Origin of the sequence: Algorimicrobium algoritergicola, assembly GCF_008086165.1 — a bacterium.
Classification (GTDB): Bacteria; Bacteroidota; Bacteroidia; order Flavobacteriales; family Flavobacteriaceae; genus Algorimicrobium; species Algorimicrobium algoritergicola.
Map to the genome: position 1 here is coordinate 115,344 of NZ_VSKL01000004.1, position 57,671 is coordinate 173,014.

The window sequence follows — 57,671 nt, forward strand, 5'->3', positions numbered from 1 at the left end:
GTGCAAAAAACAACATATCAGATCGTGATGTTATTCAAGTTACACCACGTTCTAAAACTGAACTTCTAGTAGCTACATGGTCTGGTGGACTGTATATTTACAATATAGAAACCAATACTTTTTCGGAATTCCGTATTAATAATAAACCGTTGAATAGAGCACGAACATCATTCGTAGATTCAAAAAACAATTTGTGGTTAGGTACAGATGAAGGTGTTTTTAGGTTAGATAAAAACGGACACGCGCAAAAACTTACAGCCGAAGATGAAAATAACAAAAAGTTAAGTAGTAACCGTATTTTCGGTATCGCTGAAGACTCAAAAGGAAACATGTGGTTTGGCACCAGTGTTGGCCTAACAAAATTAGATTTCAAGACCTTAAAAACCACCATATACTATAAACAAAAGGGCCTTCCTAACGATTTTATCTACACCGTTATAGTGGATGATAAGGATGATATTTGGCTTAGCACCAATTATGGTATTTCCGTGCTGAACACAAACAACAACACCTTTACAAATTATACCCAAAGTGACGGGTTGCAGAATAATGAATTTAATGGTAAAGCCGGGTTTAAGGATTCCCATGAATCGTTTTATTTTGGCGGTATAGATGGCATCAATATATTCCAGCCAACCACCATAAAAACAAGTCCGTTTTTACCAAAAGTACATATTGAATCTATTGAGTTGTTTAATACAGACATAAATAGAAATGACCTATATAGTAACAAAATGGAATTTAAGAGTGACGAAAACGTATTAACGTTTAATTATAGGGCTATCAATTTCATCAATTCTGACAAAGTGGATTATGCCTATTACATGGAAGGATTTGATGAATCCTGGAGACCCATTACCAAAAACAAAAACATTACTTATACCAACCTAAATCCAGGAACCTATACCTTTAAAGTTAAAGCAACTAATGCAAATGGAATTTGGAGTCCTCATGAAGACACCATGCAACTCACCATTGTACCGCCATGGTATCAAACCACCCTTTTTAATATAATAATTCTAATTATACTTCTAAGCTCAATTTTCGGTTTCTACTACTACAAAACCTATCGCTTAAATCAAGAGAAGCACTTATTAGAAAAGACCGTTACAGCGCGTACAAAAGAAGTACAAGCTAAAAACGATGCATTAAATGAAGCATATGAAGTTTCAATTTCGCAAAGAGAAAATATTAAATTCCTGATGCGTGAATTACAACATCGCGTAAAAAACAACCTACAAATTGTGTCTAGTTTATTAAACATACAATCACGACATATTCAAGATGACGTGGCGCATGAAGCCTTACAAGTTGCAAAAAACAGAATCTTGGCCATTGCTTTTGTGGAAGATGCTCTTAAACTGGATTCCAAGACTATAGAAATAAAAAAATTCACGATTAATTTGTGTAATAACATATTAGAGGCCTTGGGCGAATCGGAACAATTAAAATTTAGAATGCAATACCAAATTAAGCCCTTTGAATTACATAATTTAAATACAACGGTATACGGTTTAATTTTAAACGAACTAATAACAAACATATCTAAACATGCATTTAACACATTTAGCGAAGATAATTTGGTTACCATAACCTGTACAGAAAACAACACTATTTTGACATTAATAGTCAACGATAACGGCAAAGGTTACACGGAAAACGATACCAAATCCAATTCCATGGGACTGGATCTAGTGCGAGATATGGTAACACAAGTAGATGGAACTTTAAATATAGAAAGTCATTTTGGAACTAAAAATATAATAAACATACCCTTAAAAAATTTATAAGTAAAGCACGTAAAATTATGTTACACATATTACTAATAGAAGATGAATTGATAATAGCCAAGGATCTCCAATTGTCCTTAAACAAAGATCAATTTGCTCAAATAGATGTGGCAAGAAACTATGAAAGTGCCATAGCTCTATTTTTAAAAAATGATTACAACTTGATTATTTCAGACATCAACCTGAAATCGGATAAGGATGGTATAGACATTATAGAAAAAATCAGTGAAACCACAATAATTCCCGTGGTATATCTTACCGCCTATTCAGATGCAGACATCGTGGAGCGCGCAAAAAAAACAATGCCATTTGCCTATATTCTTAAACCGTTTAATCTTAATCAGCTGAAATTAACCATAAATTTGGCACTCTTAAACTATAAGAAATATCAGGAAAATATGGAACCTTCCGATGCGAATGCGGCTTTAGTGAAAACACTAACCAAGCGTGAAAAGGAAATTTTGGTCGTCCTAGCCTCTGGTAAATTAAGTAAAGAAATAGCCGCTACCCTAAATATTTCCGTACTAACCGTTGAAAAACACAAACAAAATATTAGAAAAAAACTGGACCTGGTAACCATTGGCGAGTTAATTAATTTTGCATTAACCTCTAGGTTGTATGTGTTGAGTGATTAATGTCATGTAATAAAAAGAAATTTATTTTAAAGTTTTTTAATCTTAATTTAGGGTTTCATCATGTGAAATCAACGCGTTTTTCTAATTTGTTAAAGTCCTGTTGAAACTAAAAGTTGAGGCACGTATGATTATAATATAATTATATTTAGAACGTGAAATTTGTAACAACTTTATATTATTAAAACATAAAATAAGCCTAAACACCACAACTATGAAATTGACCAAAGCCTATATTATAATAGCCACTGCCCTAGTATTTGTTAGTTGTAAAACATCTCAAATTGCTACTAAATCGACTGTTGAAACGTCAACCTTCGAGAAGTTAGCAACTCTAAAAAATGTGGTACGTATTGAAAAAAGAGAAGCGGTTAGCCATTTTGATGAAAATTATGAAATTTGGTTTCAGCAACCCATTGATCATAATGATTTAACGAAAGGCACTTTTAAGCAACGTGTTTTTTTAGGTTTCGAAAATATAAACAAACCCGTAATTGTAGAACTTCAAGGTTATGGTATTGGTTCTGAAAAAGCGGGAGAATTGGCAAATCATTATCAAGCAAATCAGTTAAGCATTGAGCACCGTTATTTTAATAATTCGCGTCCCGAAAATATTGACTGGAATACCTTAACCGTTGAAAATGCGGCAAAAGACCAAAATTTTATTATTAGTGAAATTAAAAATGCGCTCTATCCCAACGCGAAGTTTGTTACGACAGGAATCTCTAAAGGCTGCCAAACAACCATGGCACACAGAAGTTATTTTCCAAAGAATGTTGATGCCAGCGTCTGTTATGTGGGACCGTTAAATTATCAGCGTGAAGACCCAAGAGTGTATTCGTTTTTAAAAAATGTAGGCACAAAAGAAGATCGTGAGAAAATTAAGGCCTTTCAAAATCTATGCTTTGAAAATAGAAACGCCCTTTTAGAAATAATGAAAAAAGTTGGTCAGGAAAAAGAGTTGTCTTGGGAATTTGGCGTTGAAAAGGCCATAGATTATACTATTTTAGAATATTCATTCGCCTTTTGGCAATGGGGAACGTCGGTTGATAGTATTCCTTCTGGAAGTGTGAAAGTGGAAGAACTATACAAGCACTTAATAGATGTGGTTGGTTATGGTTTTTTTGAAAAGCAATCTGTTACCGGTTTACAACCTTATTTTTGGGCGGCATTAACCGAACAAGGCATTTATGGTTATGAAACGGCACCATTTAAAACGTATTTAAACACCGAAGAAATTTATAAATTCGATTGGGCTTTTCCTGAAGGCATTAGTAAAGCCTATAACTTAAAACCGATGCAGGATATTAAAACCTTTTTAGATACTTCGGCTCAAGATATGTTGTTTATTTATGGCGAATACGATTCTTGGAGTGCAACGGCCGTAGAGCTTACAGAAGACGCTTCACAAAGAGCCGTTTATAAGTTTGTAAATCCTAAAGGGAGTCACACCACAAGAATCAATAGTTTTAAGCCAGAAACGAAACAAGAAATTTATACCATTATAGATGGATGGTTAGCCGATTAGCTTTCCATTACGTAAAAAATGAAAACTATTCCGCCTCCCGAAAAGAAGGCGAAATAGAAGTCTGATTATTTGTATATAAAATGGAAATCTAATGGTTTATTATTAAACAATTAAATTAATAACCAAAAGGGTTGTCTATGCTGTGTATAGGTTGAGTAAACCATTTAGGCCCCGAGTTTGTCATATATACATGGTCTTCATGACGGATTCCAAAAGCATCTGGCACGCAAATCATAGGTTCAATACTAAACGTCATGCCAGGCTCCAAAACCGTGTGGTCGTTTTTAACAATATAGGGCCATTCGTGAATTCCTAAACCAATACCATGACCGGTTCTATGTGGTAATCCCGGTAATTTATAATCAGGACCTAAACCATGTTTTTCTAAAGCAACTCGAGCTGCTTTATCAATATCTGCACAGGTATTTCCTAATTGAGACGCCTTAAAAGCGGCTAACTGGGTTTCTTTTTCAATGTTCCAAATACGGGTTTGCTCCTCATTAGCAGTTCCAAAAACATAGGTTCTGGTAATGTCCGAAAGATAATCATGAAGCATACACCCGGTATCAATTAGAACCATGTCGTTTTCTTCTAAATTTTTAGGCGATTTGACGCCATGTGGAAAAGAGGAATCGACTCCAAACAAGACGATACAAAAATAAGAGCCAGTTGGAATACCATGCTTTTTATGGGCCTCGTGAATAAAATCGGTTACGTCTTTTGCTGAAATCCCCACGCGTAAAATTCTAGCTGTCGCTTTTTGAACCTCCAGCGTAATATCCATAGCATGTTGCATAATAGCAATTTCTGTTTCAGACTTTACCATTCTACAGCCTGCCGTAATTGGTTTTGAGTTGACTAAAGTATAGGAGTTTTGCGCATTTTTAATGCCATCAATTACAAAAAATGGTGTGGATTCATCCATCGCAATGTCGCCAGCTTCTACCCCATTATTTTTCAGAATGTCTACAAATAGTTTGTACGGCGATTCATGCTCTATCCAACATGCAATAGTGCCGTCAATCAACATAAAATCTAATATGGTTCCTTTTTCAAATTCCGGAGCTATATAAATAAGGGTTCCATTTGGAAATAATAAAGCACCTACCATGCGCTCACTAGCACTCCATTTCATGCCTGTAAAATAAAATAAATTGGCGCCAGCATTCAAGTACATCGCTGGTATATTTTGATCTTGCATTAACTGACAAGCTTTGTTTATGCGTTGTTGAAATTCTTCTTTTTCTATGGGCTTAATTAAATGTGCTGTTGGTTTTATAGCGTTTAACTCTGCTTCTATTGTTGATCCTCCTATTCCTATCATCTTATTTTTTATTTGATCATTAATGCTTCAATATCACTAATTTCAATTGGCATTTTTTCTGTTAAATTTATAGTTCCATTTTCCGTAATGAGGTAATCATTTTCTAATCTGCAACCAATACCTTCTTCAGGAATATAAATTCCAGGTTCGCAAGTGAGTACCATTCCCGCTTCTAAAGGACGCGAATACAATCCAACATCATGCACGTCTAATCCAATATGGTGCGCAGTACCATGCATAAAATATTTTTTATACAAGGGTTTTTCTGGGTCCTGATTTGCAACCTCATCAGCGTTTAATAACCCTAAAGCTATCAATTCAGTTTCCACCAATCGCGCCATTTGAGTTTCGTAATCTGAAGGTAAAACACCAGGTTTTAATAATTTACGCCCTTCTTTTAAACACTTTAAAACAGAAGAATAGACTTCTTTTTGTCTTTCTGAAAATGTGCCATTTACCGGAAAACAACGGGTTGTATCACTATTATAATTGGCATAGCAAACGCCAAAATCTAATAATATCATATCGCCAGCTTCACATAAAGCATCATTTGCATTATAATGCAAAGCGCAGGCATTTTTACCCGAAGCCACAATGGGTTTAAAGGCATGTCGGGTTGCGCCAGATTGTATTAAATTATAGGATAATTCGGCTTCCAACTCGTATTCCTTCATCTCTGGTTTACACGCTTTTAAAACACGCATAAAACTAACGACGCTAATAGCTGCGGCCTTCTTAATTTGAAGAATTTCTTCTTCATGTTTTATTGGCCGTAACGCTCTCGTTATTTTCGCAGCGCGATAATAATCATGCAAAGGATATTTTTCTTTACACCATTTAATCATTCTGTCTTGTTGCGTTTCTTGGTCTTTTGTAACCCGTTTTAAATGTTCATTATGTCCAAGATAAAACCCATCGGCTTCAAAAGCCATGTATTGTAAAGTCATTTCAAAATCTTGAACCCACACTACGCGTTCAATCCCTGAAATTTCTATTGCTTGTTCTTTGGTGAGTTTTTCACCATCCCAAACTTTTATCTGCTCATTGGTTTCCTTAATAAATAAAATGGCTTTATTTTCTTTTTTGTAGGCATCAGGATAAAGCACTAAAATAGTGTCTTCTTGATCAATTCCAGAGAGATAAAATAAATCGTTGTTTTGAGTAAATCCCATAACATCGTCGGCATTGTTATGTTTTACATCATTAGATGTTAAAATAGCCATGGTGTTTGGTTGCATTTTAGAAATAAAGTTCTTTCTGTTTTTTTTGAATAAGGTGTTTTGAATGGATTCGTATCTCATATTGAAATTTTGTGTAGATATAAAGTAGCTATAAAATGGATAAAATCGAAAGTAGTCTTTTTATTTGAAAATAGCAATCCGTTGCGCTGGTATTGATACTGAAATTAGGCGCTCATCTCCCACTTTTATAGTCGTGTAATGCGTTGCTGCGAATTAAGCTTTTCAAGAAAATATGCGTACGTTTTTATATAAAAAAGGCTGACTAAAATATAAGTTTTAGTCAGCCTTTTTTCATTATTTAAGAATTAACCGTCGTGATTAGTATGATCTTCTGCTTTCATGTCACCAGATTGGTTCATTTCCATATCATGGTCATATTTACAACAGCCTGGTAAATTTTCATAGGCATCTAAATCACCCGTTGCTTTTTCAGTATCGTAACCCGATGCTGCAATGGCATTATGAATCGCCATGGCATCTGTTTTGGTATCATCAAAAGTCACGTCAATTTTCTTTTTATCAACGTCCCAATTGGCGCTTGCAACACCTTCCACGCCATTCGCGGCTTTTTCAATAGTGGATTTACACATCCCACAATTTCCTCTCACTCCAAAAGATAGGTCTGCCATGGCTAGTTCTTGTGATACTTCCGTTGTTGGTGTTTCTGTTTCTTGTTTCGCTTCGTTTTTACAACTTGTGAAACCTATAGCTGCTAGTAGCGCTACACCTAAAATTACATGTTTGTTTGAAAAATTCATAGTTTAAAATTTAATTATTAATTATTGATTACTTGTTTTACTTATTCTATTACTTGTTTTACGTCACCACAAGTTAACATGGCATCCCCAAAATAAGGGTTAAAAACGGTTTCTTCCTTACTTAACCAATAGGCGCCTTTGTTATTATCGGCCATCGGACAATACTGATGATACACTTTTTCATTGATACCAAACACTTCAATAGCATTGGTTAATTGTGTGGACAAGTTTTTGAAATAGCTTCGTTGTTCCTTGATGTCTGCTGTTTTTGAAATGGCTATTGCTGCAGCCTTAATCTCTGTTTGTAAGGCCATCCAATGGTTATGAGCGTTATTATCTTTTAGAAGTTTCATATCCACTTTAGATACATTATCTATTAGTTTTTTTGATGCTACTTCTACATCTTTTGAAGCATCTTTTACCAAAGCATCTTTTAATTGGATATAATCATTAAAAACTGTTTTCAATTGATTTTGAAATGCTTCTGAAACGCTTACCCTTTCATTCAAATTGAAATGAGATTTTTGATCTTCTGAAGCGGCACCTTCCATTCCAAGATGGCCTTCGTGACCAGTTGACGTTTTAACACCTGTCTTATTCATCATGGATTTTTTTCCTTGTAATTGCGCGGCTGCATCAACAGTAAACGTGCCGTTAGTTACAATGTGGTCGCCATTATTTAAACCTTCTAAAACGTGATAGTTATCGCCTATTTTAGTGCCTAAAGTGATGTTGCGCATTTCAAAAACAGGTTGATTAGGATCGGTTTTTAAATACACGACTGAACGTTCTCCTGTCCATAAAACGGCTGATGATGGAACCGTCAACATTTGGTCTTTAGTTGAAGCAACACCCTTAATGTGCCCTGCAACAAACATACCTGGTTTGAACGTATTATCTGTATTGTTAAGTACAGCTCTTAATTTTACAGTCCGTGTTTGGGTATCTAAAATGGGGTTTATAAAATCGACTTTTGCTTTAATTTCTTCATTAGTATTTGCATTAGTCGTTATAGAAATATCTTGACCTTTTTTAAATAAATCAATTTGATTTTCATACACATCAAAACTCGCCCAAACCGTATTGAGATTGGCTATTTTAAGTAGCGGTTGACCTTGCTTAATATAGTCGCCTTGTTCTACCAGTTTTTCTGAAACCGTACCAGAAACCGTAGCATATACAGGAAAGTTTTCTTGTACTTTTCCCGATTCTTCAATCTGATTGATTTGGTTTTCAGACAATTTCCATAATTTCAGTTTGTTTCGAACTGCTTTGTATAATGCAGGTTGCGACTCTTTTAAAGACGACGTTGTAATAAGTTCCTGTTGTGCGGCATACAATTCTGGGGAATAAATGGTTGCTAATAGTTGTCCTTTCTTAATTTCTTCTCCTGTAAAACTCACATTAAGACGTTCTAGTCTCCCAGAAAAATAACTGACTTGTACGGCATTTGCTTCTTCATTGGCAATAATCTTTCCAGATAATTTAAGGGTATTATCTTCTGTTTTTCCATTACCTACAATCGATGTTTGAATGTTTGCCAAAGCCAGAGCATTTTCAGTGAGCTTGAATTGATCTGCTAATAAACCATCGGCACTACTTTCGGCAGGAATTAAATCCATACCACAAATAGGACAATCGCCAGGTTCAGGTTGCATAATTTGTGGATGCATGGAACAGGTCCACATTTGATTCGTTTCTGCTACGGCATCGTGATTGTGCTCTGTTTCGTTGTTGGATGTGCCACTGAAAAGAAACCAGCCAAATAGGATCCCTATAGCAAGTAAACCAACATAAATGACAGCTTTATTATTTTTCATTTTCTAATCGTTTTATCATGACTTTCATTTGTTCAATTTCTTTTCGTTGGGCTTCAATAATAGCATCTGCTAATTTTTTAACTTCTGGATCCTGAATAGCTGCTCTCTCACTAGTTAAAATGGCAATTGAGTGATGTGGAATCATACCTTTTAGCCAAAGTAGGTCCCCTACAATGGGTGCCTGTGCTCTTACCAAACCTAATGCGCTCATAAAAAGTATAAAACTCCCAACGAGAATACCAATATTCTTCTTTTTATTTTGATACATGTTCCGCATAAAAAACCACATGATGACTGCCATAGTTGAAATCCCTAAACACACCATATAAAAACGAGTCATACTAAAATAAACATGATCGATTGCATACGTGTTTAAATACATGGTGATGTACATAGCTATAAATGACAAACCCAGCATTAAGAAGAATTTAGTATAATTCTTCATACCGCTTTTCTGTTTGTTGTGTTCTTGTGAATTCATAATTTTTTAGTTTTATAATTACTATTTCGTTTTAAATTAATTAACCGTAAATGGAAATTCAATTTTCACCTTTTCCCAACTCATACCTATTGCACCAGAATTATCACTTGTTTTAGTGACTTTATATTCTAGGTGTTCTTGAATGTTTTCAGAAATATCAGGCGTTACTTTAAATCGAATTACATCATCTTTTTCATCATACTCATCCTTACCATGCTGGTCCCAATTTTTATTAATCATGACCGTCCATTGATCTTTAGATGGAATTGTAAAAAAACCATATTTTCCTTTTGGTAGTACGTCTCCGAAAATAACCAAATCTTTATCAGTTTCTATCCAAGTTGCCATATGTGCACCAGCTTGCCAAACATGGTCATAACCCACTAAACCTCCAAAAATAATTCTATCTCTAACGCCTGGTGACGAATAATCTATATGAATATGAGCGTTGTTAATCATTGCCATGGCAGTCGTATGTGGACTTAATACTTTCTTTTTTGGTGCTTCATCTTTTTCTGAAGTTGTAACATGATTTTTATGATTATTTTTCTCCGTTTGTTTTGTTTCGTTTTTACAACTTAAAACGGAAAACACCATTACTAGTACTACAATTAAATTTTTCATATTATACATTATATTTTAATAGTTCGTAATCGTAAGGCATTCCCAATAACGGAAACCGAACTGAAGCTCATGGCTAATGCTGCAATCATTGGCGACAATAATAGTCCGAAAACCGGGAATAACACACCTGCAGCAATTGGAACGCCTAACGTGTTATATACCAATGCGAAAAACAGATTTTGTTTGATGTTTTTCATCACACCATGACTTAAGTTTTTAGCTTTTACAATGCCGTGTAAATCACCTTTAACCAAAGTTATCATGGCGCTTTCAATAGCCACATCTGTTCCTGTTCCCATGGCAATACCAACATCACTTTTTGCTAATGCTGGCGCATCGTTGATACCATCACCAGCCATGGCCACAACTTTACCTTGCGCCTGTAGTTTTTCTACCACTTTGAGTTTGTCTTCGGGTAACATACTGGCTTGAAAATCGGTGAGATTTAACTCGGACGCTACTGCTTGCGCAGTATTGTGATTATCGCCAGTTAACATGATAACATTAATGCCTTTATCCTGAAGCTCCTTAATAGCTTTGGCACTTGTTGCTTTGATTTTATCGCCAATGACGACATATCCAACAACGTTGCCATCTATAGATAAATAAGAAACCGTTTTACCTTGTTTTTGATAGCTTTTTGCTTCGTCTTCCATTTCAGCAGCAATTTCGGCTTTTGCATAATCCATCATTTTTGGATTTCCTAATGCTACCGTTTTACCATTTATTTTACCTTCAACACCTTTACCTGTAACGGCGCTGAATCCTTCAGATTTTAAGACGTCTGTTTTCTGTTCTTTTCCGTATTTAACCGTTGCTTCAGCTAATGGATGTTCAGAATTACTATTTAAGGACACTATATATTGAAGGACTTCATTTTCGGAAAAATTAGTTCCAAAAGCACCAACTTTTTCAACTGTCGGTTTGCCTTCGGTAATGGTTCCTGTTTTGTCCACAATTAAGGTATCTACTTTGTCCATTTTTTCAAGAGCTTCGGCATTTTTAATCAGCACACCGTTTTGAGCACCTTTACCAACACCAACCATGACAGACATTGGTGTTGCCAATCCTAATGCACATGGACAGGCAATAATTAAAACCGCAATAGCATTCACAAAGGCATACACATAAGCAGGTTCTGGTCCCCAAATGGCCCAAACCACAAAGGTTATTAATGAGATTCCGACCACCACGGGCACAAAATAACCAGACACTTTATCGGCTAAATTTTGAATGGGCGCACGACTTCTACTGGCATCGTTCACCATGTGAATAATTTGAGAGAGTAAGGTGTTGCTTCCTACTTTTTCGGCTTTCATCAGGAACACTTGATTCCCGTTTATAGTACCACTACTTACTGTATCGCCTACCGTTTTGTTAACAGGAATTGGCTCTCCCGAAATCATCGATTCGTCAACCGTAGTTTCACCTTCGGTTATGGAACCATCTACAGGGATTTTATCGCCTGGTTTTACTTTTAAAATATCGTTTAATTCTATTTTATCAATACTGACTTCAATATCTTCACCATTAACAACTTTCGTGGCTTTATTTGGTGCTAATTTTAATAATTCTTTTACGGCCGAATTGGTTTTACTATGGGCACGCGCTTCTAACAATTGACCTAATAACACCAATGTTAAAATTACGGTTGCAGCTTCAAAATAGACGTGAACGGCTCCCGATTCGGATAAAAATTGCTCTGGGAAAAAATCCGGAAAAAACATCCCAAATACACTAAATAACCAAGCCACACCAGCTCCAATACCAATAAGCGTGAACATATTCAGGTTCCACGTTTTGATACTTCTGTAAGCCCGTTCAAAAAACATCCAAGTGGCATAAAACACCACTGGAATGGATAGTGCAAACTGAACCCAATTCCATTTCACTTGATCAATAATGTCGTATAATGGATTGTTAGTCAGCATTTCGCTCATAGCGATAATAAAAATAGGCAAGGTGAATATGGAGGCTATCCAAAACTTCTTCAACAGTTTTTTATAGGTTTTTTCTTCTGAAGACAAGTCTGGTTGCATGGGCACTAAATCCATTCCACAGATTGGGCAAGCTCCAGATTCATCTTTAATCACTTCCGGATGCATTGGGCAGGTCCATTGTTCTGAATTAGAAGTTGAAAGGTTTTGTTCTTCCACTAAATCCATTCCACATACAGGACAATCACCAGCTTTATCATAGGTTTTATCGCCTTCACAATGCATGGGGCAATAAAATGTTCCAGTACCTTTGCCTTTCGGTATTTCTACTTTCGCATCTTCAGATGGCTTATCTCCAAGTATATGAATACTGTAACTTCCACCATCATTTTTTAATGCGTCCTGAAATGTTTCAATAGGAATATGCGATGCCATTTCAAGAGTTGCTTCTTCTTTTTCTAAATTGACCGTTGCTTTTGAAACACCTTCCACTTTTGAAAGTATGTCTTCAACGTGACTGCGGCAACCGTTGCAAGTCATTCCGAGAATATGATATATCATTCCTGCAGAAGCAGGAATCTCATCGTTCTGAATGTGAAGCGTATAAGTGTCGCCATCCTTTTTCAAAGCCTCTTGAAAGGTCTCAATAGGAATATGTGATGCCATTTCAATGCTAGCTTCAGCCTTTTCTAAATTGACAGTCGCTTTTGAGACACCTTCCACTTTGGAAAGTATGTCTTCAACGTGACTGCGACAACCGTTGCAAGTCATTCCCTGTATGTTATATGTGTGTTTCATAGTTGTTGTGTTATGGACCTAACAGTCCCGACATTTCGGGACTGTTAGGTCTGGTCTATTTATTAAAGCGTATCAATAACCGATTTCAATTTATTGGTTATTTCCTCGGCAATCCCTTTTAAATCATCGTTATCTACAGCTTGCATGCTAGCCATAGGATTGACTGCAGAAACTTCAATGTCTCCCGAATCTAATTTCTGTACAATAACGTTACATGGCAACATGGTGCCAATCTTATTTTCTGCCAACAACGCTTTATGCGCATATGTTGGATGGCATGCTCCTAAAATTTTGTAGTCGTTAAAATTGACATCCAATTTCTTTTTGAGGGTTGCTTTAATATCAATTTCCGTTAAAACGCCAAAGCCTTCTGTTTTAAGTGCTTCTGTTACTTTTTCTATAGCGTCATTAAAATTTCCTTTTACTGTTTTGTTAAAATAATACGTCATAATGTTCTGTTTTTAATGTTAATAATATAGGCGCAGTTTAAAATCGCCATGACAATCCACCACCTGCACCAAAACGGTTGTCGTAGCTTGCCATTAGTGAAAAGTCTCGCGATAAAAAATATTCCATTCCTGCGCTCCAAACCACTTCGTTGGCAAAATTATCGCCAATTGGAAGGTCATCTACCCAACCAAAATCTGCTTGATATTCAATGTTACCAAAAATGGCGGTTCTTGGAAAAATCATAATTTCTCTACTTAAATTTATTTGAGGCCTCAATTTATTGTCGATTCGCACATCCAAATCAAAAAGATAAGGGGTTAAAAAGCGAATTCCAGCAATGGCTGTTGTAGAAAAGTCGTCCAAATTATCCGCTATTTCATTTTCAATGTTAACGCCTCCAAAAACGCTTAAATAATCGTGTAGATAGCGTTCATAAGTTACTTCGGCTTCCATATTTTTATTCCAACCATATTCCGCTATAACATTAAATTGATTCCGTAGGTTTGAAGATACAAAGTTGAATTCAGTCATGTGTGAAGCCACATCAAGATTAGACCAATTATAAAACATATCAGCTTCATGTATTAAATTAGAAATTGGAAATTCCTGCATTCTAGGATCTCTTGGTGTATCATAACTAACAATTCTGGCCATGCCGCTCATCATATGGTATAATATGTGGCAATGGAAAAACCAATCGCCGTATTCGTTGCCATAAAATTCAATAGTTACCTGTTGCATTGGTGGTACGTTTACGGTGTGTTTTAATGGTGAATAGTCTCCATTTTCATTTAAAACTCTAAAAAAGTGTCCATGCAAATGCATAGGGTGATGCATCATGGTTAGATTATTAAAAGTCATTCTAGTCACTTCGCCACTATTAATTTTAATTTGGTCTGCTTCGCTTAAGGGCACACCATTCATACTCCAGATGTAACGATTCATATTTCCTGTAAGATTTAATAGTATTTCGGTAACAGGAAGGTCTTTATTATATGTTGTTTTAATTGGCGATTTTAGATAATCATAGTTATATTCCGAAAACATATCCATTCCGTCCATTTCCATGTCTTGCATATCATCATCATCTTTCATAGCCATTTCAGAAACTTTTTGTTGCTCCATCTGCATTTTGCTATGATCCATTTTGGAATGATCCATTTCCTTTTGCATCATGGTATCTTTTGGCTTTTCCATTACATTGTGGTCCATTTTGGAATGGTCCATCTGCATACCGTATTCAGCTTTCATCTCATGGCGCTCATCTTTTTTCGGTCGAAATTTTAAAGCATGTGCACCCATTTTCATATCCATTTTTGCCATTTGTTGCATCATGTGGATTTTATCGGGTTTAGGCAAATCCATAGCTTTCAATACATCACCTTGTCCCAAATAAGCAGAAGCGGTTCCAGAACCATCTTGTGCCATAATCTGAAATTCCATTTTACCTTGTTGCGGAATCGTCACTAAAAAATCATAGGTTTCCGCCACACCTATAAAGGTTTTATTTCTAGCCACAGGTACCACATCTTTTCCGTCGGCAGAAACCAATTCTGGTGTTTCACCACCAAAAGTCATCCAAAATTGGGATGATGCAGAACCATTTATGATCCGTAATCGCACTTTTTCGCCTGCTTTAAATTGAGGATAGTCTATGGAGGCTTCGCCATTAATTAAAAAAGTAGGATAATATATGTCGGCAATATCAGCACCTTCCATACGCTGACGCCAAAAATCGAGCTGTGAGCCAAAAGCCCCTCGTGAAATTACACGGTTTAAAGGGGTTGACGTTCCTTTTTTCATTTGATACCACTCATTGCCGCGCTTTAAATTCCGAAGCACATTGTTAGGCTTTTCATTCGTCCAGTCAGATAACATTAAAACCAATTCGGAATCATAATCGAACGTTTCCGTTTTTGGATGTATAACAAATGATCCAAAAACACCACTTTGCTCCTGAAGCATGGTATGTGAATGATACCAATAGGTTCCGGATTGGTTGAGTGCAAATTCGTATTTAAACGTTGTGCCTGGTTTTATTGGTGGTGTAGTTAGGTAAGGAACACCATCATAAAAATTGGGTAATAGCATACCATGCCAATGAATAGATGTTTCCACACGCATTTCGTTTTTTACATATATTACAGCATATTCACCTTCCGTAAACTCTAATGTTGGACCTGGAATTGTCCCATTTATAGTCATTCCTTTAACGTTTTTACCCGCTTTATTTACCATTTCTTCATTAATGGTTATTGTGTATTCGCGAATTGGCAAATCATCAATATTGCCTTCCACCGATTGCGAAAAGCTCAATTGGATGGCCATGAACAGGATTAAGGTTATGTAATTTATAGGTCTCATCTTTTTTCTTCTTAATTAACAGTATTATTTGAATTATTTTAACTCAAACTATTTAATTATTAACGTGTTAAATAATTAATAATCGAAGTCTGTAAATAATAACTTCTAACCGATTCCACTTGATTCATCTGAAACTTTAATTGTAATTCCTGAATATCTAAAACATCATTAAAATCAATGGTTCCTGTTTCATAACTTTTAATTAAAATAGTTTCAGCATCTTGCGCTTGTTTTAAGTTTTTCTCCTGTATATCAAATTTAATTCGTGACTGATTACGTTGTGAAACGGCTTTTGATAATTCCGCTTTTAGCATATTTAAGCGTTCGTCCTTTTGAGATTGTATTTCCTGTTTCCGTAAATCATTTTGCTTGCTTTGCGAGCTGTACTTTTTATTGAAAATGGGAATAGAAACCGACAGCATGGGCATCACCATATCTTTGTAAGAACTGGTAATCATGGGGCTGTTTTCTTGATTAATATATTCCACACCAAAACCTATCATGGGGCCACGTTCTTTTTGGTTTAATAATTCGGATTGTTCTACAGATTGATACAACTTATCATACTTGAGTAATTCTGGGTTTACAGAAAGACTATCGTAACTATAGTAAGTATCATCTTCCAAAATTTCCAAAGAAGAAACCACGGAAACCTCAACATCATAGTCCCGATTCAGTAAACTATTCATAGCAGCTTGTATGCCTGTAAATTGTTGAATTAACACCTCTTTTTCTTGCTGCAATTCGTTTTGTCTAATTTGTAATCGTAAAACATCTACGGCTGATGCTTTGCCGACTTCTACAGACGTCAATGCTAATTGTTCATAGGTTTTTAATAAGCTAATATTGTCATCAAGAACGGCTTGCTTGGCGCTTATTTCATACAGTTGATAATAGAATTGCGACACAGACAATGCTAATTTCCGTTTCGCAATGGTGATGTCCATAAATTGTGCATCAGCCATGGAAGTCGCATAATTCTCTCTAGCTGTTATGGTACCAAACCAAGGCAGCATTTGCATGACAGAAACGCGAAAACGTTCCATAGGCATTTCCATTTCTGGTGCTACAGCCATAACGCCAAAATTAAATTCAGTGTTTGGCAAACTATTGACTTCGTTTACTTTTTCGGACGCAATTTTATGCTGAAAATCAACCTTTTGCATTTCCGGATTGCTCTCCAGAGCTTGGTTTATAAGCGTTTCTAACTCTTGAGCACTCACAGAGTGAAAAGTGAAAAGTAAAAAACTACAAATCAAAACAATTCGCAAAGGACAGGTGACTTGCGGAAAACTAAAAACTCGTATTCGTAATATGTTTATAAACTGTTTCATTTTTGAATGTTTGATTTAGTGGTTTTAATAGAACTTACTAACATGGCAACTAATTCTTTATTAAAACCAACATGTAATTGATGTGCGTCTTCATGTATATAACCAGTATCTTTCAACAAATCCAACCAATACAATGTTTCATTAGCTTCTTTCAGTGAAATACTCATTTTATGTACAAAATCGGCCTTGCTTTGAGCAAATTCCGCTTCACGAATTAATGCGCCAATAGCAGTTCCACTTCTCAAAAACTGATTGCTTAAAACATATTCTTTTCGCTCATTTACCAATAATTGGGACAACTTTACTACCAAAACTGCAAAGGCATAACTTTTATCTTTTAAAATGCTTTTACTCATAACTTTAAACTTTTAGTTTTTCACTTCTCACTTTTAGTTTTTCACTTTTCACTTTTCACTTTTCACTTTTCACCCTTCACTCTTCACTCTTCACTTTTAGTTTTTCACTTCTCACTTTTAGTTTTTCACTTCTCACTTATAGTTTTTCACTTCTCACTTATAGTTTTTAGTTTTTCACTTTCAACTCTGCTCTCCAGCTATACAATACGGGAACCACAAATAAGGTAATTAAGGCTATGAGCATACCTCCAAAACTCGGGATTGCCATCGGAATCATAATATCGCTTCCGCGCCCTGTAGAAGTTAAAATGGGTAACAAAGCCAAAATGGTAGTTGCTGTAGTCATTAAACAGGGTCTAATTCGTTTTTCGCCGGCTTCCACGATAGATGCTCTAATTTCGGTTCTGTTTTCTGGTGTATTTCTATCGAAAGTTTGCGTTAAATAAGTAGCCATAACCACACCATCATCGGTTGCAATACCGAAGAGCGCAATAAAACCGACCCAAACGGCAACACTTAAATTAATAGGATGCATTTGAAACAAATCCCGCATATTTTCGCCACCGACGGTGAAGTTTAGAAACCAATCCTGACCATAGAGCCAAATCATGATGAATCCACCAGCAAATGCGACCGCAATTCCGGTAAACACCATTAAAGACGTAGTTACGGAACGGAATTGAAAGTACAGAATCAAAAAGATAATTGCTAAAGCTAAAGGCACAACAACCGATAGGGTTTTTTCGGCTCGCAACTGATTCTCATAGGTTCCGGTAAATTGGTAATTAATCCCTTTTGGAACAATCAATTCGCCAGATTCTATTTTTTGCAAAATCAAAGCTTGTGCGTTTTCAACAACACTTACTTCTGCAAAACCATCTTGCTTGTCAAATAATACATAACCGACTAAAAAGGTGTCTTCACTTTTAATCACTTGTGGACCTTGTTCATACCGAATGCTTGCCAATTCACTTAAAGGAACGGGACTGCCTTTTGAAACAGGAATATAAATTTGTTCTAAATCAGACGGATTCCCGCGCAATTCTCTTGGATAGCGCACACGAATACCATAACGTTCTCTTCCTTCAACCGTTTGGGTTAAAACCATGCCGCCAACAGCCACTTGTAAAACGTCTTGCACATCCTGAATGGAAATGCCATAACGCGCTATTTTCTCTCTATCAATATCAATTAGCAAATAGGGTTTCCCAACAATACGGTCTGCAAAAACAGCTTCTTTTTTAACACCTTCAGCTTCTTTTAATATAGTTTCTAATTGCACGCCAAAAGCTTCAATTTGTTTTAAATCTTGTCCTTTCACTTTAATTCCCATAGGTGCTCGCATGCCTGTTTGAAGCATGACCAATCGGGTTTCAATAGGTTGTAGTTTTGGTGCTGACGTAACACCGGGTAGTTTGGTAACACGGACTATTTCATTCCAAATATCATTTGGCGATGTAATTTCTGGACGCCAGTTTCTGTAGAATTCACCATCGTTGTCTTCTATTAATTGAGAACTATTTACGGTCCTCAAGTTGATACTTTCGGAATTATTTGGATTTGGAATAAATCGTCCATCGGTCAACTCAAACAAACCTTCAGCATTCACTTTATAACGTTGGCGCTCGCCATGGTCATTCAGCATATATTCCGATTTATACTGAATCATGTTTTCATACATAGACAAAGGTGCTGGATCTAAAGCCGATTCGGTTCGTCCTGCCTTACCAACAACGGTTTCTATTTCAGGAATACTAGCAACGGCCATATCCAATTGCTGTAAAACCCGTTTGTTTTCTTCAACACCAGAATGAGGCATGGAGGTTGGCATGAGTAAAAAAGAACCTTCGTTTAATGAGGGCATAAATTCTTTCCCAGTATTTTTCATGATGAAAAAACCAGCAATCACAATAGCCGTTGGAACAGATAGAAACAGTAGCTTATTATTTAAACACCATCTTAAAATTCGAGTGTAATAATTAATAAATAATGTAAAAACACCTAATAAACCAAAGCAAATAACACTTACAAAAATAAGGTTCCAAAAGATGCTTTTATCAACGCCTAGAGGTCGCCAATATTCGGCTAACAAGAATACAATAGCTGCAGCTGAAATGATTATATTAATTACATTTGCGCGCTTTTCATCAACAATATTTTGAAGTTTTAACAGGCCTGAAATTCCAAAACCTATTAAAACAAGCCCTAACCAATAGCCATAAAACAAGCCAACAATACCTGCTACTATTAAAGCCGCATGGATCAGGTAACTAAAACGTGTTTTGATACTTTTTCTTCGGAATAAAAAGGCTGCAAATGGTGGTATTAAAAACAAAGCCACAATAAGGGAAGCCGTTAACGCAAAGGTTTTTGTAAAGGCTAGTGGTCTAAATAGTTTTCCCTCAGCACCAATCATAGTAAACACAGGAATGAAACTAATGATGGTTGTCATCACGGCCGTTACAATGGCACCAGAAACTTCAGCTGTGGCATTATAAACAATTTCATTAATAGGTAACTTTTCACTATTCACTTGTAATTTATCACTTTCAACGTTTCGCTTTTCACTTGCTTCATCCAAATGCCTGATAATGTTTTCCGAAAGTATCACCCCAACATCCACCATGGTTCCAATAGCAATGGCAATACCAGAAAGTGCTACAATATTGGCATCAACATTAAAGAGTTTCATGGCAATAAAAACCATTAAAACCGCAACGGGTAATAAGCCTGAAATTAAAATGGAAGCGCGCAGATTAAATACCATAATGATGATGACCAAAATGGTGATTAAAATTTCTAATGTTAAAGCTTCATTTAGTGTACCTAAAGTTTCTTGAATCAGTTCACTCCTATCATAAAAAGGCACAATAGTCAGTTGGGATGTGCTGCCATCTGCTAAAACCTTGGAAGGTAATCCGGCACGTAATTCATTAATTTGCACTTTAACATTGTTGATAACTTCCATCGGGTTCGCACCATAACGCGCTACAACAACGCCTCCAACAACCTCTGCGCCTTCTTTATCTAAAATACCACGTCGTGCTGCAGGCCCTAATGATACGTTACCAATGTCTTTAATTTTTAGGGATGTAAAATCTTCAGAAGCCACAACAGCATTTTCTATGTCTTCAATAGATTTTACATAACCCAAACCACGCACTAAATATTCCGCTTGGTTAATTTCTAATGTTTGCGCACCAATATCTTTATTACTTTCCTTAACGGCTTTTACAACTTGGTCTAACCCAATATTGTATTGACGCATGAGTTCCGGATTCACATCTACTTGATATTCTTGAACATAACCACCAATAGAAGCTACTTCAGATACGCCACTTGCCGATGATAAGGCATATTTTACGTAGTAATCTTGAATGCTTCGCAATTCGTGTAAATCCCAGCCACCAGTAACGTTTCCGTTGGCGTCACGACCTTCCAATGTGTACCAAAATATTTGACCTAATCCTGTGGCATCTGGACCTAAAGCCGGATTCACATCATCTGGGAGTAATCCGCTGGGTAGGGAATTGAGTTTTTCTAATATGCGACTTCGGCTCCAATAGAATTCTACGTCTTCATCAAAAATAATGTAGATACTAGAAAACCCGAACATGGAAGAACTTCTTATGGTTTTTACACCAGGAATTCCCAATAAAGAGGTCGTTAAAGGATAGGTAATTTGGTCTTCAATATCTTGGGGTGATCGACCTTCCCATTTCGTGAAAACAATTTGTTGGTTTTCACCAATATCTGGAATAGCATCAACGGCCACAGGATCACTTGGTAAAAAACCGGTGTCCCAATTAAAAGGGGCATTCACAGTTCCCCAACCTATAAAAAGGACGAGTAACAGAACAGCAACGAGCTTATTCTCTATTAAAAATTTAATGCTTTTATTCAGCATGGAATAGAATATTTAGTAGTGAGTACAAAGTATAACGTACAGCAAATTTAGAAGTCAACTATAAAGTGCATCTAAACATAAAAAGGTCCTAACGCAAAAAATTATGCATTACAACCAACTACTAAAAATCAAATTAAATAGGTCTCGTCAAGCTTGAAGATTTGCCTGATAACGAGTGGTGGTTCGTATGTTGAATAGGAAGATACTTGGGTGTCAAGATCTTCAAAAAGGTTTAGGTATGTCTGTACAAATGACGCAATAAATACCTGCTGCTCAAAAGAAATTTTGTCAACATGTAATTGGAGTTCATCTTGACCATCAACTAGAGTTTGTTCGTTTTTACAACAATCTTTTTTGGTAATAGTACAACCTTCCGTAGATGGTTTATTCATATCCATACCGCAGCCTTTGGCTGTATTAAAAATAGCGGTTTCTACCAAAGTACCACCACAATAATGCATATCAACCGTGAATGACAAAGTCGAAAATAACACGACAAATGCCATAGCAATAGATAGTATATTATGGAATACGTTTTTCATACGATTAGCAAATATACAAAATTTTTAATACATCAAATTTTGTTTAACAGAAGTTTAGAACATCGTAAGGAGCAAGAGTAGCGCCAGATGAGGAAGGTCAGTAATGCGGAATACAAATAAATAGCACCAACAAGGAGGTGTATACGCAGTTATACTAATTAAGGTATATACAAGCGTATAATAAATGTCATTTTTTAATAAAAATTCGCAACTTTAATAAGACCTTCAATATTTAGTATTTGAATTTTACGTCCATCTGTTGAAATAAGTTCATCATGTTTAAAATCATGTAGCACACGAGCCAAAGTTTCAACTACGGTTCCTGCCATATTTGCTAAATCGGAGCGAGAAAGTAAAATATAGGTTTTTGCCATATTTTCAACTTTATATTTATCATGCAAAATCAATAAATTAAGTGCTACCCGTTCCCTTACGGTACGTTGAGATAGTACGGCCATCAAATTTGCTAAAACACTAAATTCGTGGCTTAAGCTTTTCAATAACAAACGTGAAAATGATGAAGAATCATTAAGTATCTCATTAAAATCGTTTATAGTTATAAATGAGATAATAGAGTTTTCTATGGCAACTGTTGTATCGCCATATGTGTTTTCACTTAAAACGGATGAATACCCAAAAAACTCACCTTCATTATAAATGTATATTATTTGCTCTCTCCCATCATTATCCATTTTATACTTTTTCACTTTACCACTTTGTAAATAAAAAATACCAGAAGGCAATGTCCCTTCTGTAAATATAGGCTGGTTTTTACGAAACGTTTTATCAACCATAACATGTTCAAGAAATTCCCTATCATTCGAAGGTAATTCGCTTAAAATACATTGGCTGTTAAATGTGAATTTTGTAATCATATATTAAGTTACAAAGTTACACCTTATTTACTTTTTAATCTAAAATTGATTTAAATCAAATTTTACCAAGACAATAGTCAACCCTCTTATTATTATATCAAAGTACCTTTGCAGGTAATTACAAAACTATCATTTTTATGAAAAAAATTGAGCAATTACATACACTTGGAATTCATCCAACCAAAGAATATTTCTGGAATTTACCAGTTTCTAAATTAGTAGCACATACCCTTCAAAAAGGGCAAGGGGTACTAACTAACACAGGAGCTTTAGCTTGTAACACAGGTGAATTTACAGGGAGATCTCCAAAGGATAAATATATTGTAAAAGATAGCATTACGGAAAATTCAGTTTGGTGGGGTGATGTAAACCATCCATTTTCAACAGAAGATTTTGATTCGTTATATAATCGCGTTACGGCATCCCTTTCGGAAAAGGATATTTATATTAAAGATGTTCAAGCTGGCAGTAAAAAAGAGTACCAATTAAACGTTCGGGTCATCACAGAAACACCTTGGCAAAGTTTGTTTGCCAATAACCTTTTTTTAAGACCTACAGAAAAGGAATTGGAGACTTTTAAACACGAATGGCTCATCCTTGCTGCTCCTGAATTTAAAGCAGAACCAGAAAGAGACAAAACAAGACAACAAAATTTTACAATTATCAATTTCACAAAAAAAGTAATCCTCATTGGTGGGAGTGCGTATACAGGCGAAATTAAAAAAGGAATTTTCTCTATTCTCAATTATATTTTACCTCATGATAAAAATGTGCTTTCCATGCATTGTTCTGCCAATATAGGTGAAGATGGAAATACAGCCGTATTTTTCGGTTTATCTGGAACAGGAAAAACAACCTTGTCTGCCGATCCTTCTAGAGCACTCATTGGTGATGATGAACACGGATGGGATTCCGAAAACGTATTTAATTTTGAAGGAGGCTGTTATGCAAAATGTGTTAATCTAAGTGAAGAAAAAGAACCACAAATATTTTCTGCTGTACGGTTTGGAACCCTATTGGAAAATGTGCGTTTCTATAAAAATTCAGATATCGTGGATTATGATAATATAGACGTTACTGAAAATACCAGAGCCGCCTATCCTATTAATTTTATAGATAACGCAATAAACCCGTCTATTGGTGGTGCACCTAAAAATATTTTCTTTTTAACCTGTGACGCCTTTGGCGTATTACCACCAATCTCAAAATTAACAGTCGGACAAGCAATGTACCATTTCATTTCAGGTTATACTGCAAAAGTAGCAGGAACAGAAGCTGGTATTACAGAGCCACAAACCACCTTTTCTGCCTGCTTCGGCGAACCTTTTTTGCCCCTTCACCCTACAAAATATGCCGAATTATTAGGACAAAAACTAAAAGGAAACAATGTCAATGTTTGGCTGGTTAACACGGGCTGGTCTGGCGGTGCATATGGTGTTGGAGAACGTATCAAGTTAAGTTACACGCGCGCAATGATTACGGCCGCCCTGGAAGGGAAGTTAGATCAAATTGAATATGTAGAACATAGCGTTTTTGGTTTACAAATGCCAACGGAGTGTCAAGGCGTGCCTTCCAACATACTCAACCCAAAAAACACGTGGAAAAACAAACAAGAGTATGATGAAACGGCCAATAAACTGGCATCACAATTCAGCGAAAACTTTAAAACATACCAATCTTTTGCAAACGATGAAATCCGCTCTGGAGCTCCAAAAATAGTCTCTAACCTTCAAAAAGCATAATATATGCTGAAAGTTAAAACTGAAGCTGTAATCTGCTGTCCTATCTGTGGGAGTAAATACAAGAAAAAAATGCCCCAGATAGGAAAACATATGAATAGTAAGTGCGTGGTTTGTCATTCTGTTTTTGGAATAAAAACAGTAAATGACTGCTGTGTTTATTGCACATACAGTAATAAATCATGTCCTAAATCCCAAAAAAAATTAAAAAAAATGAATATACCCGCAAACCTTTTATACACTAAAGATCACGAATGGCTTCGAATAGAAGATGATATTGCTTTTATAGGAATTACTAATTTTGCGCAAAGCGAACTAGGAGACATTGTGTATGTAGAAATTGAAACCGTAGATGAAACACTAAAACAAAATGACGTCTTTGGTTCTGTTGAAGCTGTAAAAACCGTATCAGATCTCTTTCTCCCTGTTAATGGTGAAGTACTAGAATCAAATCCAAAATTAGAAGATAACCCAGAGTTGGTGAATGATGATCCGTATGGAGAAGGCTGGATGATTAAATTAAAAATGGACGCAAATACCGATTTAAAAGATTTATTAAAAGCAGATGCGTATGCCCTATTAATTGGCTCTTAAATGCAGGTTCCTAAAAACGTCTATTACACAAAGCAACATGTATGGTTGCAGAAAGTAGGGCGAAATGATTTTTGTGTAGGTATAACCGATTTTGGGCAAAAGGAAATTGGTGAAATCGATTTGATTGAACTAAATAGTAAAGGGAGTTTACTAAAAAAGGGGGCTATTTGGGGTGTTGTATATGGAATCAATAAAACGTTTCAATTAATAGCGCCTTTTGATTGCCAAATTATAGAAAAAAACAGAGACCTACAAAAGCTTACAGCATATGTAAACACCGCTCCTTACAAATACTGGTTTGCCATTTTAACAGCAAAAACAAATACGGCAACCCTATTAAATGCGCAAGATTATACACTGTTAACACAATGATATTCAAAAACCTGCAATTGCATATTGACATTGAAGACCCACTTTTTAATACCGTTTATCCTTTACATATCAAAAAGCTCTCGGAACGCCACTGGACACCTGTGGAAGTCGCCAAATTAGCTGCCGATTATTTAGTAGATCAACAAAAATGTAAAGTTTTGGATATTGGTTCCGGAGCTGGAAAATTTTGTTTAATTGGGGCGGCATCAACAAAAGGGCACTTTTATGGTGTCGAGCAGCGCAAGGAACTTGTCAAGTTGTCTCAAAGAATAGCAAAAAAACATCAAATCCCGAATGTGCAATTTATGCACGCTAATATTACCGAAATATCTTTTTCTAATTATGATGCGTTCTATTTTTATAATCCTTTTTATGAAAACGTTGACAATTCCGTTTTAATAGATACCAAAATAGTTTTAGACGAAAAATTATATATCAAGTATTCAGAATATGTAGAAAATCAATTAAAAAAAACACCTAAAGGCACACGGCTTGTCACGTATTGGAGTAAGTGGTTAGAAATTCCTGAAGAATTTGATTTAGAATTTACAGCCTATAATGGCGAACTGAATTTTTGGGAAAAGAAATTTTAATTTCTACGATTAAACAGGTAAACCACATGCTAAAAAGTAAAGAAATGCTCCTTGAAAAAGGTGTGAAAAAATTAAAAATTATGGGCTTTACCCAAGTTACCAAAAACACCATTTTGACGGATGAAATTTACCAACTCTACTTCTTAAGTTTTCTAAATAACATACCTAATCCCAAAAACAATCATGAAATTAGTGCCATACAGGAACTAAAATTATACATTGTTAAATTACTTGAAATATAAATCATACAGCAAACATCAAAAATTATCAAACATTTTCTTGGGCCTTTTCAATAGCCGTATGAATATCATCAACAACAAATGCACGGTCTATAAATGAAAATATGTCGTTTTTTTCAAAATCAGCCATCAAGGATGTGCTCACACCCGAAATTATGACGTTTATTTTTCGAGCCTGATAGCTTTTTAATATTTCTTTAATGCTCTGATAGCCTGTAGCATCAATTAATGGCACATAACGCATTCTTATAATAATAACTTGGGGTTGGAAATGCGTATTAGTAATGGTCTCCTGAAATTGTCTGGCTGCTCCAAAAAATAAAGGCCCATTAATTTCATATAAAATAACGCCTTTCGGGATTTCCAACAGCTCGTCATCAAAAAGATGTTCCTCATGGCCATTTTCAGATGAAAAACCCTGAATATTAACAGATTCACTCATACGTTTCATAAACATGAAGCTGGATAATACAATCCCAATTTCTATAGCAATAACCAAGTCAAAGATAACCGTCAATAAAAAAGTAGTAAGTAAAATAATAATATCCATCCTATTACCTTTTAAAATAGACCTGAATTGCTTCCATTCACTCATATGGTAGGCAACAACCATTAAAATACCCGCTAAACAGGACATAGGTATTAATTTGGCATAAGGGGCAAACAAAAGCATAATAGCCAATAACACCAGAGCATGAACAATACCAGCAATTGGTGTTCGTCCCCCATTTTTTACATTGGTAGCTGTTCTAGCAATGGCTCCTGTAGCTGGGATACCACCAAAAAGAGACGACATAATATTGGCTGCGCCCTGGGCAACTAACTCCATATTTGTACGGTGTTTTCCGCCAATCATAGAATCCGAAACCACAGCTGAAAGTAGTGATTCAATGCTCCCTAATATAGCAATAGCAAATGCGGGTTGAATAAGCGCTTGTATCGTATCAAAATCAAGCTTCGGTATTCGGGGTAAACCAATCTGGTTTGGAATACTTCCAAAATTACTTTCAATGGTATCCACAGGAATATGAAAAACCGTTACAGCAATCGTGCTTAATACTATAGCAATAATAGAACCTGGAAGCTTTTTTATTATTTTTTGAAAATAAAGTGTCGTAAAAATCGTTGCCACAGCAATACCAATAGCATACCAATTAATTTTGTGGAAATTATTAAAATAAACAACCCATTTATCCATAAAATCAGCAGGAACTTTTGTTATATGAAGCCCAAAAAAGTCATTAATTTGTGATGAAAAAATAATAACTGCAATCCCACTCGTAAAACCAACAATAAGAGAATATGGAATATATTTTAATAAATTTCCTAGCCGAGCCAATCCAAAACCAATAATAATAAAGCCGGCCATAAAGGTAGCAATCGTTAACCCATCGGTCCCGTATTCCTGTACAATACCATAAACAATAACAACAAAAGCGCCCGTTGGTCCGCCAATTTGAACACGACTCCCGCCAAAAGTAGAAATAATGATTCCTGCAATAATGGCGGTTACGATTCCCTTTTCAGGCGAAACACCAGAAGCAATTGCAAAAGCAATTGCCAATGGTAATGCAACAATCCCCACAATTATTCCCGAAATAATATCTTTAATTAAAGTGTCCTTGGATATACCTTGCTTTAAAAGAGAAAATAATTTGGGTATAAATTCCTTCTGCATCTGTTTAATAATTTTATAACTAGTCCTGTTAAGTCTAATGTTATGTTACCACTTGGTTGTATAATCAATAGTCATATTTAATAAAACAGCTCTTGCAACTCGCATTAACGGAATCTGAAGTATAAAACTAAAAACAATCACTAAGGGGTAAAGAAATTTGAAAAAACCATGAATAGTATCTAATGAAAATCCTAATAATATTAATGGGATAAAAACAACAAGCACAATAGGGTAACTAATCCATAAAGCAGCCGTGTAAAATCCTGGTTCTAGTTTAAAATCTTGCTTACAGTGTTCACAGGCATTGGGCATGTCTAGAATTCCTGAAAAAACAAATAATCCAGGATTGTGGAATAAATTTCCAATTTGACAACGTGGGCATTTTAATTTTAAAACGCTGTACAGTTTTGTTCCTTTCTTCATCAATTATCTTCAAATTAGTTATCAGCCAGCTTTTGTGTAAATCGGTTTACATATTTTTTACAATAGCTTTCCCAAATTCAGAACATTTAAGCAGGGTTGCATCGGTCATTAATCTTTCAAAATCATAGGTAACCGTTTTGTTTTTAATAGCCCCTTTCAATCCCTTCACTATAAAATCTGCTGCCTCTTGCCAACCTAAATATTCCAACATCATAACGCCAGAAAGTATTTCGGAGGAAGGGTTCACCTTATCTAGGTCTTTATACTTAGGCGCTGTGCCATGGGTGGCTTCAAATATAGAAACTCCCGTTTTGTAGTTTATGTTTGCCCCTGGCGCAATGCCTATCCCACCTACAATAGCAGCCAAAGCATCAGAAATATAATCGCCATTTAAGTTTAATGTTGCAATAATGTCATATTGTTCGGGTCTTAAAATAATTTGTTGCAAAAAAGCGTCCGCAATAACATCCTTTATTATGAGTTGATGGCCATCCTTATCAATAACCTGCCAAGGACCTCCTTCATAATCGTGTGCTGAAAATTCATCTTTAGCCAATTGATAACCCCACTCTTTAAATTTACCCTCGGTGAATTTCATAATATTACCCTTATGCACAAGAGTAACCGAATCCTTTTTATTTTCAAGGGCATATAATATAGCCGCTCGCACTAAACGCTCTGTCCCCTCTTTGGACACCGGTTTAATTCCAATAGATGTGGTTTCTGGGAAACGAATAGCGGTAACACCCATCTCGTTGGTTAAAAAATCCATCACTTTTTTCACTTCAGGAGTACCATCCAGCCATTCAATTCCCGCGTAAATATCTTCAGTGTTTTCCCTAAAAATAACCATATCCACCCGTTCCGGATGCTTAACAGGCGTGGGTACACCCGCATACCATTTTACGGGTCTAACACAAGCATATAAATCAAGTTGTTGCCGTAATGCCACATTAAGGGATCGCATGCCACCACCTATTGGTGTGGTTAACGGTCCCTTTATAGCCACAAGATATTTTTTAATACTATTAATGGTAGCTTCTGGTAACCACTCCCCTGTTTTCTCAAAAGCCTTTTCACCCGCATAAACTTCCTGCCATTTAATTCTTCTGTAATCGCCATATGCTTTATTAACAGCCGTATCTATAACTAATTTGGTCGCTTTCCAAATATCTGGACCAATACCATCACCTTCAATAAATGGAATAACAGGATTATTTGGTACATGTAATTTACCGTTAATAAGGCTAATTTTGCTTTCGTTCATAGGGCTAATTAAGTTAAATTGAACACAAACATACAATAAATGTTAGTCAAAAACATAACAAATGTTATGTTTTTAATTGTTATTTATTATATATTTGACAGATGAAAAAATTCTATTCGCAATTTGATTTTCAAAGTGGACTGCTTTTTGACGCATTAACAACTCATGAAAAAAAAATGGTCTCTGATGCTATGGAACCTTTAATCATAAAAAAAGGGAGTCTGTTATTTTATGAAGAAGGAGTGCCAACAGGCATCTTTCAGATTAAGAAAGGAAAGGCTAAAAAATTTAAACGCGGTTTTTCTGGATCCGAACAAATTTTTTATATCTACGCAACAGGTGATGTGCTAGGATATCATGCCTTATTTGGAGAGGAACGCTATCAAGATTCGTGCGAAGCCTTAGAGGATCTGGAAGTTAATTTTATTGCTAAAGAGGCATTTTTTCAATTATTGCTTGATATTCCTGCTCTGCAACGCACGTTTATAAAAAATATAGGACATGAGTTTGGGGTACTTGCCAATATCATTACAGTACTTGCCCAAAAAAATTTAAATGCCCGCTTGGCTATTAATTTACTTATTCTGGAAAACCGCTTCCAAAAACATGATAAAAAGGGCGGTATCGATTTAACTCGAGAAGATTTAGCAAACATTATTGGTACCTCTCCTGAAAGTTTAGGAAGAAGTCTCAAACAGTTTAAAGATGAAGGAATAATTACAATAAATAAAAGGGTTATCTATATAAAAAGCACAGAACAAATACAGCAATTATTAAATATGGAAAGTAATCTTATGGAATAAAGCCTACCACACCATTTTTAAATCACAAAAAAACAAACTTCAGCAAAATATGTATCGCCTTTAAACAAAACTACTTTTTAACTAGTCGCTACAATATCCCGTTCCTCTTAGGTCAGCTCATACAACGCATAAACCAGACTATTTCCTTTCGGTTTGGACTACTAATGCAAAATCTTTAATAACGCCCAATTTTCTTTAACAGAAGTTTAGAAATTTTAATGTGGCTTTCTTATTTTAAAACTAGGTCTTACAATAACCACTTTAACCTAACGGTATAATGGTCATATTTTTAGTTATAGATTAAGATCATAATAGTGGACCTCATACTTCACTTAAAATATGCGCAATAGTAGTAAAGTAGCTGCCCAAACATGTTTATATCCATACTTAAAACCGATGATAAGCTACTGCAATCACTAAATTTCAAACGATTATTTAATATTATCTAGTCCAAAAAGTGCTCCCATAAAAAGGTTTAAAAATTATAGCTATAGTTTTTGTTAACCTTTCCCTTCTAATATCATAAATCAAGTAAAGTACCATTTTCAAACACCAAAAAAACCTAAACACGGTCGGGCTTTTGTTTGCCGCAACCCAAAATCTTTATCACTTAATTTAGTATGAACCAATAAAAAAACACCCATGAAAACCTTACAATTACATGTCAAAGCATTAATAATCTTATTAGTAATAGGTACTGCCTTTGCCAGTTGCAGTAGTGACGACGACGTTGCCATTGCAAAAATAAAATATCAGGTATCTATAAATGCGTCCCCAAGTAATGGTGGAACCGTAACCCCACAAAGCGGAGAATTTGAAAAAGACCAACAAATTAATATAACAGCCATACCTGCTGCCGGTTGGCAATTTAAAGAATGGCAAGGCAATATTACGGGAACCGCAAACCCTATGCAACTTACTGTAAATGCCACGAAAACCGTAACGGCAGTCTTTGAAAGAAGCCTATTCTATCTCGCAGAAAACGGCGTAACGGTACTGGCTCCAGACGCTGCCGTGGGCAATTCAGGTGTTGTAAATGGAATTACCTACACCAAACGTACCGCCGACCAAATTACACCTGAAAATGCCGAAACCACCTGTACCACCGGAATTACGGATATGTCTGAATTATTTATGGACGACACCAACTTTAACGGAGACATTAGTCATTGGGATGTAAGCTCTGTAACCAATATGAGCTTAATGTTTTACAAGGCATCCAGCTTTAACCGAGACTTAAACAGTTGGGATGTGAGTAATGTAACGGATATGAGTTCCATGTTTTCAAAAGCGACTATTTTTAACGGAAACATCAGCAACTGGAATGTAAGCAGTGTAACAACTATGTTTGGCATGTTTCGGGACACCAATGCCTTTAACGGTAATATAAGCGACTGGGATGTGAGCAGTGTAACCGCCATGAATCAAATGTTCTATAGTAGCGTCAACTTTAATGGAGATTTAAACAACTGGAATGTGAGCAACGTAACAGATATGAGCTATATGTTTTGGGAAACTAACGCATTTCACGGAAATATAAGCAATTGGAATGTGGGCAGTGTAACGAATATGTATCATATGTTTCGTGGCGCCGGTAACTTTAACAGCGACATTGGCAACTGGAATGTAAGTCAAGTAACAGATATGTCAGGTATGTTTACGGATGCCACCTCCTTTAATCAGAATCTAAATGCATGGAATGTTGGTCTAGTAACAAAAATGAATAACATGTTTAGTGGTGCTAGCGTTTATAATGGGAATATGCACAACTGGCAAGTAAGCCGTGTCACCAATATGGATTATATGTTTTCACGTGCAACCAATTTTAACCAAAATCTAACCAATTGGTGTGTCATACATATTCCGTCAGAACCTACTGGATTTGCCAACAACAGTGCATTAACAAATAGCAATAAACCAAGATGGGGCTTCTGTTTATAAAACAAATAAACGTCGTAAGGCAACAATAGATGCAAACGCCAGGAATTGTAACATGTTCAATAAATAATTAGCATGTATAATGTGTACAAGCTGAACAAAAACTACAACCCTACTTGATTTTAATACATTAACAAAATATTCAGTCCTGCTTCGGTAGGACTTTTTTTTTGCACCTAAAAGCCTAATTTTTAATGTACTCAACAAATAAAAAAACTCCACAACCCTGTCTGTCGCTAGGCAGAAAACAACTTAACAGCAATGCAACTTTCCAGCGCTCCACCTTTACGAGAAAACCCAAAAATCTAAAAATCCAACAAAAAAAACCCAACCAAATAAATTGGCTGGGCATTAATATAAACTCACATGCAGCTATTACAACTTAATAAAACGGATAGCTTGGTTGTTATCTGCCTGTAAAAAATAAACACCAGCTTGCAGGGGTTCTAATAAAATACTTGAGCCATTTCCAAAACGACCCGTTTTTACAGCCTGCCCTAAAGCATTGTAAATAGTGTACTGTTCAGCATCTGGCAATCCAGATACCTGAAGCTCTTGATGTACCGGATTCGGACTAACAAACACCTTACTTGGGGCTAGCGCATAGCTATCAAGGCCTAACGTGTTTAAATTACCTGTAAACGCATCCATATTAACATTATAAAAATCAGTCGATGTCAACCGGACTTCATCCACTTGAATATCACCAAACGTTAAGGTAGCTTCAGTTCCTGTTGCAACCGTTTGTGTACTTCCAACTAAAACATCAGCCACATAGCCACCTATAGATACCGTAGCGGCATTCGTATTATTAATAAAAATACTGCTAAAAGTAAACTCGGCACCATCCGTTCTTTTAATGGTCACTTTTTCAGTAGTGCCAAAATTCGCAGCACCTGATAACACATTAATAGACGCTGAATTACCAAGGCCATAAGCATTTTCCCAAGCAAAATCACCGCCATCACCATCACTTGTAAAACTAAAGGTAAACGAAACACCCTGAAGGGTTTTAGTCATACTGGTAGTAATACCTGTATTAGTATCAAAGTTTTCTGTAAAAGATTGCGCATAGCTTAATGTTACGCATAGCAAAGCTGCTAAAAAAGTAATTTTTTTCATAAGTAGGTTTTATTAGGGTTAAAAAAATTGATGCAAATTTAATATTAAATAAAATTTCCAACAATTTTAATTCACAATAAATCAGCAGTTTTTTTAAAATTATAATAGCTATAAAATAAATACAAAAATAACACAACCTAAAAACCGAAACCTTATAATAAACAATCAACTTCAATTTCAATTTCAAAAGTCCCCTTTGGGCATTTATGGGTTTACTTCCAACACTCCAATCCCAACACCATTCCGGGCATGTAGCAAATACATAAGCCCATCAACCTCTTGGTAATACCGCACGCCTAAAACCGCTACCTGCAAACCCAAACCACTCGGCAGACTGGTAGGTGTCAAACTCAAGGAAGTACCAGAAAAATCTTTAGCCAAAACCACAGGTGCCGCCAAATGCAAATGAGAAGCCAACGTCTCAAAATTAAAATCCAAAACCCCAAACTGCAAGGCAATATGGGTAGCACCCGGAATAAAAGACACCTGCGTCATATTAAATTTAGGAAAAACTACTGTATGAGTTCCCCAATCCATAGAAAACGAAAAAGGCAATACCTGTTGCAGCACACAATCGGGTGTATAGTTAAAATCTTGAAGCAATTGCTGGCCCAAATCCGTCGTTAAACCGTTTGCAACGCGCCGTTCACCACGCGCATTAATAGTGTCCAAAGCTTTTAATTGGGTAAACATGGTCATCAACCGGCTATGAAAAAACGTAAACTTATGCTGGGTATAAAACGGCCGTAACGCCATACGATAGGCTTTATTTACGCGTGAACAATGTCCAAACTCGCTTCCATTTTCACGTACCCGCCGCATACTAGCTTTGGTTTTTATTGCCGTGCCATTAAACCCACCACCCGCTTCACGCGCCACAGGTTTCCCATTCAAATAATAAAAATTAATCCCACCAATCGTCCCAACCAATGGAATAATACCTTTTTGCTTTGCCATAATATGTCAATTTTAAATGAATAACATCCGAATAACGTTTCTAATCAGCAATCACATTTCACGCTTCACTTTTCACTTTTCACTTTCCACTCTTCACTCTTCACTTTCCACTCTTCACTTTCCACTTTCCACTTTCCACTTTCCACTTTCCACTTTCCACTTTCCACTTTTCACTCTTCACTTTTCACTTTCCACTCTTCACTCTTCACTCTTCACTATAATAAAGATAACAAATTAAAAATAAAGGTTATAGCGTGGTTATAGCAGCCTTAAACCAAGCATAAAACAAGGTTATAGCAAGCCATATACCCATCAGATAAGACGTAGAACCTTAAACCATAAACCTTGACCCTTGAACTATTCAACATCATATAAGTAAATCACCACTTGCACGTGTTCAATTTTCTCATTTACGGTCATCAACAGTGCGTCAAACGTGTTTTAAAGATTATCAATTGCTGTCCCTTTTTTACGGAAAAGACGCATCTTTGCACCATTAGAATAGTATCTTTGAAATACGCTTCAAGATGAGCTAAACCATAACATTAATTATGGGGTTTAAGAATCTAAAGCAAACCTTTTTTAAAATTAAAGATTATGAAATTTATCGGCAGTCAGTTAGCCTTTTATATGAACGACAGAGACTTTAAAAATAACTACAAGGTCCTCCTTAAATATTTAGCGCTTTTAGGAATTGTCATCGTAGTGTATTCTATTCTTTTCCATTTTATAATGGCATTTGAAGGCCAAAATCATTCCTGGATAACCGGTTTTTATTGGACACTTACGGTTATGAGCACGCTGGGATTTGGAGATATTACCTTTGCCTCCGACCTCGGTCGTCTTTTTAGTATTGTCGTTTTGCTTTCTGGTATTTTCATGTTAATGATTGTGCTACCGTTTGCATTTATTAGACACTTCTATATACCGCTTTTAGAGTCCAAAAAGAATAATAAAGTTTTGCGTCAAGTACCTGCTGAAACAAAGGATCACATCCTAATATGTTCGTATGATATTATAGCTAGAGACCTTATCGAGCGTCTTAAGCAGGATAACATTCCGTATTTTGTAGTTGAAAGCAATCTAGAAAAAGCAATAAAAAATCATGATGATCAGGTTTCAATACTATTTGGCGAGTTGGATGACGAGAAAACCTTTTTGGCTGCCAACATTAAGAATGCGAAAATGGTTTTGGTCAATAGAAATGATATTTTAAACACCAAAATAATACTGACTATAAGAGACATGGCGCCTAACATACCCATTGTGGCCATAGCCACGGATATAGATTCTGTGGATGTACAACAATTAAGTGGCGCTGACCATGTGTTACCAGTAAAAAAATGGCTAGGCGAACAATTAGCCAATAGGGTCAACACGCAGCATGCAGAATCTCATGCCATCGGGCAATATGAGGATCTATTAATTGCTGAATTGCCCATCCACAATACACCTTTAGTTTCTAAAATTATTGGCGATATAGGCTTAAGACAAAAATTCGGAGTGAGCATTGTAGGCATCTGGGAACGCGGGAGATTGCAACCTATAAAAGGAGATGAAATATTAACACACGATAGCGTTCTTGTTATTATAGGAAATAAAGAACAACTTAATAAAATTGACGAGCTGTTTTTAGATTATAATGTGAACCCAAATCCTGTACTGCTCATTGGAGCAGGCAAGGTTGGATTGGCGGCCGCACAATCTTTGCATAAAAATGGTGTTTTAGTGAATGTTATTGATAAGGATCCAGAAATATGCAAAAAAGTAAGTCCGTTTTGCAATGAGGTATTCATTGGTGATGCCGCAGATTATCAATTATTAAAAAAAGCAGGGATTTTAGAAGCACCTTCGGTATTACTGACAACCCATGACGATACAATGAATATTTATCTAGCCTCCTATTGTCGCCAACTCAATAAGGACGTCCGAATCGTGAGCCGTATATCGGAAGCTCGGAATATTGATATTATGCAAAAAGCAGGAGCCGATTTTGTATTGAGTTACTCAACATTGGGCTCTGAAGCGGTTTTATCTATTTCCAAAGGCCAGGAACTAACCGTTTTGGGTGAAGGTTTCACCTTATTTATTATCCCCATTCCAAAGTCATTAGAAGGTAAAACGCTTGAAGAATCCGGTATAGGCGCTAAAACGGGATTATCTGTTATTGCCATAAAAGAAAACGCTGAAGTGGTTACCTTATTATCCGCAAAAACAATACTTCCACATGGTGCTGAAATAGTCATGCTTGGAAATATAGACATGAAACAGAATTTCAATAAAATATATGTTAACGGTGCTTGATAACCATTTTAAAGTCCAATTAATAGGTAAGCAATATCAAGTTATTTAAGAATCATTTTTAGCTTGGGTTACGTCCCGAAACGTAGGTGCGTTTTCGGTAATACTGCCAGCACCTTTCTTATTAATTTTGAAAGTGACATCTTTTGTGGTGGTAAACAAAAGCACGGTTGAAAAAGGTGTTTTAAGGTGCTGTTTTACAATCTCAAACGTTTCTTCTATAGAAAGTGTTTTTTCCACATCTTCCGTTTCTTTAGAAGCATAGCGCAATTTCACTAACACCTTAAAGTCATCTTTTGAGTAAATAGGTCTAACAAAAATGTTTTTCAAATTCGGTTTACCGATGGTTTTTGCCATGGTTAATTTCGCAAAGCGCTCTTCTTGAATACTTTCGGTTACTTGATTCCAAAAAAGGACAAACATATCTTGATAGGTCATAAACTAAAATTGTAGGATAACAGTTGTTAGGATTCAAAAATAACATTTATAAACCAAAACCTTATGATCCGTTTAATAAGAAATAACCAATAGTGCTCATGCTTTTAAAAATAGATGATTATTTTGTGATGACAGTTTCCCATCAATATTTATATGAATCTTTTTTCAAGCTAATTAAACTCGTTTTCTTATAGCGTTGTTTCATCCGTACAGGAATATAATAATGAAAACAAAAAATGCCACTTATTATTCCCGATGAAAAGCAATCTGATTTTTGTAGTGTATTAATTTAGAACTCTACTTCCCGATACAAAAATTAGCAAAAATATTACCTAACAATTCATCATTAGTCACACTTCCAGTAATCAACCCGAAGTGGTATAAAGCCTCCCGAATATCAATAGCCATTAAGTCGCCAGACAATCCGGAATCCAAACCATATTTAACTTTCTGAATGTCTTCAAACGCTTTGAGCAAGGCATCATAATGTCTCGTGTTGGTAATAATGGTTTCGTTATTACGTAAGGCGCCCGTATTTACTAAATTTAATAAGGAATTGGTAAGTTGTTCTACACCAAAACCACTTTTTGCCGATAGCAGCTGTACGTTGGGAATGGCTTTTTGGAGTTCCGCCAGGTCCATATCGTCAATCTTATCAATCTTATTGGCAATAACAAGTAATGCTTTTAAAGGGTATTTATTCTTAATTTTCTCCAACTCCACCTGAAATTTGGACCCCTGAACTTTAAACTGCCCAGCATCAAATAAGTAAATTACTACTTGCGCTTGTTCTATTTTTTCAAAGGTTTTTTTAATCCCAATACTTTCTACCACATCTTTGGTATCACGGATTCCCGCGGTATCAATAAAGCGGAAACCCATGCCTCCAATACTTATTTCGTCTTCAATCGTATCACGTGTGGTTCCGGCAATTTCACTAACAATAGCACGTTCTTCATTTAATAAAGCATTCAGTAAGGTAGATTTACCAACATTGGGTTCACCAACAATAGCAACAGGAATCCCGTTTTTAATCACGTTTCCAACCGCAAATGAATCTATTAAGCGTTTCAATACAAAAGTAATGCGCTCTATCAGCTCTTTAAATTGGGTTCTATCAGCAAATTCCACATCTTCTTCAGCAAAATCCAGTTCCAATTCTATTAAAGAGGCAAAGTTTAAAAGCTCTTCACGAAGCTTGGCAATTTCACTTGAAAAACCACCACGCATTTGCTGCATAGCAATTTGGTGAGATGCTTCAGTATCACTGGAAATTAAATCGGCTACGGCTTCGGCTTGACTTAAATCCAGTTTCCCATTTAAAAACGCACGCAGGGTAAACTCGCCAGCATCTGCCATTCTGCAGCCATTTCGTAAAAATAACTGTATAATTTGCTGCTGAATATAATTGGAACCATGGCAGGATATTTCTACCACATTTTCGCCTGTATAGGAATTGGGGTTTTTAAAAACAGACACTAAAACCTCATCAATGTCCCGTGTATCATCAACAATATGGCCTAAATGAATGGTATGCGTTTTCTGCTTTGAAAGGGTTTTCGATTTCGAAACCGACTGAAAACAGCTATCAGCAATAGCAATAGCATCTGCGCCTGATAGTCTTATAACAGCAATAGCACCAGCTCCCGAAGGCGTAGCAAGTGCAACAATAGTATCGTTTTGATTCATGCTACAAAAGTACTAAAATCACCACAGAAAACACACACCTAGATATTAGCGAATTCTTAACAAATATATTTTAACATTCCACTATATTTGCACAAACTAAAAAACATTGAAAATGATTAAAAAACTCATGCTACTATCTTTAATTATTCTTGTAGCGTCTTGTAAGAATGAAGAAACTAAAGAAGGTTATGTACTAACCGGTTCTATTGATAAATCCGTAGAAGGAAAAACAATGAGATTGCAAAATGCCGATTTAAATAATATCACGTTTTCTGATTCCACGGTAATTAAAGATGGAAAAGCAACGTTTACAGGTAAAGTTGAATCTCCAGATTTATATTTACTAACTATTGAAGGTGTTCCTGGTGGCGTACCACTTGTATTAGAAAATGAAGAGATTTCAATTCAGTTTTATAAGGACAGCTTACAAACGTCTGTTGTTTCAGGGAGTCATGAAAATGATATTTTTAAATTGTTTAAAAATATCTCGGATCCTATTAGAGCAAAAAACCAAACAATGGGACAGGAATTTGTGGCTGCAAGAACAGCTGGTGATACGGTAAGAATGACAGCAATTCAATCTGAATTTCAGAAAATTGTTGATGATGGCAACAAGGAAAACCTAGAGGCTATTAAAAAACATAATGATGTAGTAACAAGTGCTGCTATACTTGAAAACCTTATTCAAACGAAGGGTATAGAAACCATTGAAGCAAAAGAATTATATGATAATTTCACCGAGCCTGTTAAAAACAGCCGTATTGGTAAAAGTATTAACGACTTGCTAAATAGCTCCATGGCTACAGCTATTGGAAGTATGGCTCCTGAATTTACTGCTCCTAATCCTGATGGCGAAATGATAGCTTTAAAGGACATTAGAGGAAAAGTAACAATTATTGATTTTTGGGCAGCTTGGTGTGGACCTTGTAGAAAAGAAAACCCAAATGTGGTAAAGGTTTACGAAAAGTATCACGAAAAAGGTCTTGAAATTATTGGTGTGTCTTTAGATGGTAACCCAAGACAAAAAGATGCTAAAGGTGAATGGTTAACAGCTATTGAAAAGGATGGTTTAACGTGGCACCAAGTGTCTAACTTAAATTATTTTAACGATCCTGTTGCCAAACAATATAACATCCAATCTATTCCAGCAACGTTTATATTAGATGCTGATGGAAAGATTATTGCTAAAAACTTAAGAGGTCCGGCTTTAGAAGCTAAAATGGCCGAGCTTTTAGATTAAATACCACAACATATTATAAAAGCCTTTCTTAACTGGAAGGCTTTTTTTTACTCAAAATTGATATCTTTTTAGTCCACGTTCTTTCCTCTTAACGCTTAATTCTTAATTTAAATCTTCCCTAATTTCTTCAAAACGAACAACAAAATAATAGGCAGCGCTAATAAACCAATCATCAGTAAATTCTTTTCAAATAACCAAGTAGCCAGAATTAACGTAATCACATAGCCACCAATAGCACCTCCAAAATGGGCATCGTGACCAATATTACCCACTCTATTTTTCATCCCATAAATGGAATACAATAAATACCCAATACCAAAAATATAAGCTGGAATAGGAATGGGAATAAAAAATAAATATAAACTCATACCTGGCTGCAATAATATAGCCGAATAAATAACCCCCATAACGGCGCCACTAGCACCAACAGCACTGTAATGGTATTCGTTTTTATGAAAGTATAAGGACAGTAAATTCCCTAACAGCAAGCTTCCTAAATAAACAATTAAAAACTGAAAACTTCCTAAATAAGCAATAACCACATCGGCAAAAAAGTATAAGGAAAACATATTAAAAAATAAATGCGCCGTATCCACATGTAAAAAGCCAGATGTCACCATGCGTATTTTTTCACCTCTGATAATACCGCCAACATTGAATTTGTATTTTTCAAAAAAGGAATAATCACTAAACCCTTTAAATGATATTAGCGCATTGGCAGCAATAATTACCATGGTTACTATACTTAAATCACCCATAAATTTTAAACGTTTAAAAAGAATATAACATATCTTTGTAACTGCAAATCTAAAATTATTTCATGCAACTTCTTGCTTATATTCTCATTTATCCCATTTTGTGGTTGGTTTCCATCTTACCCTTCCGATTATTATACGCGGTTTCCGATGGTTTATTTGTTTTAATCTACCACATTATTGGCTACAGAAAAAAGGTAGTTAAAGAGAACTTGAAACTGGCATTTCCCAATAAATCAGACGCTGAATTAAACCGAATTCGGAAAAAATTCTACCATCATTTATGTGATATGGTTATGGAATCCATCAAATCCATGACAATTTCTGAAGCCCAAATGAAAAAACGCTTCACATTTTCTAATGTGGAACTTATTCAAAAACTAGAAGAAGAAAATAGAAGTGTGGCACTTATGTGCGCGCATTACGGAAGTTGGGAATGGATTTTTATTCTTCAAACCTATATGAATGTTAAAGGATATGCTATTTACAAACGCCTTGCCAACACGTATTTTGATAGACTCGTAAAACGTATTCGTGCGAAGTATAACAGTCACCTGATTACAACCAAAGAAAGTATTCCTGTTTTAATGCAATCTAAACGCGAAGGGAAAATAACCATTTGTGGCTTTGTTTCAGATCAATCACCTAAAGCAGAAAAAGCATTTCATTGGAATGAATTTATGGGTATTACCGTTCCGGTTCATACTGGAGCCGAAATGTTAGCGAAAAAGCTCGATATGTCTGTGGTATTCTTTGGTGTTAAAAAACTAAAACGCGGTTATTATGAAACCACGTTTAAAACCCTGGCGTATCACCCAAATGATTATCCAGATTACGAAATTACAGATAAGTTCTTGGATTTAGTAGAAGAACAAATTAACGAAGCACCTGAATTTTACTTATGGACACATAAGCGTTGGAAACATCGTGATAAAGTTCCTGCTGACTACAAATCTTAAGATAATTGGAACCAACTAGAAACCATGGTATCCATATCATCTGTTTCAGAATCTACTAACGACTTATGGACAAACTCATTGTTCGTTTTGTTATACTCATAATCAACAGCCCAAGCTATATGGTTTTTGGCTAGTGCTTTAATGCTATCGCATACAAACTGCACTTCGGCATTGGTAGTCGTAGGATGAATAGACATACGTATCCAACCTGGTTTACGCGTTAATTCACCTAATGATATTTCTTGTGTCAATTCATTAGATGTTTTTTGATCTACATGCAGTAGAAAATGTCCGTACGTTCCTGCACAACTGCACCCTCCTCGTGTTTGCACACCAAATTTATCATTCAATAATTTTACACCTAAATTGAAATGTAAGTTATCGATATAAAAAGAAATGACACCCAAACGATTCTCATGCTGACCAGCAAGAATGTGTAAGTTAGGAAGCGTTCCTAATTCCTTAAAAACGATTTTTAGAATCTCATGTTCGCGTTCTAGCATATTATCAACACCCATTTGCTCTTTTAGTTTAATAGCAAGTGCTGTTTTTATGGCTTGTAAAAAACCAGGTGTTCCACCATCTTCACGATCTTCAATATTATCAATATATTTATGATCTCCCCAAGGATTTGTCCAACTAACAGTTCCGCCACCAGGACAATCTGGAATCATATTTTTATATAATTTCTTATTGAAAATAAGTACACCAGAAGAACCGGGTCCTCCTAAAAATTTGTGTGGTGAAAAGAATACCGCATCCAAAGCCTTGGTTTCATCTTCGGGATGCATATCAATAGCAACATAAGGTGCTGAACAGGCAAAATCTACAAAGCAAACGCCGCCATGTTTATGCATCATTTGCGCAATATCATGATGTGGGTTTTGAATACCGGTTACATTAGAACCACCAATAACAGAGGCAATTTTAATGGTGCAATCTTGATGCTCTATCAATGCTTTTTCTAAATTCTCCAAACTAAACAAACCATCTTCTGCTGGTGGAATAACCACCACTTTAGCAATAGTTTCCAACCACGTCGTTTGATTAGAATGATGTTCCATGTGCGAAATAAAAACCACGGGACACATAGCTTCAGGAACAATGGTGTGCTCCTTTAAATTTTCAGGAACTTTTAATCCTAAAATACGCTGAAATTTATTCACTACGCCTGTCATGCCGTTACCTGAAACAATCAGCACATCATCATCATGCGCATTTACATGCGCTTTAATAATATGTTTGGCTTCATGATAGGCTTTGGTCATAGCGGTTCCTGAAACCGTTGTTTCGGTATGTGTATTGGCAACATAAGGCCCAAAAACATGGCTGATTCTTTCTTCAATCGGTTGGTATAAACGGCCGGACGCAGTCCAATCCGTATAGATAATTTTTTGAGAACCGTAAGGCGATTCAAACGTTTGATCTACACCAATAATGTGCTTTCTAAACTGACCAAAATAGGTTTCTAAATCCGTTTGAACTTCTGAAGATATTTTTGTCGTAATCATGCGTATTTATTATATGGCAAAGGTACTAATTATTAGCGACAGCCTTAATTTCTGCTATGACTTTATCAGCGAGTGTGTCAGCTGCTTCCTGTGATGGTGCTTCTGTATATACACGAATAATAGGTTCAGTATTACTTTTACGTAAATGCACCCAACTATCTTCAAAATCAATTTTCACACCATCAATCGTCGTAACCCGTTCATGGCTATATTTTGCTTCCATGGCTTTTAAAATAGCGTCCACATCCAATTCTGGTGTTAAGGCTATTTTCTTTTTGCTCATAAAATAATTCGGATAACTAGCACGCAAAGCACTGACTGACATTTTTTTATCTGCTAGCAAACTTAAAAACAAGGCCACACCAACCAAGGCATCACGTCCATAATGAGATTCTGGGTAAATAATACCACCATTACCTTCACCACCAATTACAGCATTGTTTTTCTTCATCAACTCCACGACATTAACCTCACCTACTGCACTGGCTTCATAAGTTCCACCATGTTTTTCGGTAATATCACGCAAGGCACGAGTGGAACTCATATTACTAACGGTATTTCCTGGTGTTTCACTTAATACATAGTCTGCACAAGCTACTAGAGTATATTCTTCGCCAAACATATTACCGGTTTCGTCCACAAAAGCTAAACGATCCACATCCGGATCAACAACAATTCCAAAATCCGCGTGTTCTTTAACAACGGCTTCAGATAAATCAGTTAAATGTTCCTTTAAAGGTTCTGGATTATGAGGAAAATGACCCGTTGGATCACAATATAATTTAACACATTCTACGCCCAAACGTTCTAATAATAATGGAATGGCAATTCCTCCTGTGGAGTTTACACCATCAACCACCACTTTAAAATTCGTTTTTTCTATAGCCGATTTGTTTACCAATTTTAAATCTAAAACGGCATCAATATGTAAGTCGATATAAGCATCATTTTTCGTTATTTTCCCCAAACTATCTACATCGGAAAAACTCATAGCATCACTTTCAGCAATAGCAAGAATTTTAGCACCTTCTTCGCCATTTAAAAATTCACCTTTATTATTCAAAAGTTTTAAAGCATTCCATTCTTTTGGATTATGGCTGGCCGTTAAAATAATGCCACCATCAGCATGTTCCATAGGTACAGCAACCTCAACTGTTGGTGTGGTAGAAAGGCCTAAATCAATAACATGAATCCCAAGTCCTACGAGTGTGTTCATGACTAAATTCTGGATCATTTCACCAGAAATTCGCGCATCACGCCCAACCACTACCCGATAATTATCTTTTTTATATTGTCCTTTTAACCAAACTCCGTAAGCAGAAGCAAATTTCACCGCGTCAATAGGCGTTAAATTGTCGCCTACTGCTCCACCAATGGTTCCTCTGATTCCTGAAATAGATTTTATAAGTGTCATATTTTTATGTTTATTTTCAACAAATATAAGTTTTCTATGCGTTTTCTTTCCTATGAATTTGTAAATTCGAAACATGAACTTTTTAGCACATATTTATCTTTCTTTCAATTATAAAAATGTATCCATAGGAAATTTTATGGCTGACGGTATTCGTGGTAAACAGTACAAAAAATATCCACGAGAAATTCAAATTGGCATTTTATTACATCGGGAAATTGACACCTTTACAGATGCACATCCCATTGTAAGACAAAGTACTAAAAGGCTCCACGAAAATTACAGTCATTACAGTGGTGTGATTGTCGATATTCTATATGATCATTTTCTGGCCAAAAACTGGGCGCATTATTCAGACGAACCTTTAGTCGATTATGTCCAGAGTTTTTATACATTATTACAAGATAATTTTGATGTTTTACCAGAGAGAACACAACACATGTTACCTCATATGATATCTGGTAATTGGTTGTTGAGTTATGCTGAAATTGATGGTGTTCAAAGCGTTTTAGAGGGTATGAACAGACGTACGAAATACAAGTCTAAAATGAACGAAGCCACACACGAGCTCGTAAAATATTACGATGAATTTGAAGAAGAATTCACCTTATTCTTTGAAGAATTACGCGTTTTTGCTGCTGAAAAATTACAAACCCTTTCCAATACTATTACATAATATGATGATGAACCGTTTAATACTCCTACTCGTTATTTCTCTTTTTTGGTCTTGTAAGAACAATCCAGAAACACCAGAAAAAATTCAGAATCGTGGGTTAATAACCCGAAAGGCTATGGTGGTTTCTGCTAGAAAAGAAGCTTCAAAAATTGGTAGTGACATTCTAAAAAAAGGCGGAAACGTTTTTGATGCCATGATGGCAACTGAAATGGCACTGGCCGTTTGCTTCCCTTCCGCTGGAAATTTAGGTGGTGGTGGTTTTATGGTTTACAGGTTAAACTCTGGAGAAACTGGCGCATTAGATTATAGAGAAAAGGCTCCCTTAGCTGCCACAAAAAACATGTATCTGGATTCTTTAGGAAACGTTATTCCAAACAAAAGTATTATAGGCGAAATGGCTGTTGGTGTTCCTGGTACTGTTGCTGGTGTTTTTGAAGCACAACGGAAATTTGGTAAATTATCAGTAAAAGACATTTTACAACCGGTTATTGACTTGGCTAAAAATGGCTATGCAATAACTGAAAAACAGCAAAACGGTATTAATTATTACGACAGTATTTTTAGAGCTGTAAATGGTAAAGAAATTCTGTATTCAAAAAACACCAAAGCTGGCGACACATTAAAAAACAAACAACTCGCAAATACGCTTGAACGCATCGCTTTAAATGGTAAAGATGAATTTTATAAGGGTGAAACGGCTCAAATCCTAGTCAATTATTTATCTATAAAAGGTGGCATCATCACAATAGAAGATTTGGCTAAATATGAAGCTAAATGGCGTAAACCCGTTTCGTTTAAATATAAAGACATTAACGTTATTTCCATGGCACCACCATCAAGTGGTGGCATTTGCTTGGCTCAAATTATGAAAATGATTGAACCTTTTAACCTAAAAGAATTTGGTCATAATTCCCTAAAAACCATTCAAGTACTTGCTGAAGCGGAACGCCGTGCCTATGCAGATAGAAATTATTTTTTAGGCGATCCTGATTTTGTGAATATTCCCACTGAAACTTTACTAAGTGATAAATACCTTCAAAAACGTATGAGCGATTTTTCATTTGAAAAAGCAACTTTGTCAAGTGATGTTTCCCGTGGAAACATAGAGTTTATAGAAAGTGATGAAACCACACATTATTCCATTGTCGATCAATTTGGAAATGCCATTGCCGTTACCACCACCTTAAATGGCACCTATGGTTCCTATTTATTTTGTTCGGAACTTGGGTTTTTCTTGAATAATGAAATGGATGATTTTAGCAGCAAATCAGGTGTGCCAAATATGTTTGGTTTAACGGGTGCGGAAGCCAATAGTATTGTGCCAGAAAAGCGCATGTTAAGCTCTATGACACCAACTATTGTTGAGAAAAACGGAAAACTACTCATGACTTTAGGAACACCAGGAGGTTCAACCATTATCACATCGGTTTTGCAAACCATATTGAATGTAGAAGAATTTAATATGTCCATGCAAGATGCCGTAGATGCACCTCGTTTTCACCACCAATGGCTACCAGATTATATCAGAATGGAACCCAATGGTTTTGATACGGAAATCATGAAGCAATTAATTGCTAAAGGCTACACCATTAATGAAACGCGCTCGCCAGTAATTGGAAAAGTAGATGGTATTTTGGTCCTTGATGATACTACATTAGAAGGTGGTGCAGACCACAGAGGTGACGATACAGCTGTTGGATTTTAATTCCGCTCATAAACATTTTCCGTTTCACTTGTACCTTAATATTTATTTATATCCTTGGATTTAATATTTAAAACGGCATTTTTATAAACTCCCAATCGGCCTATCGAAAATTTATCTTGAAAATTTGAAATGAATTCGAAGATTCACGAATACCAAAGCAAATAAACATGCATGAGTAATTATCGTAAAATTTTAGGCTGCCTGCCTGCCGGACAGGCAGATTTGTTTCTTTTTTAGGCGATGTAAAAAGAAAAGATAATTTGTTTTTGAATGTTATATTTGATTAAATAATAATAATCATTTTTTTTAATGAAAGTCTTTGACATCGTCATACTTACAGACAAACGGTATTTAGAAGATTCTGAAACTAACACATATAAACACAACGTGTTTTATGAAGATTTTCTGGTACAAGAAGCACTACAAGCAGAAAGCTTAAAAGTCACCCGTTTAGCTTGGGATGATCCTAATTTCAATTGGTCAGATACCAAAGCGGTACTGTTTAGAACGACTTGGGATTATTTTGATCGCTTTCCAGAATTTTCAAAATGGCTAGCTATGGTTTCAACAAAAACGCGGTTGTTGAACTCTGAAAAACTAATTCGTTGGAATATTGACAAGTATTACTTATTGGATTTAAAAGCAAAAGGCATTCATGTTGCGGAATCCTTTTTTATAGAAACAGGTACAAAAACGACTTTAGCCAAAATACACCAACAATTAAACTGGCAAGAAACCGTTTTAAAACCATGTGTTTCAGGTTCTGCCAGACATACTTATAAATTAACGTTTGAAAATAGACATGAACATGAAACCATTTTTACAGAATTAATTCAACAAGAACGTATGATGCTTCAACCCTTTCAACAGAACATTGTTACGCAAGGCGAAATGTCTCTCATCGTTTTCAATGGTGTATATAGTCATGCTGTTTTAAAACAAGCCAAGGCTGGCGATTTTCGTGTACAAGATGATTTTGGCGGAAGGGTAATCCCTTACACACCAACTGATGACCAAATAGCATTCGCTATAAACGCAACAAAAGCGTGTCCAGAATTGCCTATTTATGCCAGAGTTGATATATTTACTGATAACGCAAATCAATTAGCTGTATCCGAACTGGAACTTATAGAACCCGAATTATGGTTCAGAAATGATTCTAAAGCGGCTAAAATACTCGCCAAACACATTGCATTGCACTTAAAATAATTGTTTATGAAACCGAAGAAAACTCTTAAAATAGTAGTTGGCATAATAATCTTTTTCACTTTACCCAGTTTACTCTTTTTTGGTTTCGTTTATTTTAAATACAATGAAGACCTACCAATTGGAAAACAAGGTCCTCAAGCAGAAGCGCTGGCTCATAATATGCTAAAAGCACTAAATCATGATGCCTTTTTAGAAACCAATTATATAGAATGGACGTTTAAAAACAAACACCATTACAAATGGAAAAAAGATGAAAACACCTGTCTGGTTCATTGGAAAGATTACAAAGTTGATCTAAATTTAGATAACCCAAGTTTAAGCAAAGCCTACGTCCATAATTTTGAAGTAAAAGGCGAACAAGCCGTAGAACATATAGAAACAGCGCTTACCTATTTTAATAACGATTCTTTTTGGTTAGTAGCACCTTATAAAATATTTGATCCTGGAACGGAAAGACGTTTGGTTAAATGGAAAAATAATCAAGATGCGCTGTTAATTACCTACACATCTGGTGGCACAACACCTGGTGATTCGTATTTATGGGTTTTGGATGCCAACAACAAACCCATAAAATTCAGAATGTGGGTAGACATCCTACCTATTGGCGGACTAGAAGCTTCCTGGAACGATTGGACAACAACCGAAAGTGGCGCCATACTTCCAATCTTTCATGAGATGCTATTTTTAGGCATAAAAATGGATGATATAATTGGGAGGGAATGAGTTTGTAATGTTCAGTGTTCAGTTTAAAATAAATATCTGTTACTTTGAATCTTGAATAAAGTTTGATGCAATTTTGTTTCAAACTAAATAGATAAACGGATATAGTTCTCAATACAATTTTTCGTTCCTCAAAATCACTCGAACTAACGAGTTACTATATAAAAATTACGGTCGTCAACTTGCCTGCCTGCCTGCCTGCCATTGGTAGGAGTGAATTTCACACTTGGAAAGTGTAAAATTTGTATCGAGAATATTTTGAACCTGAAACTTTGAATTTTAAACTTGAAACCTTGAACCATAGATTCTATTTTGAACGCTGACCAACAAACTGTTGTTCTTTCAACTTAAACAGCACATTAAACGATGTTAAACTACCATAACTTCTAGTAATGTATTGCTGTAAATCTATTTTCTCTTGTTCCTCTAAATTGCTCGAATTTATTTTTTGCTCCATAACACGCAATCTATCACGAACCATGGTAATCTTATGGAAAAAGGCATCTATTGGCACTTCACTCGATTTTAAACTGGTATCTCCAGGTTCTAGAATGAGTTTTCCGCCTTTCCATTTATCCGAAATATGAACCACTTCACTAGCATCACTCCAACGCTTTAAAATTTGCACCAAGCTGCTTTCTACTTCGGCAAAACTAACGGTGTCTACATCGTCTATGGCTGCTTCAATCACGTCAAATTCCGAGTTAATGTCAATAGTTTCTAAACCACTTTCTATAAAGGTTACCCAGTAATGTTTGGAGGTGACGTTGGTTACCACACCTTTTCCAAATTCGGGGTGATCAATTCTGGAGCTTATTCCTAGTATATTCATAAGTTGTATTTTTAATTTAGATCGAAAATAATGACATAAAAACAACAATCTCACGGCCCTTTATATAATCACTTTTCAATTACAATAATAACAATTCTGACTGTAAACTTCACAAAAAAATAAGAACTAAAATTGTACCTTTGCAACCTTTACAATGCTATGAGTAAATTTGAAGATACAATTGAGGTTCAAGGCGCACGCGTTCACAACCTAAAAAATATAGATGTTTCCATTCCAAGAGAAAAACTGGTTGTTATTACGGGTTTGTCTGGTAGTGGCAAATCATCATTGGCTTTTGACACTATTTATGCCGAAGGACAACGACGCTATATTGAAACATTTTCAGCCTATGCACGTCAATTTTTAGGTGGACTGGAACGTCCTGATGTGGATAAAATTGATGGACTTTCGCCAGTTATTGCCATTGAGCAAAAAACGACTAGTAAATCGCCACGATCTACTGTTGGAACCATAACTGAAATTTACGATTTTTTACGATTATTATACGCCAGAGCTAGTGATGCCTACAGTTATAACACAGGCGAAAAAATGGTGAGTTATAATGATGAGCAGATAAAAGAACTGATTATTGAAACCTTTAATGGTAAACGTATAAATATTTTGGCGCCTGTGGTGCGTTCAAGAAAAGGGCATTATCGCGAATTGTTTGAGCAAATTGGTAAACAAGGGTTTGTAAAAGTTCGGACGGATGGCGAAATTCGGGATATTGTTAAAGGCATGAAACTGGATCGATATAAAAATCACGACATTGAAATTGTGATAGATAGGCTTAAAATTGATGCCACAGCAGATAATGATAAACGCCTAACTGAAACCATCAATACAGCCATGTATCATGGTGAAGATGTTCTGATGGTTATTGATCAAGACACCCAAGAAGCACGCTATTTTAGTCGAAATTTAATGTGTCCGAGTTCAGGAATTTCATATCCAAATCCAGAACCTAATAATTTTTCATTCAATTCGCCAAAAGGTGCTTGTCCGACGTGTAATGGTATTGGAACCTTGTATCAGGTGAACGAAAATAAAATTATTCCGGACGATTCCTTATCTATAAAAGCTGGTGCTTTGGTGCCACATGGTCCTCAAAAAAACAGTTGGATTTTCAAGCAATTTGAAACCATTGCACAACGCTATAATTTTTCATTAAATGATGCGTATAAAGATATTCCTGATGCTGCCAAACAGATGATTTTATATGGCGGAAATGAAAAGTTTGAAGTTGAAAATAAAACATTAGGCGTTACCAGAGATTATAAAATTGATTTTGAAGGTGTTGCTAACTTCATAGAAAACCAATACAACACGGCCGAAACAACGTCCTTAAAACGTTGGGCTAAAGAGTATATGGACAAGGTGGTTTGTTCAACTTGTGAAGGTGCACGACTGCGAAAAGAATCGCTTTATTTTAAAGTAAATGGTTTAAATATTGCGGAGTTAGCAAATAAGGACATTGTAGATTTAGGTGCTTGGTTTAAGGATTTATCTAAACATGTATCTAAAAAACAACTTAAAATTTCCGAAGAGATAATTAAAGAAATTTCATCACGAACGCAATTTTTATTGGATGTAGGTTTAGATTATTTATCATTGAATAGAGGTTCTAAATCGCTTTCAGGTGGTGAGGCGCAACGGATTCGTTTAGCTACACAAATCGGCTCGCAGTTAGTTGGCGTATTATATATTTTAGATGAACCGAGTATAGGTTTACACCAACGTGATAATGAAAAACTGATTAAGTCACTACTAGCGTTACGAGATATAGGTAATTCCGTAATTGTGGTAGAGCACGACAAGGATATGATAGAACATGCCGATTATGTGATTGATATTGGTCCACGAGCAGGGAAATATGGTGGCGAAATTATTAGTATTGGCACACCTGCTGAACTAAAAACACATAATACCTTAACGGCCGATTATTTAAACGGCAAGAAAGAGATTGAAATTCCTGAAAAACGTCGTGAGGGAAATGGTAAAACACTCTCTTTAAAAGGCTGTACGGGAAATAATTTAAAAAATGTATCTATAGATATTCCATTGGGTAAAATGGTTGGTGTTACAGGTGTTTCTGGTAGTGGAAAATCTACTTTAATAAATGAAACCCTCTACCCGATTATGAATGCCTATTATTTTAATGGTGTTAAAAAACCAATGCCATATAAAAGCATTAAGGGTCTAGAGCATATTGATAAAGTTATAGATATTAACCAATCGCCAATTGGTAGAACACCACGAAGTAATCCTGCCACATACACAGGCGTTTTTAGTGAAATTAGAAGCCTGTTTGCTAAAATTCCGGAAGCTATGATTCGTGGTTATAAACCAGGACGTTTTAGTTTTAATGTTAAAGGTGGTCGCTGTGAAACCTGTCAAGGTGGTGGTTTACGCGTTATTGAAATGAATTTTCTTCCAGACGTCTACGTGGAATGTGAAACATGCCAAGGCAAGCGTTTTAATCGGGAAACATTAGAAATTAGATACAAAGGAAAATCAATTAGCGATGTGTTGAATATGACCATGAATGAAGCGGTTAATTTCTTTGAACACATTCCTAAAATTCATAAAAAAGTTAAAACCATCCAGGATGTTGGATTGGGTTATATTACCCTTGGCCAACAAAGTACCACACTTTCTGGTGGTGAAGCGCAGCGTATAAAATTAGCAACCGAATTAAGCAAACGCGATACAGGAAACACCTTTTATATTTTAGATGAACCCACAACAGGACTACATTTTGAAGACATTCGTGTTTTAATGCAAGTGTTGAATAAATTGGTCAATAAAGGAAATACGGTTTTAATCATTGAACACAATCTAGATGTGATAAAAACAGTCGACTATATTATTGATGTTGGTCCAGAAGGCGGAAAAGGTGGTGGCCAAATTATAGCCAAAGGCACACCTGAAGAACTTATAAAAAACAAGAAAAGTTATACTGCTCAATTTCTCAAAAAAGAATTAAAATAATAAACATCTCAATTTTATTTAGTAGTTTAGTAGGATAACCCTTTAAATTTAAAAATATGAGAAGTTTACTTTGGCTTGTAGCCGTGATTTGTATTGTTATTTGGATTTTAGGATTTTTTGGAATTGTATCTGGAATGCCTACAGGTAATTTAATTCACATACTACTAGTAATTGCCATAATTGTAGTATTGTACAACCTTATTTCAGGACGTGGTCCTTTGAGATAAAACTAAAGATTTAGAGTATTTTTTAAAAGACGAATCATTTTGGTTTGTCTTTTTTATGCGGTAATCTGAAAAATAAATGAATTAAAAAATTCAGTTAGCAGCTTGAAAATGAAATGATTTAAATAAAGCATGAATAATGTGCTTATTTCTCTTAAATTTGCTTCTGGATTTACATTTTCCAAGTATTTCAATAAGACAACATTAGAAAAAATTATAATAAAAATGAGAAAAGAACAACACCATAAACGTTGGAATGAAGTAAAAACAAACGATTCCTGGGCGATTTTTAAAATCATGGGTGAATTTGTAAATGGTTATGAAAAGTTAAGTAAAATAGGTCCATGTGTTTCTATTTTTGGATCTGCACGTACAAAACCAGATCATAAATACTATAAATTAGCTGAAGAAGTAGCTTGTAAAATAGTAGAACATGGCTATGGTGTTATTACTGGCGGTGGACCTGGAATTATGGAAGCTGGAAATAAAGGTGCTCATATTGCAGGAGGAACATCAGTTGGTTTAAATATTGATTTACCTTTTGAGCAACATGATAATCCATATATCGATTCTGATAAAAGTTTAGATTTCGATTATTTCTTCGTGCGGAAAGTCATGTTTGTAAAATATTCACAAGGCTTTGTTGTTATGCCTGGTGGCTTTGGAACTTTAGATGAATTATTTGAAGCCATTACCCTTATTCAAACGAATAAAATTGAAAAATTCCCGATTATTTTAGTTGGAACCGATTTCTGGTCTGGATTATTGGAATGGATTAAGGCGACCGTTTTAGATGGTTTTGCAAATGTAAGTGCTCATGATTTAGATTTAATTCACCTCGTTGATACGGCTGATGAAGTTATTCCAATTCTAGACAGTTTCTATAAGGAATCTGAATTGACTCCTAACTTCTAAAAAAGTCTCGCATTGGCCTACATAAAAAACAAAGGATTCTTTTTGGTGCTTTTCGGTATCTTAAATTTTACAGGAATATATTCGCAAGCATCTTTTAATGTGATGTTTTACAATATCCTGAACTTTCCTTCGGAAAATGCTGTGCCAAATAGAATTTCTCATTTAGAGATAATTTTGGACGATTATCGTCCTGATATTTTTATGGTTTGTGAACTCAATAATGAATTTGGAGCGACTCGTATTTTGCAGATGATACAAGATAGAATTAACAGTGATTTTGAGATGGCAACATTTCAAACCAATACCTCTGATGATAACACTGGGAACCAAAACGATTTACAGAATTTAATTTATTATGATAGTTCTAAATTCACGTTAGAAAGCCAAACAATTGTACCTACTATTTACAGAGATTTTAATCATTATCGCTTAAAACTAAATACGGTTAACCAAGAAACCAACCCACTATATTTGGACGCAATAGTTTGCCATTTAAAAGCATCTAACGGAACCCAAAATCAAGCTTCCAGACTGCAAATGGTATCCGATTTAACAACCTATCTGGGTACGTTACCAACAACTAGCAATGTCATGTTAGCTGGCGATTTTAATGTGTATACTAGTTCAGAACCTGCTTTTCAGGAACTTATTGATATCACAAACCCGATAACTTTTGCCGATCCTGCAAATAAAATTGGCAGCTGGCATAATAACACCAATTATGTGAATGTGTTTACACAATCTACTAGAACGCAAACTGGTTTTGGTGGTTCCAATGGCGGATTTGATGATCGTTTTGATTTTATCATGACCTCGGAAAATATGCTAACCAATACAGATCTGTATTACAAACCAAACAGTTATCAAGTGTATGGCAATAATGGCAATGTGCCTTGTTACAATAAATCTATTATTGATTCGGAGTGTGCTGGCACCAAGTATTCCATTAGCATTCGTGAAGCACTTCATTATTTTAGTGATCACTTACCGGTAACGCTGAAAATTTCTACGAATGCAACGTTATCAGTTCCAGAATTTTCGACAGCGGTAACTAAACCAATAGAAATTATTGGTCCAAACTACGTTCAAAACACTTTAACCTTAAAAGTAAACACGCTTCCTCAAGGGACGAACAATTTAAAAATCTACAACACATTAGGACAACACGTAAAAACCATCCCTGTTAAAACTGCGTATACTTATAACGTAACCTTAACAAATTTATCTGCTGGCATCTATTATATTGTAGCCAACAACACACAAGTTGAACCTTTAAAGTTTATTAAAACACATTGAGCATTCGATATCTATTAACGAGCATCCTTTTTACATTTAGTATTCTAGCATTTGGACAAAATGCCATGAATATTAAAGCGACGTTTGATGTGGAAAAAAATCAGATACGTATTGCGCAGTCTATTACCTATTTTAATAAAACGAATGATACACTTCAATCCATTTATCTAAACGATTGGAGCAACAGTTTTGCAACAAAAAGCACCCCTTTAGCAAAACGTTTTTCTGAAGAGTTTAAAACGGAGTTTCACTTCGCAAAAAATGAAGATCGTGGTTATTCCGTAATAACATCCATCCATCAAAATGACAAGGAATTACAATTTGATATCGTAAAGAATCACATTGATGTTTTAAAAGTAAGTTTAGAAAACCCCTTACTTCCAAACAATTCATACACCATTCAATTAAATTATATTGTTCAAGTACCCAATGATAAGTTTACACGATATGGCGTAAGTTCCTATGGAGATTATAATCTTCGGTATTGGTATGTTACGCCAGCTGTTTATAATGGCGAATGGCAATATAGCAGTCATAAAGATTTGGATGATATGTTTGTACCAACATCAGATATCCGACTGGAAGTTACCTGCCCATTAGGTTATTATTTAGAATCTGAATTAGATAAAATTGATTATTACCATGTAAAAGACACACAAACGATTGTGTTTTCGGGGAAAAATCGCGTTAATTCCAAGTTGTTTTTAAACAAACTATCATTATATCGTGAGTTAGAAACAGATCAGTTCACCATTGTTTCCAATGTAGATGATGAGAATTTGAGTGTCATGAATAAAGCCTTGGTTACGGACAAAATAGTTCAGTTTTTAACCACAAATTTAGGCGAATATCCACATGAACGTTTATTGATTACAGATATTGATTATCGTAAAAGTCCTATTTATGGATTGAATTTATTGCCGAGTTTTATCAGACCTTTTCCAGATCACTTTCAGTATGAATTAAAAATATTAAAAACAGGACTTCGTAATTATTTAGAAAATATTCTGCTGATTAATCCACGAACGGATCAATGGTTAATAGATGGGATTCAAACCTATTATTTAATGAAATATGTGGATGAGAATTATCCACATATGAAATTAGCTGGAACGCTTTCTAATATTTGGGGTATCAAATCATTTCATGCCATGCAATTGGATTTCAATGCACAATATAGTTTTCTATATATGCATATGGCGCGTCAAAATATTGATCAGCCATTAAGCATGGCAAAAGATTCGCTAATAAAATTTAATGAGAATATTGCCAATAAGTATAAAGCTGGCGTTGGTTTAAAGTATGTCAATGATTATTTAGGAAACAATACGGTAGATTCCACACTTACCAAATTTTTAAATACCAATAGAAATAAAGAAGTCAATACCGAAAGTTTTGAGCGCATTTTAAAATCGAAAACCGATAAAGAATTAGATTGGTTTTTTACCGATTACCTTCACACAAAAAAATATATTGATTACACCATTTCCAAGGCTGTTCGCGAAAACGACTCCATTCGGGTAACCATTAAAAATAAAAGTAATATTAATGTGCCAATCACCTTGTTCTCGTTTACCGATAAAACGGTGACGTCTAAAATTTGGTTAGGTAGCATTAAAGATTCATTAACTGTAACGATTCCTGATACGGAAACCACAAAGGTTGTTTTAAATCACGATCAGGTTGTACCAGAATTCAATATGCGTAACAATACCAAGACGCTCACAAAAGCGCTTTTTAACAGGCCATTACAAGTTCGGTTAATTAAAGATATTGAAGATCCCGATTACAACCAGATTTTCCTCATGCCAATTGTGGAGTTTAATAATATTTATGATGGTATTGTTTTGGGTGTTAAAGCCTATAATAAAACGGTGTTACGCAAAAATTTCTATTATAAAATAGCACCTCAATATGGTTTAAAATCGCAATCCCTTACGGGCTCTGTTACATTAAACTACCTTCAGTATATTGATGATTCGTCACCATTATTCAACATTAATTATGGTGTTGGCGCCAGTTATTCCAGTTATTCCGACGGTTTATTTGTACGGAAGTTTACACCTGCCGTTCAATTATCGTTTCGTGATAAAAGCAACCTACGTTCCAACAAGCGCCATTATTTAAACTTACGGTATGTAGATATTAATCGGGATTCCGATCCAACAGCTTTATTGACTTCTGAAACCAATCAACCAAATTATGGTGTTCTTAATTTACGCTATAATCATATTGATAAAGATTTGATAAACTATTCCTCGTGGTTTGCAGACACACAGTTTTCTGAAAAATTTGGAAAAGTGGCGTTGAATT

The 57,671-nt window shown here is 35.6% G+C and carries 47 protein-coding genes (2 of these 47 cut by a window edge); 22 read left to right on the forward strand and 25 right to left on the reverse strand.

Going from position 1 to position 57,671, the window contains the following annotated elements; translation table 11 throughout:
* The 3 genes from ES675_RS11150 to ES675_RS11160 all read left to right on the forward strand — a co-directional run.
* On the forward strand, nt 1-1,790 hold the 3' portion of the coding sequence (locus ES675_RS11150) for a ligand-binding sensor domain-containing protein (RefSeq protein WP_066253011.1). The gene continues 1,285 nt to the left of window position 1, outside the view; only the last 1,790 of its 3,075 coding nucleotides appear in the window; its start codon lies off the left edge, out of view; its stop codon occupies nt 1,788-1,790.
* Nucleotides 1,791-1,807: 17 nt separating this feature from the next.
* Nucleotides 1,808-2,425, forward strand: coding sequence for a response regulator transcription factor (locus tag ES675_RS11155; protein ID WP_066253009.1), 618 nt, complete (start codon nt 1,808-1,810; stop codon nt 2,423-2,425).
* Nucleotides 2,426-2,636: 211 nt separating this feature from the next.
* On the forward strand, nt 2,637-3,950 hold the full coding sequence (locus ES675_RS11160) for a S28 family serine protease (RefSeq protein ID WP_066253006.1): 1,314 nt from the start codon (nt 2,637-2,639) through the stop codon (nt 3,948-3,950).
* Between the two features lie 115 nt (nt 3,951-4,065).
* On the opposite strand, the gene ES675_RS11165 is transcribed toward ES675_RS11160, so the two are convergent.
* The 14 genes from ES675_RS11165 to ES675_RS11230 form a co-directional block, all read right to left on the reverse strand.
* A complete protein-coding gene (locus tag ES675_RS11165) occupies nt 4,066-5,274 on the reverse strand; it encodes a M24 family metallopeptidase (RefSeq protein WP_066253002.1) in 1,209 nt (402 codons plus the stop codon).
* An 8-nt stretch (nt 5,275-5,282) separates the two neighbouring features.
* Complete coding sequence (locus ES675_RS11170; RefSeq protein ID WP_066252999.1) at nt 5,283-6,575, reverse strand: aminopeptidase P family protein; 1,293 nt, start codon at nt 6,573-6,575, stop codon at nt 5,283-5,285.
* A gap of 245 nt (nt 6,576-6,820) precedes the next feature.
* Entirely contained in the window at nt 6,821-7,273 is a 453-nt protein-coding gene (locus ES675_RS11175) for a heavy-metal-associated domain-containing protein (RefSeq protein WP_066252995.1), read from the reverse strand.
* 41 nt (nt 7,274-7,314) lie between these two features.
* Entirely contained in the window at nt 7,315-9,093 is a 1,779-nt protein-coding gene (locus tag ES675_RS11180) for an efflux RND transporter periplasmic adaptor subunit (protein ID WP_066252993.1), read from the reverse strand.
* On the reverse strand, nt 9,083-9,574 hold the full coding sequence (locus tag ES675_RS11185; protein WP_066252990.1) for a DUF305 domain-containing protein: 492 nt from the start codon (nt 9,572-9,574) through the stop codon (nt 9,083-9,085). Before ES675_RS11185 ends, ES675_RS11180 begins: the two co-directional genes overlap by 11 nt.
* A 36-nt stretch (nt 9,575-9,610) precedes the next feature.
* Nucleotides 9,611-10,198: a DUF2911 domain-containing protein gene (locus ES675_RS11190; protein ID WP_066253055.1), complete on the reverse strand. Its 588-nt coding sequence runs from the start codon at nt 10,196-10,198 to the stop codon at nt 9,611-9,613.
* 8 nt (nt 10,199-10,206) lie between these two features.
* The gene (locus ES675_RS11195) at nt 10,207-12,933 is read right to left on the reverse strand and encodes a heavy metal translocating P-type ATPase (RefSeq protein WP_082985939.1); all 2,727 of its coding nucleotides are present in this window, start codon (nt 12,931-12,933) and stop codon (nt 10,207-10,209) included.
* 62 nt (nt 12,934-12,995) lie between these two features.
* Complete coding sequence (locus ES675_RS11200) at nt 12,996-13,382, reverse strand: DUF302 domain-containing protein (protein ID WP_066252987.1); 387 nt, start codon at nt 13,380-13,382, stop codon at nt 12,996-12,998.
* Nucleotides 13,383-13,419: 37 nt separating this feature from the next.
* Complete coding sequence (locus ES675_RS11205; protein ID WP_066252984.1) at nt 13,420-15,747, reverse strand: multicopper oxidase domain-containing protein; 2,328 nt, start codon at nt 15,745-15,747, stop codon at nt 13,420-13,422.
* A 59-nt stretch (nt 15,748-15,806) separates the two neighbouring features.
* A complete protein-coding gene (locus ES675_RS11210) occupies nt 15,807-17,081 on the reverse strand; it encodes a TolC family protein (protein WP_082985938.1) in 1,275 nt (424 codons plus the stop codon).
* Nucleotides 17,078-17,437 carry a four helix bundle protein gene (locus tag ES675_RS11215; RefSeq protein WP_066252979.1) on the reverse strand — a complete coding sequence of 120 codons (360 nt, stop codon included), beginning with the start codon at nt 17,435-17,437 and terminating at the stop codon, nt 17,078-17,080. Before ES675_RS11215 ends, ES675_RS11210 begins: the two co-directional genes overlap by 4 nt.
* 166 nt (nt 17,438-17,603) lie before the next feature.
* The gene (locus ES675_RS11220; RefSeq protein ID WP_066252976.1) at nt 17,604-21,344 is read right to left on the reverse strand and encodes an efflux RND transporter permease subunit; all 3,741 of its coding nucleotides are present in this window, start codon (nt 21,342-21,344) and stop codon (nt 17,604-17,606) included.
* Nucleotides 21,345-21,472: 128 nt separating this feature from the next.
* Complete coding sequence (locus ES675_RS11225) at nt 21,473-21,886, reverse strand: HYC_CC_PP family protein (RefSeq protein ID WP_066252973.1); 414 nt, start codon at nt 21,884-21,886, stop codon at nt 21,473-21,475.
* 194 nt (nt 21,887-22,080) lie between these two features.
* On the reverse strand, nt 22,081-22,761 hold the full coding sequence (locus ES675_RS11230) for a Crp/Fnr family transcriptional regulator (RefSeq protein WP_066252970.1): 681 nt from the start codon (nt 22,759-22,761) through the stop codon (nt 22,081-22,083).
* Between the two features lie 137 nt (nt 22,762-22,898).
* On the opposite strand from ES675_RS11230, the gene pckA reads away from it, so the two are divergent.
* From pckA to ES675_RS11255, 5 genes are all read left to right on the forward strand, one after another.
* A complete protein-coding gene (gene pckA, locus ES675_RS11235) occupies nt 22,899-24,503 on the forward strand; it encodes a phosphoenolpyruvate carboxykinase (ATP) (protein ID WP_066252966.1) in 1,605 nt (534 codons plus the stop codon).
* A gap of 210 nt (nt 24,504-24,713) precedes the next feature.
* A complete protein-coding gene (gene gcvH, locus ES675_RS11240; protein ID WP_066252963.1) occupies nt 24,714-25,094 on the forward strand; it encodes a glycine cleavage system protein GcvH in 381 nt (126 codons plus the stop codon).
* The gene (locus ES675_RS11245; RefSeq protein WP_066252958.1) at nt 25,095-25,466 is read left to right on the forward strand and encodes a glycine cleavage system protein H; all 372 of its coding nucleotides are present in this window, start codon (nt 25,095-25,097) and stop codon (nt 25,464-25,466) included.
* Complete coding sequence (locus tag ES675_RS11250) at nt 25,463-26,059, forward strand: methyltransferase domain-containing protein (protein WP_066252955.1); 597 nt, start codon at nt 25,463-25,465, stop codon at nt 26,057-26,059. The genes ES675_RS11245 and ES675_RS11250 overlap by 4 nt, the downstream gene beginning before the upstream one ends.
* A 26-nt stretch (nt 26,060-26,085) precedes the next feature.
* Complete coding sequence (locus ES675_RS11255) at nt 26,086-26,301, forward strand: hypothetical protein (RefSeq protein WP_148367453.1); 216 nt, start codon at nt 26,086-26,088, stop codon at nt 26,299-26,301.
* A 25-nt stretch (nt 26,302-26,326) separates the two neighbouring features.
* Here the strand turns inward: ES675_RS11255 and ES675_RS11260 are convergent, their stop codons facing one another.
* The 3 genes from ES675_RS11260 to icd are packed head-to-tail and all read right to left on the reverse strand — an operon-like array spanning nt 26,327 to nt 29,666.
* Entirely contained in the window at nt 26,327-27,976 is a 1,650-nt protein-coding gene (locus tag ES675_RS11260) for a SulP family inorganic anion transporter (RefSeq protein ID WP_066252948.1), read from the reverse strand.
* 45 nt (nt 27,977-28,021) lie between these two features.
* Nucleotides 28,022-28,399: a DUF983 domain-containing protein gene (locus ES675_RS11265; protein WP_066252945.1), complete on the reverse strand. Its 378-nt coding sequence runs from the start codon at nt 28,397-28,399 to the stop codon at nt 28,022-28,024.
* Between the two features lie 46 nt (nt 28,400-28,445).
* Nucleotides 28,446-29,666 carry an NADP-dependent isocitrate dehydrogenase gene (gene icd, locus ES675_RS11270; protein WP_066252940.1) on the reverse strand — a complete coding sequence of 407 codons (1,221 nt, stop codon included), beginning with the start codon at nt 29,664-29,666 and terminating at the stop codon, nt 28,446-28,448.
* 101 nt (nt 29,667-29,767) lie between these two features.
* On the opposite strand from icd, the gene ES675_RS11275 reads away from it, so the two are divergent.
* Together ES675_RS11275 and ES675_RS11280 are read left to right on the forward strand one after the other, a co-directional pair.
* A complete protein-coding gene (locus tag ES675_RS11275) occupies nt 29,768-30,469 on the forward strand; it encodes a Crp/Fnr family transcriptional regulator (protein WP_066252938.1) in 702 nt (233 codons plus the stop codon).
* Nucleotides 30,470-31,111: 642 nt separating this feature from the next.
* A complete protein-coding gene (locus tag ES675_RS11280; protein ID WP_082985937.1) occupies nt 31,112-32,410 on the forward strand; it encodes a BspA family leucine-rich repeat surface protein in 1,299 nt (432 codons plus the stop codon).
* Nucleotides 32,411-32,782: 372 nt separating this feature from the next.
* Here the strand turns inward: ES675_RS11280 and ES675_RS11285 are convergent, their stop codons facing one another.
* Together ES675_RS11285 and ES675_RS11290 are read right to left on the reverse strand one after the other, a co-directional pair.
* Nucleotides 32,783-33,529, reverse strand: a complete 747-nt coding sequence (locus ES675_RS11285; RefSeq protein ID WP_066252932.1) for a T9SS type A sorting domain-containing protein — start codon at nt 33,527-33,529, stop codon at nt 32,783-32,785.
* Between the two features lie 204 nt (nt 33,530-33,733).
* Nucleotides 33,734-34,486 carry a hypothetical protein gene (locus ES675_RS11290; protein WP_066252928.1) on the reverse strand — a complete coding sequence of 251 codons (753 nt, stop codon included), beginning with the start codon at nt 34,484-34,486 and terminating at the stop codon, nt 33,734-33,736.
* A gap of 597 nt (nt 34,487-35,083) precedes the next feature.
* On the opposite strand from ES675_RS11290, the gene ES675_RS11295 reads away from it, so the two are divergent.
* Nucleotides 35,084-36,790, forward strand: a complete 1,707-nt coding sequence (locus tag ES675_RS11295; RefSeq protein ID WP_066252927.1) for a potassium channel family protein — start codon at nt 35,084-35,086, stop codon at nt 36,788-36,790.
* Nucleotides 36,791-36,835: 45 nt separating this feature from the next.
* On the opposite strand, the gene ES675_RS11300 is transcribed toward ES675_RS11295, so the two are convergent.
* Both ES675_RS11300 and mnmE read right to left on the reverse strand, forming a co-directional pair.
* Nucleotides 36,836-37,225 carry a hypothetical protein gene (locus ES675_RS11300; protein WP_066252925.1) on the reverse strand — a complete coding sequence of 130 codons (390 nt, stop codon included), beginning with the start codon at nt 37,223-37,225 and terminating at the stop codon, nt 36,836-36,838.
* Between the two features lie 297 nt (nt 37,226-37,522).
* Nucleotides 37,523-38,914: a tRNA uridine-5-carboxymethylaminomethyl(34) synthesis GTPase MnmE gene (gene mnmE, locus ES675_RS11305; RefSeq protein WP_066252923.1), complete on the reverse strand. Its 1,392-nt coding sequence runs from the start codon at nt 38,912-38,914 to the stop codon at nt 37,523-37,525.
* A gap of 112 nt (nt 38,915-39,026) precedes the next feature.
* Here mnmE and ES675_RS11310 point away from each other — a divergent pair, with 112 nt between their 5' ends.
* Nucleotides 39,027-40,154 (forward strand): TlpA disulfide reductase family protein, encoded by a 1,128-nt coding sequence (locus tag ES675_RS11310; RefSeq protein ID WP_066252921.1) that lies wholly within the window; start codon nt 39,027-39,029, stop codon nt 40,152-40,154.
* Between the two features lie 107 nt (nt 40,155-40,261).
* Here ES675_RS11310 and ES675_RS11315 read toward each other — a convergent pair whose 3' ends face one another.
* Nucleotides 40,262-40,912 carry a rhomboid family intramembrane serine protease gene (locus tag ES675_RS11315; RefSeq protein ID WP_066252920.1) on the reverse strand — a complete coding sequence of 217 codons (651 nt, stop codon included), beginning with the start codon at nt 40,910-40,912 and terminating at the stop codon, nt 40,262-40,264.
* Nucleotides 40,913-40,974: 62 nt separating this feature from the next.
* Here ES675_RS11315 and ES675_RS11320 point away from each other — a divergent pair, with 62 nt between their 5' ends.
* A complete protein-coding gene (locus ES675_RS11320) occupies nt 40,975-41,868 on the forward strand; it encodes a lysophospholipid acyltransferase family protein (RefSeq protein WP_066252917.1) in 894 nt (297 codons plus the stop codon).
* On the opposite strand, the gene ES675_RS11325 is transcribed toward ES675_RS11320, so the two are convergent.
* Together ES675_RS11325 and glmM are read right to left on the reverse strand one after the other, a co-directional pair.
* On the reverse strand, nt 41,865-43,379 hold the full coding sequence (locus tag ES675_RS11325) for an aminotransferase class V-fold PLP-dependent enzyme (protein ID WP_066252914.1): 1,515 nt from the start codon (nt 43,377-43,379) through the stop codon (nt 41,865-41,867). The two genes, ES675_RS11320 and ES675_RS11325, sit on opposite strands and share 4 nt — an antisense overlap.
* 25 nt (nt 43,380-43,404) lie before the next feature.
* Entirely contained in the window at nt 43,405-44,793 is a 1,389-nt protein-coding gene (gene glmM, locus ES675_RS11330) for a phosphoglucosamine mutase (protein ID WP_066253036.1), read from the reverse strand.
* Between the two features lie 73 nt (nt 44,794-44,866).
* Between glmM and ES675_RS11335 the strand changes: the two genes are divergently transcribed.
* The 4 genes from ES675_RS11335 to ES675_RS11350 all read left to right on the forward strand — a co-directional run bounded on the left by ES675_RS11335 (nt 44,867) and on the right by ES675_RS11350 (nt 49,103).
* The gene (locus ES675_RS11335) at nt 44,867-45,466 is read left to right on the forward strand and encodes an acyl carrier protein phosphodiesterase (protein ID WP_066252912.1); all 600 of its coding nucleotides are present in this window, start codon (nt 44,867-44,869) and stop codon (nt 45,464-45,466) included.
* 7 nt (nt 45,467-45,473) lie between these two features.
* Nucleotides 45,474-47,171 (forward strand): gamma-glutamyltransferase, encoded by a 1,698-nt coding sequence (gene ggt, locus ES675_RS11340; RefSeq protein ID WP_066253033.1) that lies wholly within the window; start codon nt 45,474-45,476, stop codon nt 47,169-47,171.
* A gap of 309 nt (nt 47,172-47,480) precedes the next feature.
* Entirely contained in the window at nt 47,481-48,380 is a 900-nt protein-coding gene (locus ES675_RS11345; protein ID WP_066252909.1) for an ATP-grasp domain-containing protein, read from the forward strand.
* A gap of 6 nt (nt 48,381-48,386) precedes the next feature.
* Nucleotides 48,387-49,103 (forward strand): hypothetical protein, encoded by a 717-nt coding sequence (locus ES675_RS11350; protein ID WP_066252906.1) that lies wholly within the window; start codon nt 48,387-48,389, stop codon nt 49,101-49,103.
* A gap of 304 nt (nt 49,104-49,407) precedes the next feature.
* On the opposite strand, the gene ES675_RS11355 is transcribed toward ES675_RS11350, so the two are convergent.
* Nucleotides 49,408-49,932 carry a hypothetical protein gene (locus tag ES675_RS11355; RefSeq protein WP_066252905.1) on the reverse strand — a complete coding sequence of 175 codons (525 nt, stop codon included), beginning with the start codon at nt 49,930-49,932 and terminating at the stop codon, nt 49,408-49,410.
* A gap of 159 nt (nt 49,933-50,091) precedes the next feature.
* On the opposite strand from ES675_RS11355, the gene uvrA reads away from it, so the two are divergent.
* From uvrA to ES675_RS11380, 5 genes are all read left to right on the forward strand, one after another.
* Nucleotides 50,092-52,923, forward strand: coding sequence for an excinuclease ABC subunit UvrA (gene uvrA / locus ES675_RS11360; RefSeq protein WP_066252903.1), 2,832 nt, complete (start codon nt 50,092-50,094; stop codon nt 52,921-52,923).
* Nucleotides 52,924-52,979: 56 nt separating this feature from the next.
* Nucleotides 52,980-53,150 (forward strand): lmo0937 family membrane protein, encoded by a 171-nt coding sequence (locus ES675_RS11365; protein WP_148367455.1) that lies wholly within the window; start codon nt 52,980-52,982, stop codon nt 53,148-53,150.
* A gap of 222 nt (nt 53,151-53,372) precedes the next feature.
* Nucleotides 53,373-54,062, forward strand: a complete 690-nt coding sequence (locus ES675_RS11370; protein ID WP_066253027.1) for an LOG family protein — start codon at nt 53,373-53,375, stop codon at nt 54,060-54,062.
* A gap of 12 nt (nt 54,063-54,074) precedes the next feature.
* Nucleotides 54,075-55,358, forward strand: a complete 1,284-nt coding sequence (locus ES675_RS11375) for a hypothetical protein (RefSeq protein WP_148367456.1) — start codon at nt 54,075-54,077, stop codon at nt 55,356-55,358.
* Nucleotides 55,355-57,671, forward strand: the 5' portion of a protein-coding gene (locus ES675_RS11380; protein ID WP_066252900.1) for a gluzincin family metallopeptidase. The gene runs 521 nt beyond the window's last position; only the first 2,317 of its 2,838 coding nucleotides appear in the window; it begins with the start codon at nt 55,355-55,357; its stop codon lies off the right edge, out of view. Before ES675_RS11375 ends, ES675_RS11380 begins: the two co-directional genes overlap by 4 nt.

Bases quoted from the DNA above. Each gene is read 5' to 3' on its own strand.
- ES675_RS11155 (WP_066253009.1), top strand. From the start codon at position 1,808: ATGTTACACATATTACTAATAGAAGATGAATTGATAATAGCCAAGGAT.
- ES675_RS11160 (WP_066253006.1), top strand. From the start codon at position 2,637: ATGAAATTGACCAAAGCCTATATTATAATAGCCACTGCCCTAGTATTT.
- ES675_RS11165 (WP_066253002.1), bottom strand. From the start codon at position 5,274: ATGATAGGAATAGGAGGATCAACAATAGAAGCAGAGTTAAACGCTATA.
- ES675_RS11170 (WP_066252999.1), bottom strand. From the start codon at position 6,575: ATGAGATACGAATCCATTCAAAACACCTTATTCAAAAAAAACAGAAAG.
- ES675_RS11175 (WP_066252995.1), bottom strand. From the start codon at position 7,273: ATGAATTTTTCAAACAAACATGTAATTTTAGGTGTAGCGCTACTAGCA.
- ES675_RS11180 (WP_066252993.1), bottom strand. From the start codon at position 9,093: ATGAAAAATAATAAAGCTGTCATTTATGTTGGTTTACTTGCTATAGGG.
- ES675_RS11185 (WP_066252990.1), bottom strand. From the start codon at position 9,574: ATGAATTCACAAGAACACAACAAACAGAAAAGCGGTATGAAGAATTAT.
- ES675_RS11190 (WP_066253055.1), bottom strand. From the start codon at position 10,198: ATGAAAAATTTAATTGTAGTACTAGTAATGGTGTTTTCCGTTTTAAGT.
- ES675_RS11195 (WP_082985939.1), bottom strand. From the start codon at position 12,933: ATGAAACACACATATAACATACAGGGAATGACTTGCAACGGTTGTCGC.
- ES675_RS11200 (WP_066252987.1), bottom strand. From the start codon at position 13,382: ATGACGTATTATTTTAACAAAACAGTAAAAGGAAATTTTAATGACGCT.
- ES675_RS11205 (WP_066252984.1), bottom strand. From the start codon at position 15,747: ATGAGACCTATAAATTACATAACCTTAATCCTGTTCATGGCCATCCAA.
- ES675_RS11210 (WP_082985938.1), bottom strand. From the start codon at position 17,081: ATGAAACAGTTTATAAACATATTACGAATACGAGTTTTTAGTTTTCCG.
- ES675_RS11215 (WP_066252979.1), bottom strand. From the start codon at position 17,437: ATGAGTAAAAGCATTTTAAAAGATAAAAGTTATGCCTTTGCAGTTTTG.
- ES675_RS11220 (WP_066252976.1), bottom strand. From the start codon at position 21,344: ATGCTGAATAAAAGCATTAAATTTTTAATAGAGAATAAGCTCGTTGCT.
- ES675_RS11225 (WP_066252973.1), bottom strand. From the start codon at position 21,886: ATGAAAAACGTATTCCATAATATACTATCTATTGCTATGGCATTTGTC.
- ES675_RS11230 (WP_066252970.1), bottom strand. From the start codon at position 22,761: ATGATTACAAAATTCACATTTAACAGCCAATGTATTTTAAGCGAATTA.
- pckA (WP_066252966.1), top strand. From the start codon at position 22,899: ATGAAAAAAATTGAGCAATTACATACACTTGGAATTCATCCAACCAAA.
- gcvH (WP_066252963.1), top strand. From the start codon at position 24,714: ATGAATATACCCGCAAACCTTTTATACACTAAAGATCACGAATGGCTT.
- ES675_RS11245 (WP_066252958.1), top strand. From the start codon at position 25,095: ATGCAGGTTCCTAAAAACGTCTATTACACAAAGCAACATGTATGGTTG.
- ES675_RS11250 (WP_066252955.1), top strand. From the start codon at position 25,463: ATGATATTCAAAAACCTGCAATTGCATATTGACATTGAAGACCCACTT.
- ES675_RS11255 (WP_148367453.1), top strand. From the start codon at position 26,086: ATGCTAAAAAGTAAAGAAATGCTCCTTGAAAAAGGTGTGAAAAAATTA.
- ES675_RS11260 (WP_066252948.1), bottom strand. From the start codon at position 27,976: ATGCAGAAGGAATTTATACCCAAATTATTTTCTCTTTTAAAGCAAGGT.
- ES675_RS11265 (WP_066252945.1), bottom strand. From the start codon at position 28,399: ATGAAGAAAGGAACAAAACTGTACAGCGTTTTAAAATTAAAATGCCCA.
- icd (WP_066252940.1), bottom strand. From the start codon at position 29,666: ATGAACGAAAGCAAAATTAGCCTTATTAACGGTAAATTACATGTACCA.
- ES675_RS11275 (WP_066252938.1), top strand. From the start codon at position 29,768: ATGAAAAAATTCTATTCGCAATTTGATTTTCAAAGTGGACTGCTTTTT.
- ES675_RS11280 (WP_082985937.1), top strand. From the start codon at position 31,112: ATGAAAACCTTACAATTACATGTCAAAGCATTAATAATCTTATTAGTA.
- ES675_RS11285 (WP_066252932.1), bottom strand. From the start codon at position 33,529: ATGAAAAAAATTACTTTTTTAGCAGCTTTGCTATGCGTAACATTAAGC.
- ES675_RS11290 (WP_066252928.1), bottom strand. From the start codon at position 34,486: ATGGCAAAGCAAAAAGGTATTATTCCATTGGTTGGGACGATTGGTGGG.
- ES675_RS11295 (WP_066252927.1), top strand. From the start codon at position 35,084: ATGAAATTTATCGGCAGTCAGTTAGCCTTTTATATGAACGACAGAGAC.
- ES675_RS11300 (WP_066252925.1), bottom strand. From the start codon at position 37,225: ATGACCTATCAAGATATGTTTGTCCTTTTTTGGAATCAAGTAACCGAA.
- mnmE (WP_066252923.1), bottom strand. From the start codon at position 38,914: ATGAATCAAAACGATACTATTGTTGCACTTGCTACGCCTTCGGGAGCT.
- ES675_RS11310 (WP_066252921.1), top strand. From the start codon at position 39,027: ATGATTAAAAAACTCATGCTACTATCTTTAATTATTCTTGTAGCGTCT.
- ES675_RS11315 (WP_066252920.1), bottom strand. From the start codon at position 40,912: ATGGGTGATTTAAGTATAGTAACCATGGTAATTATTGCTGCCAATGCG.
- ES675_RS11320 (WP_066252917.1), top strand. From the start codon at position 40,975: ATGCAACTTCTTGCTTATATTCTCATTTATCCCATTTTGTGGTTGGTT.
- ES675_RS11325 (WP_066252914.1), bottom strand. From the start codon at position 43,379: ATGATTACGACAAAAATATCTTCAGAAGTTCAAACGGATTTAGAAACC.
- glmM (WP_066253036.1), bottom strand. From the start codon at position 44,793: ATGACACTTATAAAATCTATTTCAGGAATCAGAGGAACCATTGGTGGA.
- ES675_RS11335 (WP_066252912.1), top strand. From the start codon at position 44,867: ATGAACTTTTTAGCACATATTTATCTTTCTTTCAATTATAAAAATGTA.
- ggt (WP_066253033.1), top strand. From the start codon at position 45,474: ATGAACCGTTTAATACTCCTACTCGTTATTTCTCTTTTTTGGTCTTGT.
- ES675_RS11345 (WP_066252909.1), top strand. From the start codon at position 47,481: ATGAAAGTCTTTGACATCGTCATACTTACAGACAAACGGTATTTAGAA.
- ES675_RS11350 (WP_066252906.1), top strand. From the start codon at position 48,387: ATGAAACCGAAGAAAACTCTTAAAATAGTAGTTGGCATAATAATCTTT.
- ES675_RS11355 (WP_066252905.1), bottom strand. From the start codon at position 49,932: ATGAATATACTAGGAATAAGCTCCAGAATTGATCACCCCGAATTTGGA.
- uvrA (WP_066252903.1), top strand. From the start codon at position 50,092: ATGAGTAAATTTGAAGATACAATTGAGGTTCAAGGCGCACGCGTTCAC.
- ES675_RS11365 (WP_148367455.1), top strand. From the start codon at position 52,980: ATGAGAAGTTTACTTTGGCTTGTAGCCGTGATTTGTATTGTTATTTGG.
- ES675_RS11370 (WP_066253027.1), top strand. From the start codon at position 53,373: ATGAGAAAAGAACAACACCATAAACGTTGGAATGAAGTAAAAACAAAC.